This window comes from Microcoleus sp. BROC3 (genome assembly GCF_036702515.1).
Taxonomy (GTDB): domain Bacteria; phylum Cyanobacteriota; class Cyanobacteriia; order Cyanobacteriales; family Microcoleaceae; genus Microcoleus.
Genome location: NZ_JAUBTQ010000008.1, coordinates 115,344 through 170,908, shown reverse-complemented (window position 1 = coordinate 170,908; position 55,565 = coordinate 115,344). Strand labels below are relative to the sequence as shown.

53 protein-coding genes and 1 tRNA gene (1 of these 54 only partly in view) are annotated in these 55,565 nt (G+C 44.7%); 28 read left to right on the top strand and 26 right to left on the bottom strand.

What is annotated here, in order from left to right:
• Positions 1-37: 37 nt before the first annotated feature.
• The 5 genes from QUB30_RS07620 to ycaC all read right to left on the bottom strand — a co-directional run bounded on the left by QUB30_RS07620 (position 38) and on the right by ycaC (position 4,002).
• A complete protein-coding gene (locus tag QUB30_RS07620) occupies positions 38-1,000 on the bottom strand; it encodes an IS4 family transposase (RefSeq protein WP_333331385.1) in 963 nt (320 codons plus the stop codon).
• Positions 1,001-1,486: 486 nt separating this feature from the next.
• Positions 1,487-1,681 carry a hypothetical protein gene (locus QUB30_RS07615; RefSeq protein ID WP_333331382.1) on the bottom strand — a complete coding sequence of 65 codons (195 nt, stop codon included), beginning with the start codon at positions 1,679-1,681 and terminating at the stop codon, positions 1,487-1,489.
• Between the two features lie 132 nt (positions 1,682-1,813).
• Positions 1,814-2,395, bottom strand: a complete 582-nt coding sequence (locus tag QUB30_RS07610; protein ID WP_333331379.1) for an antibiotic biosynthesis monooxygenase — start codon at positions 2,393-2,395, stop codon at positions 1,814-1,816.
• Between the two features lie 149 nt (positions 2,396-2,544).
• Complete coding sequence (locus QUB30_RS07605) at positions 2,545-3,165, bottom strand: FMN-dependent NADH-azoreductase (protein ID WP_333331376.1); 621 nt, start codon at positions 3,163-3,165, stop codon at positions 2,545-2,547.
• Positions 3,166-3,360: 195 nt separating this feature from the next.
• Positions 3,361-4,002 (bottom strand): isochorismate family cysteine hydrolase YcaC, encoded by a 642-nt coding sequence (ycaC, locus tag QUB30_RS07600; RefSeq protein ID WP_333331373.1) that lies wholly within the window; start codon positions 4,000-4,002, stop codon positions 3,361-3,363.
• A gap of 365 nt (positions 4,003-4,367) precedes the next feature.
• Here ycaC and QUB30_RS07595 point away from each other — a divergent pair, with 365 nt between their 5' ends.
• Entirely contained in the window at positions 4,368-5,537 is a 1,170-nt protein-coding gene (locus QUB30_RS07595; protein WP_333331370.1) for a DNA (cytosine-5-)-methyltransferase, read from the top strand.
• On the opposite strand, the gene QUB30_RS07590 is transcribed toward QUB30_RS07595, so the two are convergent.
• From QUB30_RS07590 to QUB30_RS07575, 4 genes are all read right to left on the bottom strand, one after another.
• Complete coding sequence (locus QUB30_RS07590) at positions 5,524-6,051, bottom strand: hypothetical protein (protein WP_333331367.1); 528 nt, start codon at positions 6,049-6,051, stop codon at positions 5,524-5,526. The genes QUB30_RS07595 and QUB30_RS07590 overlap by 14 nt on opposite strands.
• 110 nt (positions 6,052-6,161) lie before the next feature.
• Entirely contained in the window at positions 6,162-6,299 is a 138-nt protein-coding gene (locus tag QUB30_RS07585) for a hypothetical protein (protein WP_333331364.1), read from the bottom strand.
• Between the two features lie 21 nt (positions 6,300-6,320).
• On the bottom strand, positions 6,321-6,920 hold the full coding sequence (locus tag QUB30_RS07580) for a class I SAM-dependent methyltransferase (protein ID WP_333331362.1): 600 nt from the start codon (positions 6,918-6,920) through the stop codon (positions 6,321-6,323).
• A 183-nt stretch (positions 6,921-7,103) separates the two neighbouring features.
• On the bottom strand, positions 7,104-7,577 hold the full coding sequence (locus tag QUB30_RS07575) for a hypothetical protein (RefSeq protein ID WP_333331359.1): 474 nt from the start codon (positions 7,575-7,577) through the stop codon (positions 7,104-7,106).
• Between the two features lie 457 nt (positions 7,578-8,034).
• Between QUB30_RS07575 and QUB30_RS07570 the strand changes: the two genes are divergently transcribed.
• The 4 genes from QUB30_RS07570 to QUB30_RS07555 all read left to right on the top strand — a co-directional run bounded on the left by QUB30_RS07570 (position 8,035) and on the right by QUB30_RS07555 (position 9,791).
• On the top strand, positions 8,035-8,274 hold the full coding sequence (locus QUB30_RS07570; RefSeq protein WP_333331356.1) for a hypothetical protein: 240 nt from the start codon (positions 8,035-8,037) through the stop codon (positions 8,272-8,274).
• On the top strand, positions 8,271-8,522 hold the full coding sequence (locus tag QUB30_RS07565) for a hypothetical protein (protein ID WP_333331353.1): 252 nt from the start codon (positions 8,271-8,273) through the stop codon (positions 8,520-8,522). The genes QUB30_RS07570 and QUB30_RS07565 overlap by 4 nt, the downstream gene beginning before the upstream one ends.
• Before the next feature lie 33 nt (positions 8,523-8,555).
• Positions 8,556-9,233, top strand: coding sequence for an SRPBCC family protein (locus QUB30_RS07560; protein WP_333331350.1), 678 nt, complete (start codon positions 8,556-8,558; stop codon positions 9,231-9,233).
• Between the two features lie 183 nt (positions 9,234-9,416).
• Positions 9,417-9,791, top strand: coding sequence for a signal peptidase I (locus tag QUB30_RS07555; protein WP_333331347.1), 375 nt, complete (start codon positions 9,417-9,419; stop codon positions 9,789-9,791).
• On the opposite strand, the gene galK is transcribed toward QUB30_RS07555, so the two are convergent.
• The gene (gene galK / locus QUB30_RS07550) at positions 9,781-10,860 is read right to left on the bottom strand and encodes a galactokinase (protein ID WP_333331344.1); all 1,080 of its coding nucleotides are present in this window, start codon (positions 10,858-10,860) and stop codon (positions 9,781-9,783) included. The genes QUB30_RS07555 and galK overlap by 11 nt on opposite strands.
• 264 nt (positions 10,861-11,124) lie before the next feature.
• Between galK and rsmA the strand changes: the two genes are divergently transcribed.
• Positions 11,125-11,985, top strand: a complete 861-nt coding sequence (rsmA, locus tag QUB30_RS07545) for a 16S rRNA (adenine(1518)-N(6)/adenine(1519)-N(6))-dimethyltransferase RsmA (protein ID WP_333331341.1) — start codon at positions 11,125-11,127, stop codon at positions 11,983-11,985.
• The gene (locus tag QUB30_RS07540) at positions 11,961-12,443 is read left to right on the top strand and encodes a hypothetical protein (protein WP_333331405.1); all 483 of its coding nucleotides are present in this window, start codon (positions 11,961-11,963) and stop codon (positions 12,441-12,443) included. The genes rsmA and QUB30_RS07540 overlap by 25 nt, the downstream gene beginning before the upstream one ends.
• Positions 12,444-12,533: 90 nt before the next feature.
• Here QUB30_RS07540 and QUB30_RS07535 read toward each other — a convergent pair whose 3' ends face one another.
• On the bottom strand, positions 12,534-13,922 hold the full coding sequence (locus QUB30_RS07535) for an ATP-binding protein (RefSeq protein WP_333331338.1): 1,389 nt from the start codon (positions 13,920-13,922) through the stop codon (positions 12,534-12,536).
• A 90-nt stretch (positions 13,923-14,012) separates the two neighbouring features.
• On the opposite strand from QUB30_RS07535, the gene ispE reads away from it, so the two are divergent.
• A complete protein-coding gene (ispE, locus tag QUB30_RS07530; protein ID WP_333331335.1) occupies positions 14,013-14,990 on the top strand; it encodes a 4-(cytidine 5'-diphospho)-2-C-methyl-D-erythritol kinase in 978 nt (325 codons plus the stop codon).
• Positions 14,991-15,180: 190 nt separating this feature from the next.
• Positions 15,181-15,540 (top strand): DUF3082 domain-containing protein, encoded by a 360-nt coding sequence (locus tag QUB30_RS07525; protein WP_333331331.1) that lies wholly within the window; start codon positions 15,181-15,183, stop codon positions 15,538-15,540.
• A gap of 45 nt (positions 15,541-15,585) precedes the next feature.
• Here QUB30_RS07525 and QUB30_RS07520 read toward each other — a convergent pair whose 3' ends face one another.
• Together QUB30_RS07520 and QUB30_RS07515 are read right to left on the bottom strand one after the other, a co-directional pair.
• Entirely contained in the window at positions 15,586-16,107 is a 522-nt protein-coding gene (locus QUB30_RS07520; protein WP_333331328.1) for a DUF488 domain-containing protein, read from the bottom strand.
• A 13-nt stretch (positions 16,108-16,120) separates the two neighbouring features.
• Positions 16,121-16,921 carry a hypothetical protein gene (locus QUB30_RS07515; RefSeq protein ID WP_333331325.1) on the bottom strand — a complete coding sequence of 267 codons (801 nt, stop codon included), beginning with the start codon at positions 16,919-16,921 and terminating at the stop codon, positions 16,121-16,123.
• 128 nt (positions 16,922-17,049) lie between these two features.
• Here QUB30_RS07515 and QUB30_RS07510 point away from each other — a divergent pair, with 128 nt between their 5' ends.
• On the top strand, positions 17,050-17,199 hold the full coding sequence (locus tag QUB30_RS07510; RefSeq protein WP_333331321.1) for a hypothetical protein: 150 nt from the start codon (positions 17,050-17,052) through the stop codon (positions 17,197-17,199).
• Between the two features lie 105 nt (positions 17,200-17,304).
• The gene (locus tag QUB30_RS07505) at positions 17,305-18,042 is read left to right on the top strand and encodes a hypothetical protein (protein WP_333331318.1); all 738 of its coding nucleotides are present in this window, start codon (positions 17,305-17,307) and stop codon (positions 18,040-18,042) included.
• A gap of 71 nt (positions 18,043-18,113) precedes the next feature.
• Here QUB30_RS07505 and QUB30_RS07500 read toward each other — a convergent pair whose 3' ends face one another.
• Positions 18,114-18,737 carry a type I restriction endonuclease gene (locus tag QUB30_RS07500; RefSeq protein WP_333331315.1) on the bottom strand — a complete coding sequence of 208 codons (624 nt, stop codon included), beginning with the start codon at positions 18,735-18,737 and terminating at the stop codon, positions 18,114-18,116.
• A gap of 103 nt (positions 18,738-18,840) precedes the next feature.
• Entirely contained in the window at positions 18,841-19,404 is a 564-nt protein-coding gene (locus QUB30_RS07495) for a type II toxin-antitoxin system Phd/YefM family antitoxin (protein ID WP_333331312.1), read from the bottom strand.
• An 86-nt stretch (positions 19,405-19,490) separates the two neighbouring features.
• Between QUB30_RS07495 and metH the strand changes: the two genes are divergently transcribed.
• Entirely contained in the window at positions 19,491-23,042 is a 3,552-nt protein-coding gene (metH, locus tag QUB30_RS07490) for a methionine synthase (RefSeq protein WP_333331309.1), read from the top strand.
• 199 nt (positions 23,043-23,241) lie between these two features.
• Here metH and pstB read toward each other — a convergent pair whose 3' ends face one another.
• From pstB to QUB30_RS07455, 7 genes are all read right to left on the bottom strand, one after another.
• A complete protein-coding gene (pstB, locus tag QUB30_RS07485) occupies positions 23,242-24,048 on the bottom strand; it encodes a phosphate ABC transporter ATP-binding protein PstB (RefSeq protein WP_333331306.1) in 807 nt (268 codons plus the stop codon).
• A gap of 37 nt (positions 24,049-24,085) precedes the next feature.
• Positions 24,086-24,982 (bottom strand): phosphate ABC transporter permease PstA, encoded by an 897-nt coding sequence (gene pstA / locus QUB30_RS07480; protein WP_333060007.1) that lies wholly within the window; start codon positions 24,980-24,982, stop codon positions 24,086-24,088.
• Positions 24,983-24,987: 5 nt separating this feature from the next.
• Positions 24,988-25,932, bottom strand: coding sequence for a phosphate ABC transporter permease subunit PstC (gene pstC, locus QUB30_RS07475; protein ID WP_333060006.1), 945 nt, complete (start codon positions 25,930-25,932; stop codon positions 24,988-24,990).
• 18 nt (positions 25,933-25,950) lie between these two features.
• A complete protein-coding gene (locus QUB30_RS07470) occupies positions 25,951-26,940 on the bottom strand; it encodes a PstS family phosphate ABC transporter substrate-binding protein (RefSeq protein WP_333331302.1) in 990 nt (329 codons plus the stop codon).
• 50 nt (positions 26,941-26,990) lie between these two features.
• Complete coding sequence (locus QUB30_RS07465; protein ID WP_333331299.1) at positions 26,991-28,148, bottom strand: sulfate ABC transporter substrate-binding protein; 1,158 nt, start codon at positions 28,146-28,148, stop codon at positions 26,991-26,993.
• Between the two features lie 323 nt (positions 28,149-28,471).
• The gene (locus QUB30_RS07460; RefSeq protein ID WP_333331295.1) at positions 28,472-29,095 is read right to left on the bottom strand and encodes a hypothetical protein; all 624 of its coding nucleotides are present in this window, start codon (positions 29,093-29,095) and stop codon (positions 28,472-28,474) included.
• A 269-nt stretch (positions 29,096-29,364) separates the two neighbouring features.
• Positions 29,365-29,691 carry a YbjQ family protein gene (locus QUB30_RS07455; protein WP_006634531.1) on the bottom strand — a complete coding sequence of 109 codons (327 nt, stop codon included), beginning with the start codon at positions 29,689-29,691 and terminating at the stop codon, positions 29,365-29,367.
• Between the two features lie 174 nt (positions 29,692-29,865).
• On the opposite strand from QUB30_RS07455, the gene QUB30_RS07450 reads away from it, so the two are divergent.
• From QUB30_RS07450 to QUB30_RS07425, 6 genes are all read left to right on the top strand, one after another.
• The gene (locus tag QUB30_RS07450; protein WP_333331292.1) at positions 29,866-30,942 is read left to right on the top strand and encodes a tetratricopeptide repeat protein; all 1,077 of its coding nucleotides are present in this window, start codon (positions 29,866-29,868) and stop codon (positions 30,940-30,942) included.
• A 442-nt stretch (positions 30,943-31,384) separates the two neighbouring features.
• A complete protein-coding gene (crtO, locus tag QUB30_RS07445; protein ID WP_333039240.1) occupies positions 31,385-33,082 on the top strand; it encodes a beta-carotene ketolase CrtO in 1,698 nt (565 codons plus the stop codon).
• 495 nt (positions 33,083-33,577) lie between these two features.
• On the top strand, positions 33,578-34,678 hold the full coding sequence (locus QUB30_RS07440) for a saccharopine dehydrogenase NADP-binding domain-containing protein (RefSeq protein WP_333039236.1): 1,101 nt from the start codon (positions 33,578-33,580) through the stop codon (positions 34,676-34,678).
• 387 nt (positions 34,679-35,065) lie between these two features.
• Positions 35,066-35,416 carry a hypothetical protein gene (locus QUB30_RS07435; protein ID WP_333331289.1) on the top strand — a complete coding sequence of 117 codons (351 nt, stop codon included), beginning with the start codon at positions 35,066-35,068 and terminating at the stop codon, positions 35,414-35,416.
• Between the two features lie 287 nt (positions 35,417-35,703).
• Entirely contained in the window at positions 35,704-36,225 is a 522-nt protein-coding gene (locus tag QUB30_RS07430) for a hypothetical protein (protein WP_333331286.1), read from the top strand.
• Between the two features lie 560 nt (positions 36,226-36,785).
• The gene (locus QUB30_RS07425) at positions 36,786-38,111 is read left to right on the top strand and encodes a hypothetical protein (RefSeq protein WP_445300473.1); all 1,326 of its coding nucleotides are present in this window, start codon (positions 36,786-36,788) and stop codon (positions 38,109-38,111) included.
• Positions 38,112-38,468: 357 nt separating this feature from the next.
• Here QUB30_RS07425 and QUB30_RS07420 read toward each other — a convergent pair whose 3' ends face one another.
• Positions 38,469-38,789 (bottom strand): hypothetical protein, encoded by a 321-nt coding sequence (locus QUB30_RS07420; RefSeq protein ID WP_006634523.1) that lies wholly within the window; start codon positions 38,787-38,789, stop codon positions 38,469-38,471.
• Between the two features lie 112 nt (positions 38,790-38,901).
• On the opposite strand from QUB30_RS07420, the gene QUB30_RS07415 reads away from it, so the two are divergent.
• The 6 genes from QUB30_RS07415 to QUB30_RS07390 all read left to right on the top strand — a co-directional run bounded on the left by QUB30_RS07415 (position 38,902) and on the right by QUB30_RS07390 (position 45,354).
• Positions 38,902-39,795: an ion channel gene (locus QUB30_RS07415; protein WP_333331280.1), complete on the top strand. Its 894-nt coding sequence runs from the start codon at positions 38,902-38,904 to the stop codon at positions 39,793-39,795.
• A gap of 76 nt (positions 39,796-39,871) precedes the next feature.
• Positions 39,872-40,198, top strand: a complete 327-nt coding sequence (locus QUB30_RS07410) for a DUF433 domain-containing protein (RefSeq protein ID WP_333331402.1) — start codon at positions 39,872-39,874, stop codon at positions 40,196-40,198.
• 3 nt (positions 40,199-40,201) lie between these two features.
• Complete coding sequence (locus tag QUB30_RS07405; RefSeq protein WP_333331277.1) at positions 40,202-40,543, top strand: DUF5615 family PIN-like protein; 342 nt, start codon at positions 40,202-40,204, stop codon at positions 40,541-40,543.
• Between the two features lie 6 nt (positions 40,544-40,549).
• Entirely contained in the window at positions 40,550-40,795 is a 246-nt protein-coding gene (locus QUB30_RS07400; RefSeq protein ID WP_445300472.1) for a DUF433 domain-containing protein, read from the top strand.
• A 45-nt stretch (positions 40,796-40,840) separates the two neighbouring features.
• Positions 40,841-42,016, top strand: coding sequence for an exonuclease SbcCD subunit D (locus QUB30_RS07395; RefSeq protein WP_333331274.1), 1,176 nt, complete (start codon positions 40,841-40,843; stop codon positions 42,014-42,016).
• A 296-nt stretch (positions 42,017-42,312) separates the two neighbouring features.
• Complete coding sequence (locus QUB30_RS07390) at positions 42,313-45,354, top strand: SMC family ATPase (protein ID WP_333331270.1); 3,042 nt, start codon at positions 42,313-42,315, stop codon at positions 45,352-45,354.
• Positions 45,355-45,386: 32 nt separating this feature from the next.
• On the opposite strand, the gene QUB30_RS07385 is transcribed toward QUB30_RS07390, so the two are convergent.
• Positions 45,387-45,962, bottom strand: a complete 576-nt coding sequence (locus QUB30_RS07385; RefSeq protein WP_333331267.1) for a Uma2 family endonuclease — start codon at positions 45,960-45,962, stop codon at positions 45,387-45,389.
• Between the two features lie 94 nt (positions 45,963-46,056).
• Here QUB30_RS07385 and QUB30_RS07380 point away from each other — a divergent pair, with 94 nt between their 5' ends.
• The 3 genes from QUB30_RS07380 (at position 46,057) to QUB30_RS07370 (ending at position 51,854) form a co-directional block, all read left to right on the top strand.
• Positions 46,057-47,226: a pyridoxal phosphate-dependent aminotransferase gene (locus QUB30_RS07380; RefSeq protein ID WP_333331264.1), complete on the top strand. Its 1,170-nt coding sequence runs from the start codon at positions 46,057-46,059 to the stop codon at positions 47,224-47,226.
• A gap of 16 nt (positions 47,227-47,242) precedes the next feature.
• Positions 47,243-49,132 (top strand): aminopeptidase P family protein, encoded by a 1,890-nt coding sequence (locus QUB30_RS07375; protein ID WP_333331260.1) that lies wholly within the window; start codon positions 47,243-47,245, stop codon positions 49,130-49,132.
• Positions 49,133-49,508: 376 nt separating this feature from the next.
• Complete coding sequence (locus tag QUB30_RS07370) at positions 49,509-51,854, top strand: hypothetical protein (protein WP_333331257.1); 2,346 nt, start codon at positions 49,509-49,511, stop codon at positions 51,852-51,854.
• A gap of 324 nt (positions 51,855-52,178) precedes the next feature.
• Here QUB30_RS07370 and QUB30_RS07365 read toward each other — a convergent pair.
• Together QUB30_RS07365 and QUB30_RS07360 are read right to left on the bottom strand one after the other, a co-directional pair.
• A tRNA-Thr gene (locus tag QUB30_RS07365) sits at positions 52,179-52,251 on the bottom strand.
• 125 nt (positions 52,252-52,376) lie between these two features.
• Positions 52,377-54,536 (bottom strand): WD40 domain-containing protein, encoded by a 2,160-nt coding sequence (locus QUB30_RS07360; protein WP_333331254.1) that lies wholly within the window; start codon positions 54,534-54,536, stop codon positions 52,377-52,379.
• A gap of 354 nt (positions 54,537-54,890) precedes the next feature.
• On the opposite strand from QUB30_RS07360, the gene QUB30_RS07355 reads away from it, so the two are divergent.
• A protein-coding gene (locus QUB30_RS07355; protein WP_333331251.1) for a sulfate ABC transporter substrate-binding protein crosses the window boundary here: on the top strand, positions 54,891-55,565 show its 5' portion. The gene runs 474 nt beyond the window's last position; only the first 675 of its 1,149 coding nucleotides appear in the window; the start codon lies at positions 54,891-54,893; its stop codon lies beyond the right edge, outside the window.

Here is a 55,565-nt window from a genome sequence, read left to right as displayed (position 1 = left end):
AATTTTTAAACTACGACTCATAAACGCACCATAAAAGCTATCTCTCTATTATATGCAACTTCACATAAAATTGGTATAAACAGTATTTATACTCATTGCATATTTGAGATGCTCCCAGTGCTATTAATAAAAGTAGGGTCATTAATCTTTGACCCTTTAAGCCTGTACCCTCTAAATAATAGCCTCCACTTTTATAATCGCGGAACATTTCTTCAATTCCCATTCGCTTCTGATAGGCAGCGATCGCTTTCTTGAGCGAGCCTATGTTTGTCAGAATAAACCAACCCTCCTTAACCGACACCCCTCGATATTTTCTATTCCACTTACAAGCAATATCAAATCCCTCGATAGGTTGAGTTTTTCGGACTTTGACTCCTGAGAAATAAATAGAAATTCCGGGAACAAATCCGACCTTTTTCAACGGTTCCCAAATCTCTGGTTCGGTTGAGATACAGAGAGAGCATTTTAACCTCAAACAAAAATGTAGATGCTTCTCTCTCAGCCAATTAGCTAGCTCGATCGAGCAAAATTCTCGGTCTCCCATTACTACTACTTGATAATCTTTCAATATTGGTAAAATTTCTGCGATCGCATCCTTTTGCTCAGCTACATTGCTGCTTCCTAGTTTTGGTAACAGCGACCAGGATAAAGGGATAGCTCTTTTCTCCCATACCAGAGCGATCGTGAGTATGTTGATACAGCCCCATTGGGTGCGATCGATAACAATTGATAAAGTCTGACCCGCTTGGCAATAAGTAGTTAACCAATAAGTAATAATGGGATACCAAATCCGATCGATCGTTAATTGAGGTAAACTCAAGAACCTTTGTAATTTGCGACGCCGACTTTCGGTAGTAATCGGGTAGGGAAACACAGATGCTAATCGTTCTAACTTTACTTGTCTTTGAGATTGCAGCAGTTCGAGCAAGATGCCTAATATTAAAAACTGAGCGCGAGTTAAGTGTTGTTGGAGATGTGTCTGATAAAATAGGAGTAGCATATTTTTTGATAGGTCGTTGGGAACCTTCTTCTGACCTATCTTTTTTTACCACAAGTCGGTTAACACCTCACTCTATCTGGGTTGCGGCGGGGTTGTCCCCCCCCCAGCTGGCTTTGAAGTCAGAGATTCCAACCACCAAGAGACTTTAAGTAACTTTTTTAGTCTTTTTTTAAACTCTATATCTGCCGATTTGATTGAGTTTTTTGATGCTATAGCAGTTCTCAATAAAGTGCCTGAATTTTTGGTCGGGCGAGTTATCGTTCACGGCGCTCCGACAAAATTATTTTTAACTCCCCAACGCTTAAATCAATTCTTTCTTGGTAATCTACTTTCCTGAAACAGTCCTCAACTTCTCCATGTCATTGTAGCCTATTTTTAGAGAAATGGTATTAAATTACACCAGCCAACTGAACGCCAAAAGATCTGAGCTTCAGCGATCGCACTTTGGGCCTGCAATAGCGCGTGAGGCGGGATATAAACTTGAACCTACCCATCTCGACCGCGAGTTTGAAAATGGGTTTGTTTCAGCAAATCGGCTGCTAATTGTAGGTCTCGTCTGATTAAATAATCGTATTTATCCCCAGCGGAACACTTGATATTTTGGTTGGCTAGTGTACTGAAGTCGGGATCGTATTTCTTCCCTTCAATTGCAGCTTGCAAGTTTTGAAAGTTTGACAGCACCCCTCGTAGTCCCTGGTCATCAATGTAGTGCTACAACTTACTGTTGGTAGTCCAACTTCGCTCAAAATTATCCAGCCAAACCGATTGTCCCCGTCGCCGCAGCGATCGCCACAAATTCATATCATTTTAGGGTTAGGGAATGGGATACAACCATTTGCGAAATAATTGTGTTAAGCGGGGCATGACCAAATAGGTGAGCAGGATAACAGTGAGACCTGTGATCGTCAGAGATGTGAGCAAGGCAGGAAGCCCTGATAGTAGCGGTACCAGCAAACGATTGAGAATAGAAATGGTAAAAAACACTCCCAACCATGTAACTAACGCCATTTTGTAGCGAGGGGGTGGAGCCTTCATCGATTTATTGGGCAGCGTAAACCAGGTTTCCAATCCGGTCAGGGTTTGAATATCTTCTGGCATTTCAATCAATGGCTGCAATCGCTCAATCCACTCTCGCCGAACATCAGATTCTAGCCATGTCTTGAGATTGTCGTAGCAATCGAACTTGAGAATTAGCACGTACTCAGGATGGGCGTGATGCTGGGGTCGAATAGTGCTGACACCTAGATATCCCTTGAATTTTCGTGCATCTGCGGCGATGCCATGAAACCAGGCTTCATAACCTTCCTCGCGCCCCGGTTTCACGACATGAGAGATCACAGCGGTGACTAGATAGTTTTCTTCACTGGTATTGCTCGCCAACGGTTCTTCCAACATAGAATTTAGATAATCAACTGAGAGAAAAGTTTTATTCAGAACAACGACCCTAGAGACACCAAATTGCTGGGCAATTTTCGGCAGCACGTCTTGAAACAGAAGGGAGATTAACTAATGCGATCGCGCAGTTTTGGGATGAGAGGAAATGACTAGCGAGATCGAGCAGCTTGTAAGGCAGTTTGGGCATCGGCGATCGCCTGCGTTCGAGCCTCGTCTCCACCCATGAGATTCTCGGCATGGACGACTTCAATATCAGTGATGCCCATAAACCCAAAAATGAGTCGCAGATAGGGTTCTTGGAGATCGTAGGCATGGTAAGGCGTATCTTTGGGATAGGAACCCCCCCGTGCCGTGACAATCAACATCTTTTTCCCTTGCACCAATCCTTTGTAACTGCCATCGGCTTCAACGCTGAAAGTACGACCCACACGCACAATTTGATCGAGGTAGGCTTTGAAGTTGGCAGGAATGCTGAAGTTGTACATCGGGATGCTGAAGACATAGCGATCGGCTGCCAAAAATTCATCGACTAGCTCATCTGAAATCCGCATAGCTTCAGCACTTTCAGGGGAGTGTCGATCGGGTGGTGTAAATGCTCCGGCAATCCAGGCTTCTGTTACGAAGGGAACCGGATGGTGTCCAATATCTCGGTAGGTTACGGTATCGCTTGGATGAGCAGCTTCCCAATTTGAGATGAACTCTTTTGCAAGGCTGCGGGAGACTGAGCGATCGCCACGGGGACTGGAATCAAGATGGAGAATATGAGTCATTTAATTCGCCTCAAATTGTGAAATAGTTCGGTTTAGACAAAGATTTGCAATTATTGACAAGAGCTATTAAAAACACCCTCTACGTGACTTACAACGAAGTAGTTGTCACCGCTACGTTTCACGTAAGGTTTATAACCTAGCGATGACAATATTAACTCAGTTACACAGGAGCTAAATAAAGTAGGCGCTTTCTCACTACTTACTGGGAGATCCAGCATTTGCCGTTGCTGCATAGCTGGTCATCAGGTTTTTGTAGTCAGGAATAAACTCTGCTAAGAGACTACCCAGTCCTTCAATATCGTTGCGCCAGTCACGGTGCAATTCACACACAACGCTAAACCAATTGACCAACTGAACTCCAGCACGAGACATTCGATCCCAAGCTGCATAGCGACAGGCTTCATCGAAGGTTCCAGAGGCATCAGTGACCACAAAAACCTCATAACCTGCCTCCAATGCCGAAAGCGCACAAAAAGTAACACATACATCAGTGACAATTCCGGCCACGATCAATTGCTTCTTGCCTGTTGCTTCTACTGCTTTAACAAAGTCCTCGTTGTCCCAAGCGTTGATTTGTCCGGGACGCGGAATAAAGGGAGCATCTGGAAACTTCTCCTTCAGTTCAGGGATGATGACTCCATTGGGGCCTTGCTCAAAGCTAGTTGTCAAAATTGTAGGCAGGTTGAAAAATTTGGCTGCACTTGCCAGCGCCAGCACATTATTTTTGAAGTCGGCGGCACCAATATCACGCACAAGCGAGAACAGTCCAGTTTGGTGATCTACCAGCAGAACCGCAGCATTATTCTTGTCTAGACGGTTGTATTTGAATGTAGACATGAGGTATATATCCTATTTGGGTTATGGGTGAATGAGGAATTGCAGATTCACCGACTATCTTGCGCCAAGTCTAGCTCATCACGCATGAGATAATCACTGGTCACATCGAAAGTATCTGCTATGTTCAGAATCATTTTAGGATTGGGAACTTTCCTCTCTTTATCTAGTTGTGGTACCACTGTATTATGAAGCCAGACAAATTGTCTATATCTGTTGGTGTTAAACCACACCGATTTCTCAGGTAATATAGTTTCTCTGCCAACGGCTTCATAAAACTTAGTTGACCTAACAGAGCAAATGACGCTAAACTTTCATAGTAATAGCTATGAATTGATGCAATACAATACATCTATAACTCAATAATTATGCCGCTTTCCCTGATAAAACACAAGGTTTTACCCAATGTAGGTGATACTGAAACCTCTCATAAACATCTCACGTGTGCAGAGTATTTTGCAGGAATTGGTTTAGTAAGATTGGGGCTAGAGCAAGTAGGCTGGAAAGTTGTTTTCGCGAATGATTGGGCACAGGATAAATTTGAGATGTACTCTGCTAACTTTAAAGATGCAAGTCAGCATTACAAGGTTCAAGATATTTTTTCTGTTTCCCATGCCGACATTCCCAATACACTACTTGCAACGGCTTCCTTTCCCTGCATCGATTTATCCTTAGCAGGCAACTTGAAGGGTATTAGTGGTAAAGACTCTAGCGCTTTTTGGGGCTTTACTCAAATTCTTGAAAATCAGGCTAATAAGCCTCCCCTTGTGATGCTAGAAAATGTGGCTGGTTGGCTTACTTCAAATGGTGGGCAAGACTTCAGACTCACTATTCAGGAGTTGAACCGTTTGGGTTATGCCTGTGATGTTTATGCCATCAATGCAGCCCATTTTTTGCCTCAAAGTAGACTGCGAATTTTTGTAATAGGAGTGCATAATACACCCAATGTAAATCAAAACCTATCAATTTTTGCAAGACGTTCTTTTTCACTTAAAACTCAAGCACTTAAAAAAGCAATTGCGGCTAATCACGATCTAAGTTGGAATTTTGTAGAAGTTCCACCATTACCTGAAAAAGTAAAAACTGATGTGAGTTGTGTTGTAGAAAATCTATCAGATGATGATAATCGTTGGTGGGTTGATAATGAAGTGAAACGTCATTTAAATATGATGTCACCTGTCAATCTAGACTATCTAAAAGAAGTGCAGGACTTACCATATTACTCCTACTGCACGATGTATAGGCGGGTACGCGCGGGAAAGCAACGAGCAGAACTTAGAAAAGATGGTATGGCAGGTTGCCTAAGAACAGCCAGAGGTGGTAGTAGTCGGCAAATGTTGGTCAAAGTTGGACAAGGAACTATCAGAATGCGCCTGATGACACCTCGTGAATATGCAAGACTACAAGGCGTTCCAGAGAATTACCCCATTCCATCACAAATCAATCAAGCTTTAACTGGATTTGGTGATGCTGTTTGTGTGCCTGTCATTGCCTGGGTTGCCGAAAATATCTTGAATTCTCTAGTTAAGTCGCTTTAAGGAAATACGTTAGCTCTCCATCGCTAATTTTTAGAATCTGAATACCTTGACTCCTGACAAACCCATAAGTTACCGCGCGTCGGAACCTTTGCCTTTCTGCGGTTTCATAATTTTGAAGAAGTTCGGGTAGCCATCTCTCAAACGTGGCAATCATCTTGGTACGGTCGACTAACCAAACCTCGACATTCATGTAAGTTAAACTTCTAGCAACAAAAATGTGATCTACATCTCTCTCGCAGGTTAGTTTATTCAGCCCACCATTCCTATGGTATTGATACTCAAAGCTGCCTCCAATGACAGCAGATTTAACTTCGTAGTTCACCAAATCTGCTCCATTACCGCTTCTGGCTCTATCGTTCACTAAAATGGCAGAAAATACCTCCCAATCTTTTGAGCCTACGCTTCCTTGTAGGGAGAAACCATATCGCCCATAAATTTCGGCTTTATCGCGGCTGTATTCCAGAATATATGTTCTATAAAAATAATAAGCTTCTTGGACTTGAAGCGTTGACACACAAATCACCCTCACAAGTGCTGCACATTGATGATGAGTATACGAAAAAATGCGTCATTCCATACAATAATGAGCTGCATAATACTTGATCGCCCTAATCTCGACACACGTTACACCAACGCCCCTAACGCTTTCAATGTCGATTTTTGAGCGATCGTCAATCCCGTTGCCCCTCGAATATTCATGCCTTCAAACAGCCGATCGCCCATCAACGTCCTAATACAGCCACCAGTTGCGACATCCCACACTTTAATGGTGCGAATGATAGATTAGGTCTTTTGGGCAATGATATAAACATGATTTTCAGGATACTGGTCATATTCGAGATGGCGGCAGGTGCAATGATGCTCAACCAGAATTTGCAGGAAAGTATCTACACCCAAAGTGCTGTAATCAAAGTCTTGACCTTGAAATGCTCCCGAAACCTCGCTGCTTGTATGTCCGCCGCCACAAGTGAACAGGAGCACTCCATTGGGTTCAAGCGCATCGCATAGCTTTTGTATCACAGGCGCTTGCTTGTTTATTGGCAGATGAAACGTGCTATCCCACGCTGCAATCAGGCTGTAAAGTTTCGGCGGCTGCCAATCACAAATGTCTTCCCGGTAAAACGTGATTTCTGGATGTAGCCGCTGGGCTAAATCGATCATTTCGCTAGAAATATCAAGTCCTTCAGGCTGAAATCCATGCTTGGATAAACTGTTAATAAAACGCCCGCTACTTCCACACCCGACATCAAGTGCTGCGTGCTGCTTAGAAGTAAATTCGATCGCCCGTTCTAATTGGGCAATCCCGTAGGTTGAATCTTGATGCTCAGTTTGCCACCATTGGGCAATTCGGTCGTAGCGCGCCGATGTATCATTTGGCTCCATAGAGTGACCTCATAAGTGGCGATCGAAATTTTCAGGACAATTAAAATCTTTCTCCACGCTACGCACAGACTACACCAAGGCCCCTAACGCTTTCGTTAGAAAGGCAGGCATGAGCAGACGAGGAGGAAATAAACTTTACTCCTATATCATTAAATCTTGAACACTACCAAATTTTTCAATGTTTCAACTTATGGCTGTTAGTGGGAAAGTGGCGATTTCTGTTGAAGATTCTGGCAGAGGAGGGCGCAGACAAAGATAAACTAGCGGCCCTAACAGCGGAACTAGAGAGACTGCCCAAAAAATGCGATCGTCCGCAAGTCCACGGCGTGCCATGTCGTCTCCCAAAAGTGAGGGAAATATTACAGCCATCAAGCAACAATCCCAAGTTATTAAATGCACAAAAGGAATTGACTGCCACTGCTTGACAAAATCTCCCCAATCTCCATTTAAGCAAGCCCAAGCTAACAGCCAGATAGTAGTTAGTAAAAGTACAATGCCTGTCCAGCGGGAGTCTGATATTTTGATCGACATATCTTTGCGGCCGGAAAATTGTGGCTGGGGCTGGCGGAGGAGTAAGTAGGGAATTAAGCCGAGGATACCGGCGCCGTTGGAAGCGATGAAAGCAGGCAAGCGCGGATATATTGTGGGTTCTCTCATCAATGAATAGGAGGCAAGCGTAGATCATCGGCCAGACTCCCATGAGAGCGAATATGGTGACAAGGTAGGGGTTAATTCCTTCTAGCTGCAACTTGAGCATTTTTTCAAGAACTGTTAGCGTTCCGGGCTGATCGAGAGGAGCTAGCAGCAATATCTAGGCAATAAATGTTGCCCATAGCAACCCCAGAAACATTTTTGTTTTCATCAGATATAACCAGTAGTGGAAGCCGACTAAACTAAATTATGGTAAACTAGCGGCCGAGTTAGCGCCGTCTATCTTAGGTCATAAGCAGTTCGATTGGAACAGCGGCTGGAAACCCCGTTTTAGTCCGGGGATGAAAGGATATACAGCAGGCGATCATTACTTTAGGCAGACGCAAGAGCAGCGCCAGGAAAGATACATTTTAAACAATCTGTTGTTTTTATTACAAAACCCTTTATAAAAGGAGTTTCAGCGGTGAACTTAATATCTGTAGAGGGAGTCAAAGCGCTGGTACAACAATCTGCTGGATTGTGCGTCTCTATTTATATGGCAGTCGCTCAAGGAACAGAAACTCAACAAAATCCGATTCGGTTCAAAAATTTAATCAGAGAGGCTGAAGACAAAATAGTAGAGTACGGATTTGATAAGAAAGAAGCGGCGGAATTGCTAGAGCCAGTCCGAGCAGAAGCAGCGATAAAATTTCTGCGGATTTGAAAGAAGCTGTTTCGGCTGCTTATGTTGGACGGGTCGATCGACTGTTTGTTGCTCTTGGCGTTCAGCAGTGGGGTACTTTTAATCCCGAGACGAACGCGGTGCAAATCCACCCCGAGGCAGAATTGGGCGACGAAGATTTGTTGAATGCCGCAGCAATTCAAACTATTCTCAACGGCGGAACTGTTTACGCAGTGCCGCCAGAAAAAGTGCCGGAGGAGGCACCTGTAGCTGCTATTTTTCGCTATTAATTTACCAGGTTTAAACCAATGGAATCTACTTCAATGACAAATTCCGACAAACAAAACCAAAGTAGCAGCGGCGATACCGAACGCTGGGCATCTTTAATTGGTGGCGGCGCGCTGGTGCTTTTTGGTTTGTCGCAGCGTTCTTTGAGAGGTGCTTTGCTGGCGGTTGCGGGCGGTGGTTTAGCGGCTCGCGGGCTGGGGGTTGTGGAGGGTTTGCAGTCTGCTGCCGATCCGAATCAAAGCATTAAAGTTGAAAAGACCGTGACGATCGACAAACCGGCTGATGAATTGTACCGTTTATGGCGCAATTTTGAAAATTTACCTCGGTTTATGAAGCATCTCAAACACGTTACGGTAATAGATGAAACACGTTCTCACTGGATTGCCAGCGCGCCGATGGGCAATAGTGTGGAATGGGATGCAGAGATTGTCCGCGAAGAAGAAAATCGCTTAATTGCTTGGGCGTCTGTGGAAGGATCTGATGTTGACAATTCTGGCTTTGTGCGCTTTCAACCGGCATCTGCAGGACGCGGTACAGAGGTAAAAGTTGTGATCGAATACAACCCTCCGGGCGGTGCAATTGGTGCTGGTGCTGCTAAACTATTTGGCGAAGCTCCCGAACAGCAAATTGCCAATGATTTACGTCGCTTTAAGCAGTTGATGGAAGCTGGGGAAATAGCGACTACGGAAGGTCAATCTTCGGGCCGCAAGTAATAAGTTAGATGGTGTCCCCCGATTTAACTCACCGAACAGCACTATTCTCAAGAACAGGCAAGATGCCTGTTCCACAAAGAGTGAATTTCTTGTGGGGTGGGCATCCTGCCCGCCCATAAAAAGCTTATTGAAAATGGTGCAAGATGTCAGATATAACATCTTTGTTGTTTACCTGATTAGCTGATGTCATCTCAAGTGGTGTTTGGAAATGCGGGCGCTGAAGGTGCAAGTCGGGGCGGTTGGTTTGCGGGTCACTTTATGACGGCTGAAGATGACCCGCGATCGACTTCTGTTTTAGAAGTAAAATGGGGCACTCACCCCGCCGGAGATTGTAGGACTCAGTGGGCGGTAAATGCGGCAGCCACGACGCTTTCTATCCTGGTAAAAGGGCGGTTTCGCCTGCAATTTCCAGAGCAAGAAATCTTGCTTTCTCGCGAAGGAGATTATGCTCTCTGGCTGCCGGGAGTGCCTCATTATTGGTCGGCCGAGGAGGATTCAGTTATCGTGACTGTGCGGTGGCCTTCCCTGTCGGGAGATAGCTCTGGAATTAAGAATTAACTTTAACTTCTGGAACCAAAACGCGGCCGTTATAACCCGCGCGCTGGTAGCGATCGATCGCCTCTGATGCGATAACACCGGCTTTCCCACTCTCCGCCAGCGCTACGCAAGCACCGCCAAAACCTCCGCCCGTAAGCCTTGCGCCGAAGACTCCGGGGATTGACTGCAAGATGGCCGCCAGCGTGTCTACTGCCGGCACCGAAACTTCGTAGTCGTCGCGCTGGCTGGCATGGGAAGCATTCATTAACTCGCCAAAACGTTTTGCTGGCACAGATTTTACCGCTTCGAGGACGCGGTTGTTTTCGGTAACGACGTGCCGCGCTCGCCTTCTGAGGGGTTCCGGCAATACTTCGACAGCTTGGGGGTCGGCGATATCCCTCAGAGCTTTAACTCCCAATATCCGCGCGGATTCCTCGCACTCGGCGCGTCGCTGGTTGTAGCCGCTTCCTGCTGCCAGTTCGTGGCTTTCGCCACTGTCAATTATTAAAATTTCTGTGTTTGTGGGAAAAGGTATCGGGCGGCATTCGAGGCTGCGGGTGTCGATCAATAGCATGGTGTTGGTGTCTGCTAAACTCGACGCCATTTGATCCATGATCCCGCAGTTCAAGCCGGCATATCGGATTTCGACTTGCTGTCCGATTTGAGCTAGCCGCACGTCGTCTATGGGCAGGTTCAGCAGCGCGCGCAGTCCTCTGAGGGTTGCTATTTCTAAAGCGGCGCTGCTGGACAAACCGGCTCCGATCGGCACAGTCGAGGTAATGTAGAGATTTATTGGCGGTATTTTGTATCCTTCTTTTTCTAAAAGTCTCAGGCAGCCACAGATATAACTGACGAATTTTTGCGGTATGGTATCGTCGTCTGAATAATTTATGAGTTCGTCATATTCTGCTGAATAAAAATGGTGTCGCTCGTCGCTGCTGAAGCCGATTTGTACTGTGGTGCGCTGGGGAATCGCTGTTGGAAGTACAAATCCATCGTTGTAGTCTGTGTGTTCGCCCAGCAGGTTTACTCTGCCGGGGGCGCTGGCTGTGGTTTTGGGTAATGTACCAAATACTCGTTGGAATTTCATTGTTGGGGAAATTGGTAATTGGTTCTTGGTTATTTGTTATTGGTTATTTGGAAAAACAGCTATCCGTGTATCCGTGCCTTCCGTGTTGTGCTGTTGGTAATGGGGAAGAAATAAATTTATTTTTTATCGTTTGTCCTTATTATAGTGCCCAATTTTTTTGGTGAATTCAACCCCTGTTAACAAAAATAAACATGACCCTAGGTTAGGAAAAGATATAGAGCTGTGATAAAATGACAGGCTAAGATTTCTCCAAAAATTCAAAAAATGCGATCGACCAGACCCCGGAAACAGTTTGCTCAACATTGGCTCAAAAGCGAGAAAGCCTTAGATAAGATTGTGAAAGCGGCTTCTTTGAACCGCGATCGCGTCCTAGAAATTGGGCCGGGGACGGGGATTTTGACTCGGCGTTTGCTGCCTGCGGCTGAGTCTGTTGTTGCTGTGGAGATCGATCGAGATTTGTGTCTCAAGCTAGCCAAACAACTCGGCAAAACCGACAATTTTTTACTGCTGCAAGGCGACATCCTGGAAATGGACTTAGATGCTGAACTAACGGCTTTTCCAAAATTCCAAAATCCCAATAAAGTTGTTGCCAATATTCCTTATAATATTACCGGCCCGATCCTGCAAAAACTGCTGGGAACGATATCTGTTCCTGCTGCTAAACCCTTCGATGCGATCGTGCTGTTAGTGCAGAAAGAAGTTGCCCAAAGGCTTTACGCTAAACCGGGTTCGACAGCTTTTGGCGCTTTGTCGGTGCGGGTGCAGTATTTAGCAGAATGCGAGTTAATTTGCGATGTACCCTCTAAAGACTTTTTTCCGCCGCCAAAAGTCGATTCTGCCGTGGTGCGGCTGCTTCCCAGACAGATAGAAACTGCGGCGGTTAATCCGCGCTATTTGGAAAATTTAGTTAAGTTGGGTTTTGGTAGCAAGCGCAAGATGCTGCGAAACAATTTGAAAGGGGCTGTGGATTTAGATAAACTCGTTCAATTGCTAGAAGAGTTACAGATAAATCCTCAATCTCGCGCTGAAGATTTAAGCGTGGAGCAATGGGTAAATTTGAGTAATAATATTATGTCCAGTCATTTGAATGGGAGTCAGGAATGTTTAAGAGACTTACTATCCTAATTTTCGTGTCATTGTTATCGATTACGCCCCCTGTTGGTCAGAAAAATGTTGAGGCAGTAATGAATGTTGAGACAGTACGGAATGTTGAGACAGTACTGCAATCTTTACCCACTAAATATTCAGGGACATACCAATGGGTAAATTCTCAAGAATCATGGAGTGTTGTGGTCTCTATTTCCGATTCAAAAGCATTGAATGAGAGCGATATTGAACTGAACGGAATCGAAAGATTTGTGAATGAGAAAACCCAAGAGGTTTATGAGTCTAAAATTCGAGTGCTCATCAATATTCGCAGCTTAAATTTCGTGATGGAAGAGATATATTCTGAGAAGGAGGATGGATTTATTCCAATGGTTTATCGTGGAACGATGTCACCAGATTTAAGAGACATCAAGGCTGAGTGGGTTAGCGGAGACGGCGCAATAGTTGTAATGACTTTGAGAGCAATGGTGCGCTGATGGCAGCCGTTGCCTAACTTCTGTGGATCGGCGAAATTCAAATTGTGTTTTTATTGTTTGCATTTCCTCAAACATAACTATCTAACGTGTTTATTGCAGGCTCATGGGAATTTTAATAATAAATTCCGCACCTTTCCCCGGTGCAGAAATACACTGCAATTCGCCTTTATGTCTTGCTGTGATAATTTGATAGCTGATCGATAAACCCAATCCTATGCCTTTGCCTACTGGTTTAGTGGTAAAAAATGGATTAAATAACTGGTTCCTCACGGATTCTGTTATTTCTGACCCGTTGTTGCTAATTCGGATTTCTACCACTTGACTCTCTAGAATTTGAGTAGAAATTTTGATCAGGCGGGGATTAGCTTCATTGGTTGCAATCGACGTGCTGTGGCTGTCCTCTTCTAAAGCATCAATGGCATTAGCCAGGATATTCATAAATACTTGATTTAGCTGTCCGGGATAGCACTCTATTTGGGGTAAATTGCCATATTCTTTGATAACTTGAATGCTCGCAAAACCCGGATTAGCATTCAATCTGCTTTGCAAAATCATCAGTGTGCTGTCAATTCCTTCGTGAATGTCGGCTAATTTCATTTCTGCTTCATCATGGCGAGAAAAAATTCGCAGCGACTTGACAATACCGAGAATGCGCTCGGCACCTTTTTTTATAGAAATTAATATTTGGCGCAGGTCAGATTTGATAAAATCTAAATCTACAGACTTGAGTTTTTCTTTAACTGCGGGTAGGGGATTGGGATACTGCTCTTGATAGATATTGACCACTTCTAGCAAACTATCGGCATACTCGCGAGCGGGAGTAACATTGCCGTAAATAAAGTTAATCGGATTGTTGATTTCATGAGCAACCCCAGCGACCAATTGCCCTAAAGATGACATTTTTTCGCTCTGGATGAGGTTGGATTGAGCCTGCTTCAATTCAGACAATGCTTGTTCGAGCTGTTGAGTTTGACATTTTAACTCTGCGGTGCGTTCCTCAACTCGAATTTCTAATTCTTCTTTAGCTTTTTGTAGTGCAGCTTCGGCTAATTGGCGCTCGACAATTTCCGCTTCTAGGAGTCGGTTGGCGGATTCTAACTGGGCGGGACTGGGAAGTGCTAGGGCTTGAGGCATTAAGTCTACCAAAAGTATGGCTGTAGCAAATGAAATCATGGCAGTAATTGCTTTCATTGTTCCTGAAATCCAATAGGTAGGATGCCAAAGCGTCCAAACTTCAAATATGTGAGTGATCCCGCAGGCGACGATAAAGCCTCCAAACATCGCAAAGATCCAATCAAAGGGTAAATCTTCGCGTTTGGAAATAAAATAAACCAATGTAATCGGGATGGAAAAATACGCCAGTGCAATGATCGAATCTGAGGTAAGGTGAAGCCAGACTAACGGGGTCTGCCAGAGATAGCAGTGACCGTGAGGAATAAATGGCCCGGAACTAAAAAAAGTTTTCCACATTTCCTGCATAATTTTTCCTTTGAGTTGTGAGAAAATGGACTCGGACTGGTGTCAATTAATTTCAACCAGGGGTTTCTTTCACCTGCGGCTTAATCACCTATGCGTTCATATTCTCTGCTAGCTTCAGCAAAAATCAATCTGTATTTGGAAATCATAGGCGATCGCCCCGACGGATATCACGAACTGGCGATGGTACTTCAAAGTATAGATTTAGCCGATCGAATTGACTTGCGCCCGATCGGTACGGACACGATTCGCGTGCGCTGCGATCACCCGCAAGTCCCTCCTGATAAGAATAACCTGGCCTACCGGGCGGCGGATTTGTTGGCGAAGCAATTCCCCGATGCTTTGGCGAAATACGGCGGAGTCGAGATTGCCATTCACAAGCAGATTCCGGTGGCGGCGGGGCTCGCCGGCGGTTCGGCAAATGCTGCTGCGGTTTTAGTCGGGATGGATTTGCTGTGGCAATTGGGACTTACTCAGTCGGAGTTGCAAGAGTTGGGGGGAACTTTGGGTTCGGATGTGCCTTTTTGCATTACTGGAGGTACGGCTTTGGCAACTGGTCGCGGAGATAAACTGTCGCCGCTGCCTGATTTGGGGGGCTTTTCTGTGGTGTTGGCGAAGTACCGCAATCTCAGTATTTCTACGGCATGGGCGTATCAAACTTATCGCCAGCAGTTCAGTAGTTCCTATTGTGCAGCGGAAGATTTGGAGTGCCGCCGGGAACGGCTGCATTCGGGCCCGATGGTGGGGGCGATCGCCCAAAAAGATCGATCGAAAATTGGTCAATTGCTGCACAACGATTTAGAAAAAGTTGCTTTGCCCGTGTACCCGCAGGTGTTGCAGTTGCGGCAGGCTTTTGAGTCGGCGGGGGCTTTGGGAACGATGATGTCGGGTTCCGGGCCGACGGTGTTTGCGCTGGCGGAGTCTTCAGAGCAGGCTCAGCAAGTTTTAGAACGGGTTAAAAGTGCGATCGCTTCTCCCGATTTGGATTTTTGGGTAGCACAGTTTAGCAATACTGGGATTCGGATTTTTTCGGAGGAAAATGATGTAAAAGCGCCGATTCCGAGGGTGTAAATCGAAGATGATGCGATCGCGATCGCCCGTTAAACCTGTTTGACAGGTGATGGTCAAGATGAATCTAACTTTGCGCAGAGTCTATTGAGAGCGAAGAACTGATAAAATGTCATCCAACAGAGCTTTTAGTTTTGGTTAATTAACCAGAAATCTAAAATCTAAAATCTAAAATCTAAAATCTAAAATCGCAATGGCTGATTTAACTAATCCTAATTCTAGTTCTCAACCTCCAACTTCTGCTGAGGATGCTTTGCCGCCCAAGTCGCCGACGGTATTGCGGTGCCTGACTGGTTCGCTGATGGCGGGCAGCTTTGCAGTACCTTTGTACGCGCTAACTATGTCGATCGCTCAAAGTTTTGCAAGTAAGCCAGTTCATTCGGACAATATTACTGCGATTAAAATTTCGGTAGCCGTGCGAACTTTGGTAGTAGGAATGGCTGCTTTGGGGACTGGTGTTTTTGCTATGGCGGCTGTGGGTTTGATGCTGCTGGCCGTGCAAATTTTGATTCAAAATTTGGTAAAAAAACCCGATAGCTCTTCTGGTGTTTAAGCGTTATGTCTCTTACCAAGTAAATATCAGTGCAATTATTTATTGTCACGGCAAGTGCTTAACTGGTAGTCGAACTAATTTGGCTAATTTCTCAGCAACATTTACCCGGTGACATTTCTCAGGATTCATTTCAGCACATAACAATAGAACTGTGCCTTGCTTAGTGATTTCTGCAACTTCACGCAAAGCAGCTTTGGCTTTTTTTTGATTGGGCGGAATCCATTTTGGGGTGCCAGATGTATTTCCTAAATCGATTTTGGAAATGTATTCAATGTTTTGTGAAAAGCAAAATTCTTCAATTTTATCCCCATACCATCTGCGAGTCCAAGCGCGAGGATTTTTCCTAACATCAATGACATATTTAATATCATAATTTTGCAGATATGCTAAAAATAAGTCGTAGTTTTTGCGATTTCCATAACCAAAAGTAAAGATGTATTCATTTTCAGGTAGTTCCGATTCATGACATCTCTTACAAAAATCTTCAACTTCCTCTTCACTCGTCGTGCTAAGAGAAATTAGGGGGGATTGAGAAGATTGATTTTTGGTGCAAATAAGTTTATCCATCGTAATTTTAGAATTAGAACAAGGTAAGCTGAGAATGAGAAACTATGGGCGGATAAAATAAGCCAATTATCATAAAATTACTTTTTTTATAGTTTTTTAAGTTTCCTACTATAAAGTATAAATCCTTATTGCCTAAAAATTCAACCTCTAGTTTTTGCCTTACTTTTTCGAGGGCATCATGCTCTTTGGCAAGTGGGGTTAAACTCTGAGATTTATCTCTACATTTCCTATAAAGTTCTTTAATTTCCCAATCACTAATACTATACCGATGTTCGTCGCCATCTTCATCAATAAAATTATACCCAAACTTATATGGGATTTTTTCAAGTTCTATTGTTGGCTCAAACAAATCTAACTGATCGATAACTCCTTGCTGCTTTGGACTCCACTCACGTGTGGTTTCTTCACAGAAATACTTTTTAATAGTTCGTGGTTTAATAATCCCTAGAGACTTATCTTGATTTTGTATATCCCGAATCGATCTGAACTGTAGTGGTAAAACAATTTTTTTTCGTTCACTCCAGTTATTACTCGTGTCAATTTTTTTCACAACTTCTATTGATTCATCATCTATCCGAAAACTCTCCACTCTATAATCTTTATCATTTCTTTCAATTTTAGCACTTATAATAGACCATCTTGGATAGCGCCGATCGAAATCTAATTGTCGGAAGCGAATAGGATAAATGCGAACCCACTTCAGTGGTTTTTCTTCCTCATCCAATATAACTCCCGCTGTGCATACGGTTTCTCGGTATTTTGTACTAATTGATGGATATGTCTTAGTTGCAATTAATATTTTTTTTGTTTCCATAATATGTAGTTATGATCTCTTTTCGGACAATAGCTAGTCATCCCTTTATGTATACCATAAACTATAATTTATGGCAATAGCCAAGACATTCTCCAGAATGAGTAGTAATATGTCCCAAATGGTTAAAATTGGGGTATCGACCGCAAAAAGCTTGTTTGGTAACAGTGAGTTTGGGTATGCCTTGGCGGCGCGATAATTGGGAGGGAGGTTACCGTTGTTGGAAGTTGATTGCGGGTGTGGTAGAGTTGCCGGAAGATTTTGTTGATGATGAAATTTAGTTGTGACCAAAATGGGCTATCGATTATTTATTTCTTTTTATTTCCCGCAAAAAATCTGTTCGTGGTATAATTCTGCGGGACTCTAGCAGAAAGGGGTGCTTTTTTATGAAAGCAGAATTTTATTTTGACTGTCACAAATATATTTGCAGTTTAGTTCAAGTTGATTTTGTCAAAGAATTAAAAATTAAAAATCATCAAGGTTTTGTCTTGGCTGTTAAGCAAGGTGAAAAGATTGGACTTTTGGGAAAAAGTCGCCATAATGCTAAACAAGTTGATGTATCTAAGCCACATTTTTATAATGTGATTAAAGCGGCAATGAGCGCTTTGGAATTAGAAACTAGAAATGAGGTGATATTAGATAGAAATCGAACTATTGCTGATGCCGAAGAAATGATTCAGCAGCAAAACCGAGAAATTCGCGTTCTTAACGAACAGATTAGAATGCTTGCGACTAAGGTTGAGGAATTGTCAAGGGAAAAGCAGCAGTTATCTATGCAGCTAGTAGAGAAGGAAATCAGAGAAAATAAAATTAGTCAAGAAATTGATAACTTTCCTGCTACTGAGGGAAATTTAGCAGCGGCGGAAATTGAGCAGGGAATTGGAGAAACTGAAATTATTCAAGAAAGCGCACAATTGCAGGTTCAAAATTCTGGGTTGGACGTGCAGTTAATAGAAAATCTAGGGGAGTCTGAGGGAAGTGATGAAGAGGAAGAAATGACCGGAAGCGATGTTAAAAGTGTAGATATAGAAATAAGAGAAGAAGTAGAATTTCCAGGAGGGGAAAGTGAAATTAAGCGACTGCCTAAAAGAGCTTCCAACAAAAGGATGAGAAAGAAATCTTAATGCTTTAGTTACAGAATCGCTTTTCCTCCATAAGAGCGCTCGCCCTTACCTACTTTTGGCAACACAAAAACCTATTCCCTGAATAATTGAGCAAAGCGCTTTAACACCTTCAGGACGGTGTACAACCCATCCTTGCTTCGCAGCGTGAAAGAATACGACTCAGCATACTTAGGTATTCCTTGATTTGTCACTTTCAGGAAAATAAAATCAATCCCATTTGTGACAAATCCCAAAGCAGGTTTTTCAGGATGAGGATTTCCCAGCATATATGCTAAAGCTTGCGGAATTCCGGCTTCTAGCGAGTATTGTGCCTTCTTTGCCTCAATTACCAATACCCAAAAATCTGGGGTAAAAACCAGTAAATCAAGGCGTCCTCTGACAATTGTTCCCTCATCTTCAGATTCAATTATCACCTCTTTTTCCGCACTCAAGTAAAAAGGAGCGCGATAAAAACCGGCTAGTCTTAACAGCGGAGCAAGCACAACCAATTTAACAACTGGCTCAAGTATTGGATACTTGGACAAGTGCATATAATCGGCTGTTACTTCATCTAGTGCTTGCTTTTCCGAGTCTGTTAGTTCCGCTAAATTATCTTGCCATTCCCGGAAAAATTGCTCGTCGTCTATCCGCTGTAAACCAAACTTTGCTTCTAAGTCATAGAGGATTATATTTTGAGCTTGAATTGTTTCCACCATAATTTTATCTCCTTGCCTTTTCTTTGATTATATCAATTGCTACGCTCATCTTTTGATTTTTCTCTTTTCTTTTTGCGAGCCAACAATGTAAAATACTATTATCCTAGCATTTACCCACCAAATTTTTGTCAGCCATTAAGTATTCCGGTATCCAGAATCTCTTTGCCGACATGAGGATAGCTACAGGCATAAAAATATCAACATCCTCTCCCATTTCTTCTGTGGGTAACAAGCCAAATAATTCATCAAATTCCTTTACATCTGCTAAGATATTATCAAAGTCCTCTAAAAGTTCGTCCGGGTAGATACAGCGGATTCCCTTCTCATCTTCATAATAAGATTCTTCTTCAGGCAAGAATTGTGAAGGTTGGAGTTCTGCCATCAGATAATCTAGCTTGTGAAACTCTGCTTCCAAAATTATCGCGGCGATATCTTCCCCGGCTTGCTGTAATAGAATCCGATCGCCCTTAAACATCACTCGTTTAATTGTGGCGATCGCATTTTGGCAAAATTCCTCAACAGTTAACCGGAAAAACCCCTCGCAGCCGATCGCCCGTTTTCCCCCTGCAGCCTCGCCCACAACAGAATTTTGACAATTATCCAGGGCCAGCGGTAAAATTACAGGTACGAGCAAACTATTGTCAGCAGCATTAAATCCTTCAGTCATTAGTTCCCAACATTCACACAATTGTTGACAATATTGCACAATAGATAAAATTGTAAATATATAGCACCTGCCTTTTTTTGCCGCTTATGAATAGCAGATTCCTCGATCGCCTCCACCACCCCTCACGCCCCGTCATCGTCTTCGACGGCGCAATGGGAACCAACCTGCAAGTCCAAAACCTCACCGCAGAAGACTTTGGCGGCAAAGAATACGAAGGTTGCAACGAATATCTCGTCCACACGAAACCGGAAGCCGTCGCCAACGTGCACCGGGGATTCCTCGAAGCAGGGGCCGATGTCATCGAAACAGACACCTTTGGCGGCGCTTCCATCGTACTCGCCGAATACGATTTAGCAGACAAAGCATATTATCTCAACAAAACTGCCGCCGAACTCGCCAAGGGTATCGCCGCCGAATTTGACACGCCAGAAAAACCTCGATTTGTCGCAGGATCGATCGGGCCAGGCACCAAATTGCCAACATTAGGACACATTGATTTTGACACTCTCACCGCCGCTTTTGCCGAACAAGCAGAAGGACTTTATGACGGCGGCGTTGACTTATTTATTGTCGAAACTTGTCAAGATGTGCTGCAAATTAAATCAGCATTAAATGCGATTGAAGAAGTATTTAAGAAAAAAGGTGCGCGAATTCCGTTAATGGTATCAGTCACAATGGAAGCCACCGGCACAATGTTAGTCGGTTCCGACATCAGCGCCGCCCTAGCCATTTTGCAGCCGTACCCGATCGACATTTTAGGCCTGAACTGCGCCACCGGGCCCGATCGCATGGCCGAACACGTCAAATACCTTTCCGAACATTCGCCCTTCGTCGTTTCCTGCGTCCCCAACGCTGGTTTACCCGAAAACATCGGCGGACACGCGCACTACAAACTCACGCCAATAGAATTAAAGATGGCCTTGATGCGCTTTGTCGAAGACTTAGGCGTGCAAGTCATCGGCGGCTGCTGCGGCACCCGCTACGATCACATCCGCGAACTATCAGAAATTGGCAAAACTCTTAAACCCAAAATCCGCGAATTTACTTGGGAACCTTCCGCCGCTTCAATTTATACCGCCCAACCCTACGAACAAGAAAATTCCTTCTTAATTGTCGGCGAAAGACTCAACGCCAGCGGTTCCAAAAAATGCCGCGATTTGCTAAACGCTGAAGACTGGGACGGTTTAGTAGCAATGGCTAGGGAACAAGTGCGAGAAGGCGCGCACATTCTCGATGTTAACGTGGATTATGTCGGCCGCGACGGCGTGCGAGACATGAAAGAATTAGTCTCCCGCGTTGTGACTAATGCAACTCTCCCTTTAATGCTGGATTCCACAGAATGGGAAAAGATGGAAGCCGGCTTAAAAGTTGCGGGCGGCAAATGTTTGCTGAATTCCACTAACTACGAAGACGGAGAACCGCGTTTTTATCAAGTTTTGGAGTTGGCGAAAAAATACGGCGCGGGCATAGTTATCGGTACAATTGACGAAGATGGAATGGCGAGAACCGCAGACAAAAAATTTGCTATCGCCCAACGCGCCTATAACGCGGCAGTCGCCTACGGAATTCCTCCCGAAGAAATCTTTTTTGACACCCTAGCTTTGCCAATTTCTACCGGGATTGAAGAAGACAGAAAAAACGGCAAAGCTACCATCGAATCGATCCGCCGCATTCGCCAAGAATTGCCCGGTTGTCACGTAATTTTAGGAGTTTCTAACATTTCCTTCGGCTTGAATCCGGCGGCGCGGCAAGTCTTGAATTCCATGTTTTTGCACGAAGCAATGCAAGCGGGGATGGACTCGGCAATTGTCAGCGCTAATAAGATTTTGCCCCTCGCCAAAATCGACCCCAAACACCAAGAAATCTGCCGTAAACTCATTTACGACGAACGGGAGTTTGACGGCGAAATTTGCGTTTACGACCCCTTGGGCGAGCTGACAACGGTGTTTGCGGGCAAAACTACCAAGCGCGATCGTACAGAAGACGCAAGCCTTCCGGTAGAAGAACGCCTGAAGCAGCACATCATCGACGGCGAACGCATTGGACTAGATATCCAACTCGCCAAAGCATTAGAAACCTATCCGCCCCTCCACATTATCAATACTTTCTTGCTAGACGGCATGAAAGTAGTCGGAGAATTGTTCGGTTCGGGACAAATGCAACTGCCATTTGTTTTGCAGTCAGCAGAAACCATGAAAGCGGCAGTTGCCTATTTAGAACCGCACATGGAAAAGTCCGAATCTGGGGACAATGCCAAAGGCACATTCATCATCGCTACTGTCAAAGGCGACGTTCACGATATCGGCAAAAACTTAGTTGATATTATTTTGTCAAACAACGGCTACCGAGTGATCAACTTGGGAATTAAACAGTCGGTTGACAATATCATCGAAGCTTACGAGAAGCACAAAGCCGACTGTATCGCCATGAGTGGCTTGCTGGTAAAATCCACCGCATTCATGAAAGAGAATCTGGAAGTGTTCAACCAGAAAGGAATTACCGTTCCGGTAATTTTGGGCGGCGCAGCTTTGACTCCCAAGTTTGTGCATGAAGACTGCCAAAATACTTACAAAGGTAAAGTTATTTACGGCAAAGATGCGTTTTCCGACTTGCACTTTATGGACAAACTCATGCCAGCAAAATCTGCTGGGAAATGGGAAGATTTGCAAGGATTTTTAGACGAAATAGAGGATGACAATGGGGCGGTTAAAGAAGCTAAAACTTCGCCCGAAACTTCTGTCGAAGATGCGAAGAAAGCAGACACTCCTGTGGTAATAGATACCAGGCGATCCGAAGCAGTGGCAGCAGATATCGATCGCCCGACTCCTCCTTTCTGGGGCACGAAACTGTTGCAGGGAGAAGACATCCCCTTTGAGGAAATTTTCTGGCACTTAGATTTGCAAGCTTTAGTTGCCGGTCAGTGGCAGTTCCGCAAGCCAAAAGACCAATCGCGGGAAGAATACGATGCTTTCTTAGCTGAGACAGTTTATCCGAAATTGGAGGAATGGAAACACAAAATTATCACCGAAAATTTACTGCAGCCACAAGCAATTTACGGGTATTTTCCCTGTCAAGCTGAAGGCAATTCTTTGTATGTGTATCAGCCAGAAATCATGGCTGGCGGGCAAGATGTATCGACACCCGCTGCAACATTCACATTTCCCCGCCAAAAATCGGCGCGCCGGCTGTGCATTGCCGACTTCTTTGCGCCAAAAGAATCGGGTAAAATCGATGTATTTCCGATGCAAGTAGCAACAGTGGGAGAAATTGCTACAGAGTACGCGCAAAAGCTGTTTGCTAACCATCAATATACCGACTATCTCTACTTTCACGGGTTAGGGGTTCAGACAGCGGAGGCAATAGCAGAATGGACTCACGCGCGAATTCGCCGGGAATTGGGCTTTGGTAGCGAGGAACCGGACAACATTCGCGATATGCTAGCCCAAAGATATCGCGGTTCGCGGTACAGTTTCGGCTATCCCGCTTGTCCGAATATGGCTGATCAGTACAAGCAACTGGAATTGTTAAAGTGCGATCGCATCAACCTCTACATGGATGAAAGCGAACAACTTTATCCGGAACAATCAACAACCGCAATCATCACCTATCACCCAGCCGCCAAATACTTCACCGCTTAATTTCGAGGGTGCGCCCCGCGCACATTCCTCCGTGAATTATACTCGTTACCAGGCTCTTCCTGGTAACGCAGATCCGGAGGCTCTGGCTCCACTTAGAGCAGTAAAGCTTGTAGTATCGTTCCCAAAACTGTCCGGAGTATTGGCCCAGAAGGTAATATCATTGCTGACAATGCGTAACACCTAAATCTGACACTTGCGTTTAACCAAAGCGTCCACTAATGTACTCTTCGGCTTCTTTGGTTTGGGGAGAACCGAAAATTTGTTCAGTGGGACCAAACTCCACCAATTTGCCGCGTCGTTTGCCTCCATCGTCCGTTTCTGTATTGAAAAATGCCGTCCAATCCGCGATTCTTGACGCTTGCTGCATATTGTGAGTCACCGTAATAATTGTGTATCGTTCCTTAAGTTCTAAGCACAGTTCTTCGACCTGTCGCGTAGAAATGGGGTCGAGAGCAGAGCAAGGTTCATCCATCAATAAAACATCGGGCTTCATAGCGATCGCCCGGGCAATACAAAGCCGTTGTTGTTGTCCCCCAGATAACGCCGTTCCTTTCTCTTTCAGCTTATCCTTAACCTCTTTCCAGATAGCTGCTTGTCTGAGGGAAGATTCCACTAATTCATCCAGATTTCCTTGATATCCGTTGGTTCTGGGGGCATAGGCAATATTTTCATAAATGCTCTTGGGAAACGGATTCGGCCTTTGAAACACCATTCCCACCTGTCGCCGCAATTTGACGGGATTCACTTGCGGATCGTAAATATTACGGTTGCGGTAAATGAGTTTCCCTTCCACCTTGGCACCAGGGATTAAATCATTCATGCGATTGAAGCAACGCAATAAGGTACTTTTGCCACAGCCTGAAGGGCCGATAAAGGCCACAATTTTTTGACGGGGAATTTTGATATAGACATCGACAAGGGCTAAAAAGCCATTGTAATAAACCTTTACGCCTTCTGCATCAAACGCACTATCGTCCGTTTTGAGTTTGGTATTACTGTCAGTCATCTGAAATAGTCTCCTTAATCTTGACAACTCAACTTAATTAATGGCTGGAATAGCGTTGGCGCAGATAGATAGCGACGCCATTAAGCGCCAAAATCAAGATAATCAGCACAATAATCGTCGCTGCGGCTGCACTGGCAAACCCCGGTTCAGGACGAGTGATATAGCTGAAAATTTGAATGGGTAACGCCATAAATCTTTGGAATAAACCCGGATTAAACGTGAGGAAACTGACAGCACCCACGACCACCAAAGAAGCAGCATCCCCCATAGCGCGGGAGACAGAAATAATCACCCCCGTAAGAATTCCCGGAATGGCATAGGGTAAGACATGGTGTTGAATGGTTTGCCATTTGGTAGTTCCCAGTCCATAGGAAGCATTTCTCAGGGAATCGGGAACGGCGCGGATGGCCTCCCTCGCCGTGACGATAATCACAGGTAAAGACAATAGGGCAAGGGTTAATGCCCCCGAAATCAAGGTAGGCCCAAACCCTAGTAAATAGTTAAAGACCCCTAAACCCAGTAAGCCATAGACAATAGAAGGAATCCCCGCTAAATTCCCGATATTTATCTCAATCACGGCAGTCCACCACTTTTTAGGGGCATATTCCTCTAGGTACAAAGCAGCCCCTACACCAATGGGAACCGCCACCAGAAGGACGATCAGTCCCAGAAAGAAACTCCCAATAATGGCTGGACGGATACCCCCGCGTTCAGCAAAACGGGAAGGCGTTTCCGTGAGAAACCCCGGTGTTAGCAATCTGCCAAGTCCATCATGAAGGATATTAAGAACCAGTAAGGCGAGGACAAATAAACCAATGAGTAACCCAATTAAGAATAGATACTCAAAGACTTTACCGATCGCTTCTCGGCGTTCTAAATTATCGGTAAATTCGGCAGTTTTGACGGAATTGTTTGTTGAAGTTGATTTAACCATAGCAATCAGTCGTATTTTTCCTTAAAGCGACTAGAAATCCAGAAGCTGGCCATATTGAGAGACAATGTAATCAGGAACAGAACTGCTCCCACCGCATACAAAGTCTTAAAACTGAGGCTACCCCTGGGACTATCTCCCCCCGAAATCTCCGCCATAAAAGCGGTCAGGGTGGCGACGGATTCCATGAAATTGACGGTGATGCGAGGCTGCGATCCAGCCGCAATCAGAACGGTCATGGTTTCTCCCACTGCGCGGGAAACGCCTAAAATAATCGAAGCCATAATCCCAGACAAGGCTGACGGAAGCACCACTTTAAAAATGGTTTCTAGTTTGGTAATGCCCAAGGCATAGGAACCTTCCCGCAGAGAACGGGGAACCGATTGAATGGCATCTAAGCTGATCGAACCGACGGTGGGGGTGATCATAATGCCCATCATTAACCCAGCGCTGAGGGCATTAAAAATCTCTAAGGGGAAAAGATGCCGCAGAACCGGAGTGACAAAAAGCAAAGCAAAGTAACCATAAACTACTGTGGGAATTCCCCCCAATAACTCCACAGCAGGGCGTAACACGGCTGCCACTTTCGGTTGGGCATATTCACTCAGGTAAATGGCTGAAGACAACCCCAAGGGAACCGCCACAGCCATAGCGATCGCAGAGGTTAAGAACGTTCCGTTCAGCAGCGGCCAGATGCCAAAATGGGCCTCGGCAAACAGGGGAGTCCATCGGGTATCCAGAAAGAACTGGGCTAAGGACACTTCTTGGAAAAAACCCAAAGTCTCTTGGAAAATGATCCAGACAATACCAAAGGTTGTGGCAACGGACACGAAGGCGCAGGCAAATAAAACCGCAGCAATAATCTTTTCTGGGACATCTTCAGAACCCTTCTTAAGCAAGGAGTCGTCCGCAGCGAAAAGGGAGTCATCAAAGGAACTAGGAGTTAGGGTCATGGGCTTGAGATTTCCTCCTTAAATAAAGTTAGTAATGGGTTCACCGGGTTTGGCTTTTTTGAATTTCGTTCCGGTTTCACGCCGCTCAAATTTTTGCTTAGTTTTCACATAAGCTTCATCGGGTAACGCCACATAGCCCACACCATCTACCCATTTCCAAGAATTTTCTAGATAGAATTTCACGAAGCTTTCAAGGGAAGGATTGGTTTCAAGGGCTTTTTTATTGACGTAGATAAAGAGGGGGCGAGAGAGGGGGCTATAGATATTTCTCAGAACGTTATCAAGGGGAACTGGTTTAACACATTTTCCATCCGCATTTTCAATCGCCACCCCGTTCAATTTGTCTTGGTTTTGGAGCAAGAAGGCAATTCCCAGATAAGCCACTCCCGATTTATTGCCAATCACCCCTTGCACGAGGGTATTTTGGTTGCGGCTGGGGGTAAAGTCGGTACGGCTATTTTTCCTTTTACCCGTTACGGCTTGGGTGAAATAATCAAAGGTTCCTGTATCGGAAGGAGGGGCAAACAGCAACAGTTTTTCGTCGGGAAAGTCGGGATTGATTTGCTTCCAACTGGTAATCTTGCCTTCAGATTTGGCATTCCACATTGTGTCTAATTCTTTAATCGTTAGACATTTGGCAAAGTTATTTTCCTTATTAACCACTACCGCCAGACCATCAAGAGCCATCGGCAGTTCAATAAATTCGATTCCTTTGTCGGCACATTTTTTGATTTCTTCCTCTCTAATGGTGCGAGAAGCCCCTGCAATATCAAGGTTTCCGGCGCAAAACTTGCTAAACCCTCCCCCTGTGCCGCTGGCAGCCACGCTGACTTGGGCATTGGGATAAAGTTTTTGGTATTCTTCGGCGACGGCGAGGGAAACGCTAAAGCCCACAGCACCACCATCGATACTGATTTGCTGTTCCTTATCTCCTGAATTGCCACAACTCGTCATCAGGTTGCCCATGACGATGAGAGGGATTAGGTAAAACCAACGAAAAAATTTCATAGCATTTGAGTGTAAGTTTGGAAAAATGAAAGTGAATTAGGCGTTTAGGTTCAGAACTTTCCCTTAATTTGGTCAAAGATGGCACCGTTTGCAAAAAACTGCTCTTTTATCAAGGACCACCCTCCTAAATCTTGAGCATTGAACAAAGTTTTAATTGGGGGAAATTGCACCTGGCCGCCTTGAGCGATAAAGGGATTGACCGAACGGTAGCCTAATTTGGCGAATTCTTGCTGAGCTTCGTCTGAATAGAGAAAATCGACAAAGGCTGCTGCCACTTCTCTCGTTCCATGCTTATCAACGTTTTTATCAACTATTGCCACGGGATTATCGATAGAGATATTGAGGGGAGGAACAAAGTAACTGGTTTTGGGTAGGTTCGTTCCAGTTCCAGCTAAAATCACTTCATTTTCATAGGTGACTAAGGCATCTCCCTGACCTTGTTGGAAGAATAAGTCGCTGGCTTCGCGGGCATCTTTGGTTAGGGTGGGAATCTTTTTATAGATTTTGCCCACAAAATCAAGGGCTTGTTGAGGTTCGCCTCCTTCTTGGGTTACTGACCCCCACAGACCTAAAAATTGCCAAACGCCAATACCCGATGTTTGAGGATTTGCTGCAATCACGTTTACATCTTCTTTGGCTAAATCTGCCCAAGTTTGAATATCTTTGGGGTTGCCTTCTCGGGTGACAATTGCCGCCACAGAATGACTCACTACTCCCCGTCTAGGAACTCTGTCCTCCCAGCCAAAATTAATCAAACCAGCTTCTTCGATGCGAACCACATCCAATGGGAGGGCAAGATGCACCACATCGGCTTCTTGTTTGCCGGCAATGATATCGTCGGTTTGCGCTAAAGACCCGCCATAACTGCGTTCAAAAATGACGTTTTGGTTGTGCTCTTTCTTCCACTTTTCAATAAATTTAGGGACGATTTGGTCATGGGCCGCTTTCGTCACTGAGAAGGAAACTAGGTTGAGCTTGACCTCGCTTTGATTGGCCCCACTCGCTGCAGAGCAAGCAGCAATTGACGCAGTTAGAATTACACCTAGTAAAAACAAGACGATGTACGCTTGGAATGAGCGTCCTAGATGCTGGGCTTGTTTGAGAAATTGCCCTGAAAATCGCACCAATTGGGAACTGGCTGCGATCGCAAATTTTAGAGACTGAACGATCGAAGTCACTGAATTTTGCCAAACTTGTTGTTGATTCACCGATACTTTTTCTTTAACTACGGTATTTCTATCAGGTTTTCGTAGTTACTCTTAGGAGTATAGAGTCATCAAATTAGAGTCTTCAGTTTTCTTAATATTTTTTTAATAAATTGTCTTAACCTAGCGCTACCATGACAAAGAGTCCAAACTCACACCCGCCCGCCGTGGTCGCTAAACAGTTAGAACTGACTAACTTTAAAAACCTCGAGGCAAAGCCTCAAGAAATGCGTTCCCCGGTAGAACTTGGGAACGAGAAACCAACAAAAAAGCACCTTAAAAAAAGTGCTTTAATGAATATGAACTTTCCTTGTCTGACCAAACTTTTACGAGTGATGGCGCGGAGTGCGTGCACCTGCAGATGCTCCTACCATCGAAGCAACTAAACCCAATAGCGAGCCGAACAAAAACGACCAACCAGCTTTCGCAGCATTACCAGCAATATTGCGAGCATCCTGAGCAGATACGTTAGGTGCTCGGTTCGGCAAATCCACCCCGCCCTGCTGCGCTTGATTAATCGCTTCTCCCGCATTCGCAGCGATGACACCAAAAGTACCGGCCACGCCATTTGCTAACAGCCAAGAGCCGATTGTTAAGGTAGTTGCCCACAAAATTGCTCCGTTCAAAAGCGCTGTGTTGCGATTCATCGGACCGCAAGCGCGAGCAGTTACCCAACCGCCAACTGCTAAGCTAATTAACAAACTGATAATTGACCAAATTCCGACGCCGGCACCCACGTCCCCTGAAATAGTGCGCGGAGCTCCTGAATTAGCAATGTTGCTCAACCCGATCGCAGCGCCCAATGCACTTAACACCAGTTGTGTGCCGATCGCAATTACCAAACCTGAAAAAATCGGGCCCCAACGTACTCGATCGTGGTATTCCATCATTGAATTCACAACCACGGGTTCGTTAACAACGTTATCTACAGGTCTATTTACGTATGACATAGGTTTTTCTTTCCTCTTAGAGTTGCTTTAATTTTTAACAATCTTTCACCTAAGCATTGATTGTGGCTGAGATTGATAGAAACTATATCTGCCTGGGGAAATAACCAGTATCTATGTCTGAAGAAAGAAACGAAAAAGTCATCAGCCCTCAGCCAGCCGCTATTAGCTTATGACTGATGACTGATGACTGATGAATGAGAACTATTTTATCCCGTTAGAAAAGTTCCCGGATGTATACAGGAAATGCGGACGTATACAGAAAATACAGCTTAACGCAATCTTACAGCCGTTCCAACGGCAGTAATCAGCAGCAAAGCCCCGTTCGAGTCTACATTAATCGTGCCGGTGTCAACTTCCACCCCGATTACGGCATTCGCGCCCAGGCGCTGGGCCCGTTTTTCCAGTTCCGCGAGGGCATCTCGCTGTCCTTTGAGAAACACTTCCTCGTAACTGCCGGTGCGCCCGCCGATGATGTCGCGAATGCCCGCGAAGAAATCTCGCAGGGCGTTGGTGCCGTAGACAACCTCAGCAGTTACTATTCCCAGGTAAGATTGAATTTCTGCTCCTTGGATGATATCAGTTGTTGTTACAATCATCAGTTGGCCTCAGTCGCGAAAATTTTGAGTGGGTCTTGTTCTGTAGATTTACTACATCTCGCCGCTCAAAGATTCCTGGTAAACCATAAGTTGTCAGCTTGCTAAGCTGACAGCAACTCGCCCTTTCATTCCACACACTCTTTGAAACAAATGGCCGTGCACAAAAAAAGTCTCTTGGTATTCAGTACACTTTTGGTAGCGGGATTCGCTGTCGCAGCGCCGCAGATAGCGTTCTCAGCAGAAACATCAGTAGAAGTTCAACCTAAAAATGATTCAAGTTTAGATGCTCTGCTGCGACAAGGGCGCGAGTTTGTTGATTTAGGGGACTACAGTAAGGCGATCGCCATTTATCAGGAAGCGGCGCGTTTAGATACAGAAAACCCGCGCATTTTTTCTGGTATTGGCTATTTAGAAGCGCGTCAAGGCAACTATCAAGCCTCAGTGGAATTTTACCAACAAGCGATCGGTCTGGAACCGAACAATGCTGACTTCCAATACGCCTTAGGATATGCTATGGCGAATTTGCAAAACTATCCCGCAGCAGCCACAGCTTACCGCCGCGCCGCAGTGCTCGATCGCAAAAATGTCAATGCCCGGATCGGTCTGGGAGTGGTACTCTTTCAGCAAAAAGATTACAGCGGGGCTTTTAAAGCATACCAAGAGGCGATCGCCCTCGATCCGAAAAGTTGGCAAGCTTATTCTTCAATGGGTTTAGTATTGATCCAGCAGGGAAATTTTGCCAGTGCAGTTACGGTGCTCCAACAAGCAGCCAAACTCGCTCCCAAACAAGCTGGTGTCCAGTTAAAATTAGGTACTGCTTTGCTGCGGAGCGGCAACACTTCCGAAGGTTTGGTAGCTTTTGAAGAAGCAGCAAAACTAGAGCCTCGGAATCCAGAAGTGCAGTTAGAAATTGGCGAACTTCTCCAGGCTCAAAATGACTTAGACGGAGCGCTGGTAGCTTATCAGCGGGCTGTTGCGGTGCGACCGAATTTAGTGGAAGCACACTCCGGTATCGGGGAAATTCAACTCGAAAAACAAGATTTTTTAGGAGCGATTACCACTTTTCGGCGAGTGATCGAGCTCGATCCAGACCGGGCTGAAGCTTATTACAATATGGGTACGGCACTCAAAGCGCGCGATCGCAAATCCGAAGCAATTGAAGCTTTTCAACAAGCCCTCGACACTTACCGCCAGCAAGGCAACAATGATGGCGCACAAAAAGCTGAGGTAGCGCTCCAGCAACTGAAGTAATATTTCTCAATGTACTAATTGGTAATTGGTAATTGCCAATTATCAATTAGTAATTGGCTAGTAGTTTTGAGTGTTGAGTAAGTAATTTTAGTAAGGCTTAACTCCTGGCAATCGCAGCATTGCGAGGAAGGAAGCAACCTCAAAACTTTTTCTATTCCCTATTCCCTATTCCCTATTCTTCCTTAGTTTGCTTAAGTTTTTAATTGAACGGAGATAAACGCGGCTAAATGCAGTATAATTTTGGCGCGAGTTGACAAGAGCCATAGCTCTGTAAATTCAAGAGGAAATAAGGGCGCTCGCCCAGCAGCATTTGGTAAAAGCTCCATCTTTTGTAAAATGCTAAAACTGGTTACTGAAAATGAATCTATTTCTATTGGTAGAGACGGCAAACTTGTTAACTTTTGTAAAATAAGCAAAATATCCTATCCCCAGAGCTTCATCTATGCAAACGTATGATGTAATTATCATAGGAGCAGGTCACAACGGACTGGTCTGCGCCTCTTATCTCCTCAAAGCTGGATATACTGTCCTCTTGTTAGAAAAACGTTCGGTTCCCGGCGGTGCGGCCACTACCGAAGCTGCGATTCCCGAATTACCCGATTTTAAATTCAATTTGTGCGCGATCGACCACGAGTTTATCCATTTAGGGCCAGTTGTAGAAGAATTAGAACTGGAAAAATACGGTTTAGAATATCTTTTCTGCGATCCAGTGGCCTTTTGTCCGCATCCCGATGGCAAATATTTCTTAGCGCACAAATCCGTAGAAAAAACTTGTGCTGAAATTGCCCGCTACAACGAGCGCGATGCTAAAAAATATGCCGAATATACAGACTTTTGGCAGCGGGCTTTAGGTGCAATGGTTCCGATGTTTAATGCGCCACCAAAATCCATCATAGATATTCTGGGCAACTACGATATTGCAAAGATCAAAGATTTATTGTCAGTCATCGGTTCCCCCGACAAAACGCTGGACTTTATTCGCACGATGCTCACCAGCGCTGAAGACCTTCTCAACGAGTGGTTTGACGAGGAATTTATCAAAGCACCCCTAGCAAGATTAGCCGCAGAACTCGGCGCGCCTCCTTCGCAAAAAACCCTGGCTGTAGGCGCAATTATGCTAGCAATGAGGCACAATCCCGGCATGGCAAGACCGCGCGGAGGGACGGGTGCATTAGTGCAAGCGCTGCTCAATTTAGTCAAAAGTTATTCAGGTGTGGTACTTACCGACCAGCACGTCGAGAAAATATTAGTTGATGACGGTCGCGCTGTGGGAGTTCGAGTTGCCGGCGGCACGGAATACCGCGCTACAAAAGGTGTCATTTCTAATATTGATGCTAAGCGCTTATTTCTGCACTTAATGGATTCCAGCGATGTTGACAGTGCCGACCCGGATTTGCGGGAAAGATTGGAGCGCAAAATTGTTAACAACAACGAGACTATTCTCAAAATAGACTTAGCTCTCAATGAAATGCCCAAGTTCGATCGCTGGAATCATCGGGACGAGTATTTAATGGGTTCGGTTTTAATTGCAGACTCGGTGAGACACGTTGAAATTTCTCACAGCGACCCTTCAATCGGCAGAATCCCCGACTCTGACCCATCGATGTATGTAGTGTTTCCGACGGTACGAGACCCGTCAATGGCTCCCCCCGGACATCATACAGCTTGGATTGAATTTTTTGCTCCTTACATGATCGAAAATGCTGAAGGAACCGGCCAGCACGGTACGGGGTGGACGGATGAGCTGAAAAACAAAGTTGCCGATCGCTGTATTGACAAATTGGCAGAATATGCACCGAATATCAAGAAGTCAATTATCGGCCGCCGCGTGGAAAGTCCGGCGGAATTGGGAGAACGTTTGGGGGCTTTGAAGGGGAATTATTACCACGTTGACATGACACTGGATCAGATGATCTTTTTCCGTCCTCTGCCGGAGTTGGCTAATTACAAAACGCCGATCGACGGTTTGTTCCTCACGGGGGCTGGGACCCATCCGGGCGGCTCGATTTCGGGTATGCCGGGACGCAATACCGCTCGCGTTTTCATGCACTCGCAGCAGCCTTTCGCCCAGACTTTCGCAGATGCGGCTAATACTCTGAAAGCGAAGGGTAAGTCGGTATTTCGGAGTAATGAGAAGTAAGATTTTTTGAACTGCAGATGAACGCAGATAAACGCAGATGAATGGGAGCGTTATCTGCGTTTGTTTGTATTCATTTATCAGTGTGCGACTGCGAGAATTTTTTCGGGTTGATTCCCTGTGAAGGGAAAACGATTTGCGATCGCCCTCAATACCCTTTCTAAATCCTGTGGATCTTTCGCGCTCGGTGGCGGTAGTTAGCGTTTGATCGAATCTGTTAAAATATTTTTGGATCAGATAGTATATTCCCTCGATAAAATTCTCAATATTAGAAGAACAAGTTAACGCTGAAGCCATTTTTGAACTTAGTGTCGCAGCCAAACCACTAATTTAGCAGAACAGGCAAGTCGCTGGTAGAAGTCTTTCCCCATCGGCATATCAGGGCGATCGCCGCCGATCCCCCACCATCTCGCATTCTCATAAATTCATACTTTATGCGGATGAAAACGCTGGCCCCAAGTTGAGAAACTGAGAAGTGGCGTTACCCTTTTTTTAGCGATGGCAAACCGAGTTTTGATTGTCGGTGGGCGGGGACGAATTGGCAGCAGCGTTGCCCAAGACCTTGTTACCCATACCGATGCAGAAATTACTATTACCGGACGCAACCCTGAAGGCTCTATTACGCCGGAATTGCCACCGGATAGGGTGCAATATCAAGCTTTAGATTTAGCAGACAGTGCAGCCCTGCACCAAGCGGTTTCATCCTCTAACCTCGTCGTTCACTGTGCCGGGCCTTTTCACTACCGAGACGCTAGTGTATTAAAAACTTGCATAGAAGCAGGTGTTAATTATACTGATGTCAGCGACAGCCGCAGTTTTACTCGCAGAGCTTTAGAATTGCGCGAAACTGCTAAAAATGCTGGGATTACGGCTATTATTAATACGGGGATTTTCCCCGGTGTGTCTAATAGCATGGTGCGCCGAGATGTGGAACAATTAGATGAAGCAGAACACATCCATTTGAGTTATGTAGTCGGAGGTTCTGGCGGCGCTGGCGTTACCGTCATGAGAACTACTTTTTTAGGCTTGCAAACTCCTTTTGAGGTTTGGGAAGAGCGCAAGTGGCACCAAGTAAAACCCTACAGCGATCGCGAAACAATTGAATTTCCCGCGCCCTACGGCAAAACAGGGGTTTACTGGTTTGATATGCCGGAAGCAATCACTTTGCCCGAAACATTCCCCGTCAAATCAGTTGTGACTAAATTCGGTACGTCTCCCGACCTTTACAATCACCTTACCTGGTTTGTTGCCAAGTATTGGCCTGCTAGCTGGCTCAAAAATAACTCCGTGATTGAATTTCTCTCCTACGTCAGTTATGGGATGACCAGTGTTACTAATAGTTTTAGTGGGGTTGGTGTGGCAGTGCGATCGCAAGTGACTGGTCTCAAAAACGGTCAACCCGCTAAAGTTTGCTCGACAGCGATACACCCCAATGCTGCCGTCGCTACTGGCATTGGTACTGGCAGCATCGCTCAATTAATGTTAGAAGGTAAACTGGAAAAACCTGGCATTTGGTCTGTCGAACAAGCTCTTTCTACTGAGCTATTTGAACGCGCTATGCAGAACAGAAAACTAGACATAGAGCAGGTGGTTTTGTAGTTACTTAGGTTATTTATAGGACTTTAAAATGTTGGAAAATGGAATTTTTGCCCGAACTGCTAAGACGCGAAACACGGGCCGAAAGAGAAGAGTCAGGGGCTTCGTAATTGATGGGAAAACCCATAGATAGGGTTCCTCGCAGGAATTGCCCTCGCCCCTCATAGGAGATGAGTTCCGCTTGTCTAACTAATCTATCTTTTGGTAGAAGTAATAGTAACAAGCAGGCGCTTAAGATATGGGACATGACGGGAAACATCCCTTTTGGCTCGCTCTAGATGCGGTAGCTGCGACAAAGATTGCGCTTGAACCAAGGTAGTCAATGTGCGATCGCAGTGAAGGGGCGACAAACACCATAATTTTTGCGGAAAAATACGAGGAGAATTTGATATGAAGCGGGTTTTAAAAGCTCTCGGAAAAACATTGAGCCAAAGCATTTTGCTGGTCTGTACGCTGGCTTTCATTGGTCTGCTAAGTCTAGCGGTAGTACCCAGTCAGGCTGCTTACGCAGGTCAAGACAGAACTCAGGCGCCGCCAGAAGCTAAAATTACTGACCCCGCAGAAAGTTTCGAGGATCTCAATCCCCAAGCAGCTTACGATGAAATAGTCAAAACCTCTCAAAATCCTGCAAAGGTCGAGAAAGCTTACGACGAAAGCTTAAAGGAGTACAAGGGAGAGCACCCGCAAGAAGGAATAGTTCAAAAAGCTGAAGATTTGATCGAAAAGGTCACGGGCAACTAATCAATCAAGAGATTTATATCTAACTTAAGTTGCTGGTAAATACACAGCTTCCGTGAGTAGACAATTGATCCGATCTCAGGACTCACTTGAACATAATTATCTAGGGTGCGCCTCGGCGCACCTTATCGCTTGAGAGTAGCTTGTAAAACTACTTTTTGAGTCGAGAAGTATTTTCTCATTTCCCTCCTTTTTAAGCTAGCAGCTTCATCCTTAAGGCAGATGAATAGATATGAATTTAAAAGGTAAATTTAATATGAGTTACAGTTAGATAAAAGGAAAAAAATATCATGAGCGATGACAAAAAAACGGTACATGAACCTGATGCTAACCTCGACCCGATTTCCGGGGAAAAGGGAGCTCATCCAGTCGCAACGGGTATTGGTGCGGCGGGTGCGGGTGCTGCAGGTGCTGCGATCGGCGGTGCCATCGGCGGGCCTGTAGGAGCAGTTGTGGGCGCTGTGGTGGGTTCGTTTAGCGGCGGTTTGGTGGGCAAAGGTGTGGCCGAGGCGATCGACCCCACGGTAGAAGATGCTTACTGGCAAAGCAACTACAGTTCTCGTCCTTACGTGGACACGAGCGCGACTTACGAAGACTATCAGCCTGCATACCGCACCGGTTATGAGGGATACAGCCGCTATGGCGCTACTGGTAAGAAATACCACGAGATCGAACCGGATTTGCAGCGCGACTACGAAACAAATCGCGGTAAGTCTAATGTGACTTGGGAAAAAGCTAAGCACGCCACGCGCGACGCTTGGGATCGGGTGGAACGCGCTGTTCCTGGTGACATTGACAAAGACGGCCGCTAAGGGCTTACGCCAAGTATTTCTCAGTCTTGGAGACACACAAACTCAAGCGTTCCGGTTATTTTTAGCCGGGTACCGGAATGGAGAGAAGTGTTTGATCAAAAAAAACCCGGCTGCTGCGTTCTGGACTGTTGTTGATAGATGGCACAGTTTTTAACGCAAGTTTAGCGAAGTTTTTGGGGATTTTCAGCCCCTCTCTACATCGGAGAGGGTATTTTTATGATCCCTTGAAATCGCATTTTTCAGCACGATTTTTATTTCACAGGACTGTTCGCTGTGATAACTCGCTAGAGACGTAGAGGCTTGGTTGTGCGGGACGATCGCACTCCTAAAAAATGCTTTTTACAAAATCGGGATGCTTCCGTTTGAGATTAACATTTTTTTTTGACTATTAGCCTTAAAATTAAACTTATTCACGACTGAGGCATCGATCGCATATTTCTGTCATTTTTCGCGATGCGCTTTCTTCAATCGCAGCCGGCTCGTAAAGTGTCGGTGGCTTCAAGTCCGATAATTGTTAATCTAAATCCTCTCATTCAAAATTGGTATTACTTGTGGATGAAATGTTGGAAAGAGCTTGGACACTCAAGCAAAATTTAATTGACTTTGTGCTGGATGCTGAGGGAGAGTTGGCGGTAGCTTTGGAAGCTTATGCTGCAGCTCGATCGACCGGCGAGCGCTACGATATTGCTCAGCAAAATCAAGTGATTGACAGTTTTACCATCGAAGGTAAAGTCGGAGAGAAAACGCCGATCGACCTATTTGTCGAAAGTCAGCCGGATTTAACCCAGAGCGATCGTAGCTTGCTCGAAAGTTGGCAGCACAGAAGCTTCACTGGCTTATTTGAAATCACTCAACTTTCCCCCGACAGGTTTGAACTGATGAACTGGCTGACGGCTAAGCACTACGTTGTCAAGCCCAACAGTCCTAATTTTCTTGCAGAGATGTCTCGCTTTAAGTTAGGAGAAATCTTGCTGGCTCGGATTTCTCCCCTTACCGATGACTGGTGGATACTTTCGAGCTCTCCCATTTTGAAAGGGAAATTGGGTAAGCCGAAGTTGGCGGTGGCGATCGGCAATTTCAAGCAAAATCACAACAAGAACCTGTACAGCGATGCCCCGGAATTGTTAGAGCAAGCTTGGCAGTCAGTAGAAAAGTACCATGAAGATTTTACCGAATTTTTTGGTAGTGATGAATTGACGCTATCGGGGTATCACCTGAATAAACAGTTGGCTGAATTTCAGGAATTTATCACTAAAAAACGCCTAGCGGATATCGGCGTTGATGGAAGTAAATCTCTGGCGGATATCGTTGAAGATGCCGGAGTCGATCGAGAAGAAGTCAAAGCAGCAGCAATCGCGGCAGCAGGTGCCGATGCTAACGCAGTTGAGGTAATGCTCGACAGCAATGCTAGTTCAAAAATGGTAATGCCGAAAGTCGAATTGCCCGATCGCTTCAAGAAAGCCGAACAGGTGACAGCACTTTCTCATCCTCGCTGGGGACAAACCTTTTTGTCTACCTACGCTCAATTTACTGCACTGCTATCTGCTGAAGACTTTTCAACCGTTCCCGGTTACGAAAAGCTGGTGCGTAACTATCTCGAAGATCCTGCAATTAATGCCTGGATTTGGCAACGTTTAGCTAAAGTTAATCCAGCGAAATTAGAACAAATTTTGCAAACTGTATTGCAACGTACAGACTTTCAGCTCGATCGCGATTTAGATGCCTTGCTGCAAGAGTTTAAAAAACCTTTAGAACCTGAACTCCCGGAAATTGCCAGCGTTCCCGTGCACCTGCACAACTTATTTCAGGAAGCTTTAGGCGAAGTTAATAAGTCAAAGTCTAAACCGCAGGAGAAAAAGAAAAGCTCTAAAGGTTTTAAATCCTAAGCAACTAAGTTCGTGGCATATTCCTACACGCTATGGTATCGCATACAGTGTAGGCTACTCACCAACTCCACCTCATGCTATGGGCTAACGCGCCGGCTTTGCCAAGGGATACTCGATGAGATTGCCACAGCCAAGGGAAAGCAGGAAGAGAATGGCAATTTCAAGTGCCAGTGCGATCGACCCTAGCCATTTTGGGCGCGTTAGTCTGCATCCCTCAGATAATAAACCATTAAACAAGCTCACAGCTAGCTGTGAGCTTATGGCCCGGTAATATTACTCAAATAGCTTTGCAGTCAGGACTTTAGTTTTTCTTCACCGCGATCGAAAGAACTGAAGTCCTCACTACAAACACTTTTTTTAATCTTCAACTCGTCGGACAGCCATGCGTTGCAGCGGCAGGCTGAGTATGCTAGAAGCAGTCAACAAGTAAGAAAGAACAGTAGTCAGCTTCAAACTGAGCAATAACCAGCTATCTTCTGGTAGGTGAAGTTTCAGCCCGAAAAAAGAGATGCAGTACACTATCCAGTAAGTAAAGCTCATCTTGATTAGGATTTCTTCGCTCAAAGTGCGATCGTCCGTTGGCGGTGAGTTGCGATTATCACCCAGCAGGACTAGACCCGCAATAGAAGCCACAAAAGAAACCATAACGAGATAGTCATGCCAGTTAAGCTCAACCATTTCTAAACTCCGCTTTTATCCGTATTTTTGGAATCAGACATCAGTCTAAAGGATAAGTTTTCCCGCTCAAAGCAATAGTTACAAATTGAAACAGCAGGAGTTACAAATCGCAATGAAAATACCCCGCAACCGCCAGCAACAGGCGCGTTTAGTCAGCCGCCAAGGACAATTGCCCTTAAATATTGTCAAGTTGGGAGTACCTCGCCTGCATTTTGCCGACCTCTACCACAGCCTGCTAACTCTTTCTTGGCCGCGATTTTTCATCCTGATTTGTCTCTCCTATACAGTCACAAATTCTTTATTTGCCTTAGCTTACTTGGCGGGAGGAGATTGCATTGCTAACGCGCGGCCGGGTTCTTTCCCAGATGCCTTTTATTTCAGCGTGCAAACAATGGCGACGATCGGCTACGGCTCTATGTATCCGCGCACGGATTACGCTAATACTATAGTCGCGATCCAAGCGCTTTTTGGTTTGTGGGGAGTGGCGATGGTGACGGGACTGGCTTTTTCGAGATTTTCTCGACCAACAGCTAGAGTTATCTTCAGCCGGGTAGCTGTGATCGCTCCTTTCAACGGCGTTCCGACTCTGATGTACCGCACTGCAAATCAGCGTTTTAACCAAATTTTAGAAGCGCAGCAGCGAGCTACTTTGATCCGCGACGAGGTAACACCGGAAGGAGAATTTATGCGGCGTTTTTACGATTTGCAATTGATGCGGAGTCACTCTCCGGTTTTTGCCTTAACTTGGACGGTGATGCACGCAATTGAGGAGAGCAGTCCTTTGTACCAACTTACTGCCCAAGACTTGATGGATCAACAAGCAGAAATTGTAATTACTTTAACAGGAATTGACGAAACAGTTTCGCAAACTATTCATGCGCGACATTCTTTTGTGGCGTCTGAAATTATGTGGAATATGCGGTTTGTAGATATTCTTTTGAAATCAGCGACGGGAGGGCGGGTGGTTGATTATACTCGGTTTCACGAGGTGAAGCCTGTGGAATGAATGTTTTAATTGAGCCAGTGCTAGAATACCTGTATGGCAAAACAAGTTAATATTTATGAACTTAATAACTGCGAACATGACACTGAAAGAATTGCAACCGCAGCTCTTGGCTTTAACTCCCGAAGAGAAGGCTCAAGCTATAGAATTACTAGCCCAAAGTTTAAGAAAATTTTGGTCGGGAATTCAAAAGACTCCCGGCGTGTGCGGCGGCGATGCTTGCATCAGAGAAACGCGAATTCCTGTTTGGGTGCTGGTGAATGCTCGCCGTTTAGGTATTTCTGAAGCTGAACTCCTAGAAGACTATCCGACTCTGCGTGCCGCTGATTTGGCGAATGCTTGGGCTTATGCTGAGGCATATCCTGATGAGATTGAAACAGCAATTCACGAAAATGAGGAAGATTGAAAAGTGGCGCGTTGCTATGCAGATGAACAATTTCCGAAGCGGGTTGTGGAATTGTTGAGGACTTTAGGTCACGATGTCCTTACCGTACAGGAAGCCGGAAATGCTAATCAAAAAATTCCTGATGAAGAAGTGTTAGCTTTTGCAGTGAGTATTGACCGCGCTATTTTAACGCTCAATCGCCGTCATTTTATCAGGCTGCATACATTACAACCCGACCATGCTGGTATCATTGTTTGTAAAGATGACTCAAATAGGGATCTGTTGGCTTTACGCATTAATGAAGCTATTGCTAATCGAGAAACAGTGAGAAGTTTACTGATTCGAGTTAACCGTCCTTTGGAGTGAGTAGAAGTGATAAAATACCTCTGGTATGGAATTCAAAAGACTCCCGGTGTCATGGGCGGTGAAGCCTGTATCCGAAAAACGCGGATTCCTGTTTGGCTGTTAATAAGTTATCGCCGTCAAGATGCCACCGATGCTCAAATTTTAGAAGGTCATCCGGATCTGAGTGCCGCAGATTTGGTGAATGCTTTTAGTTATGCTGAGGCATATCCTGATGAGATTGAAACAGCAATTCACGGAAATGAGGAAGATTGAAAAGTTACAGGTTTCTATGAAAATAAACAAAATACTCCTCGTACTATGCGAATAATTCATACTGCTGACTGGCATTTAGGGCGACGTTTTCGAGGGATCGATCGCACTTTTGAAATTGCGATCGCCCTCGAACAGATTTTGAAGCAAGCAAAAGCCTTGGATGTCGATGCTGTGCTCGTTGCCGGTGACATTTTCGACGTGCCCAACCCTCCCGCTTACGCCGAACGCATTGCTTATAACTTTTTCTGCGAACTCCAAGCGGCAGGAATTCCCGCAATTGCGATCGCCGGTAATCACGATTCGGCATCCCGCATCGACAGCATCGCGCAATTGCTTTCCCTCGCCGGTGTTCGCGCTTTAGGCAAACCCAGGCTTTCCGCAGACGGCGGCACAATTACTCTCAATACAAAAAGCGGTAAACTTTGTGTGGGAGCGATGCCTTTTGCTTCCGAACAAAAACTGTTAGATGCTAATTCTCTCTGGCAGTCGGGCGATGCCGATCGCCGAAAAGACTACCGCGAAATAGTAGCATATTTACTCGAAGATTTAACCAGGGATTTTAGAGACAATACTGTCAATTTTCTCATGGGACACATGAGCATTGACGGCGCTCGATTGGCAAAATCTGAAGCCGCTTATTACACGCGAGAAAAATACCTCCTGTCATCGCAAACTCTGCCGCCGGAAGCTCAGTATGTTGCCCTCGGACATATCCACATTCACCAGCGGATTTCTGAGACTTCTCTCGCTTATTATTCCGGTTCTTTGATTCAGTTAGATTTTGGAGAAGCGGAACAGGAAAAAGGATTTTGCTTGATAGAAGTTGAGCCGGGAGGTGAGGCAAAGGTGGAATTTAAGCCTGTGGCTTGCCACAAGCCGTTAAAAGTGCTTAAATGTCATAACGACAATCTTGATGAAACTTTAGAAGCTCATCAGTATCATCCGGGTTTCTTGAAAGTAATTGTCGAACTGGACAGTCCGCAAATCGGGCTTGCCGATCGAGTGCGCCAAATCTGTTCTCAAGCGCTGTTAATTGAACCGCGCTATCCAGATGCAGCGCTAGAAGCAACCGAAATAACTAATATCGATCCCAATAATTTCGATCCGGCAGCAGAGTTTTGCAACTATTATCAAAACCGCTTGGGAACGACACCGAAACCGGCAGTATTGGAGGAATTTCAAAACTTGTACAAGAAGTTTAAGGAAACAGTTAATAATTAAATGGGTAAAAAGATACAATCCAAAATCCCAAATAAACTGGTTCCCAGGCTCCGTCTGGGAACCAATATCCAGAGGCTCTGCCTCGCGCTTTAACTGGTTCCCAGCCTCCGTCTGTAAACCAATATCCAGAGGCTCTGCCTCGCGCTTAAATAGGAAAATTGGAGGCAGAGCCTCCGGGTCTGCGTTACCAGGCAAATAGAAAAATTGGAGGCAGAGCCTCCGGGTCTGCATTACCAGGCGGAGCCTGGTAAAGAGTAATACAATCTAAAACCCCAAATCCTAAAACTAAAATCAGTATGCGTCCACTCGAACTTATTCTCGAAGGATTTACCAGCTTCCACCGCGAACAGCGTTTAGATTTTTCTCAACTCGATTTGTTTGCAATTACTGGTGCTACAGGTGCGGGCAAATCTTCACTGCTAGATGCCATGACCTACGCTCTTTTTGGCACGACAACTCGCAGCGGCAAACAAGTAAGTGATTTAGCAAGTCAAGGCAGCGAAAATTTAAAAGTGCAGTTGCGTTTTGCTGTGGGTTCGGCACAGTATCGGGTGACGCGAAGGTGGCGTTTCCGTCCGAAATCTCCCGAAAATAAGGTAATTTTGGATAACTGGCAAAATGGTCAATGGGAAACTTTGGGAACGAGTATTGTTGCTGTTCAAAATACCATTGAACAGATTTTAGGAATGGATTTTGATACTTTTACGCGAGCAATTGTTCTGCCTCAAGGCAAGTTTGATGAGTTTATTAAAGGGGATACATCAAAACGCCGGGAAATTTTGCGGCAGCTAGCAGGATTTGAGATTTTTGAGCAGATGCGGAAGGAAACAAATGAGCTGGCTAAGTTGCTCAAACAAGAACGGGAAATGGTGGAAAGGCAGCTAGCGGATTTGAGTGCGCCGACGGCGGATGAGGTGGAGGAAAGACGATCGCAACTTTTGATTTTAGAGCAGCAGTTGCCTGAGATCGATCGCGCCGTTATGAAAGCTCAAAAGAATCTCGATGAAGAGGAACAACTATTTTCGCAAATCGCTCGCTGGCAAGAGCTGCAACAAGAACTGACCCAATTAAATGCTAATTATGCTGAGATGAAAATTTTAGCACAGCGTTTAGAAAGAGCGCAAGCTGCCAATCATTTACAAGGAGATTGGGCTTTAGTGCGATCGGCTCGCAGCCAGCATGAAACTGCCGAACGTGCCTCGATGGCAGCGCGAAAGCTGTTAATTAAAGCTCGTTCAGAGCTAGCAGTAGAGCAGCATAAATTTGACGAGGCAAAAGCCAAAGAAAAGGCATTATCACCACAAATTAAGGCGCGCGAAGATGCTCTAGCTGCTGCGAAAGTATATGAAGAACAGCGCACTCAATTAGAAAAAGAAGTTGCGCTAGCCCAAAAAATTCAACAGGAAAAACTCCGCTTTTTTATGGCAGCCGATAAAGAACTGCAAGCTGCTAATACTAAAATTCAAGGTGCGGGTTTTCGAGTTACTCAAGCAGCGGCAAAACTCGAACAGTATGCGCCGGGAGGAAAGCGTTTAGAGCAATTGCAGCAAATTGCACCATTATTGATGGAAGTTCAGCTAATTGCCAAGCAGGGGAAAACTCAGCAGCAACAGTTGGATAAATCTATTGCAGATAGGGAAAGCGCTCAACAGAATTATGTGAAGGTGGCCGCTAATTTAAAAGCAGCCGAAATCAGGCTAAAAGAGTGCGGTAGCGAGTTAGAAGCGGCGGAAACTGCTAATGCGGAAGCGGCGCGTTTAGAGAGTGTTGCTGTTGTCAGAATGTCCCTAAATTCTGGCGATACTTGCCCGGTGTGCGGGGGGGTGCATCCTGACAGTGAGCTGCTCCCTCCTTTGCCGAATTCTAATATTGTCGATGTCGCTGGTTTGCAGCGGAAATTTGCGGCGGCAAATCAGGTTTTTCAAGAGGCTCAAAGGTTGGCGGCTGAGGGAAAAAGTGCAGTTTCCGCTTGCCTGCAAAAAGAGTCGGAAATTACTCAAATCTTGGAATTAACCGCGAATAGAGTTGCCGAATTGCAGCACCAAATCACTCTAGTTATAGAAATTTCTCAGTGGGAAGTGTTGCGGTTGCAGCAGGAGTTGGCAATACTTAAAGAGAGCGATCGGCAATATCGCGAAACCGAGCAGCAGTTCCAACTCGCATCATTGGAATATGAGAATTTTCAACAAAGATTTAATTTTGCAGCGGCGACTCAAGCAGCTAAACAGCAAGAATATCAAGATGCGATCGCCGAATCAGACCGCCGGCAGCAGCAGTTGCAAAGTTGTGTTAATGCGCTTTATCAAATTACCGAATATCAACCTTATCCTAATTTAGCAAAAGCCTTAGAAGAAGACAAGCAAGACTTGGCAAATCTGCTGAAAGTTGCAGAAAAATCTTATCAAAATGCTCAAAATACGGTTATTCAAGCAGCAGAGAGAGAGCAACAAGCTGGAGAGGCTTTTGGGCAAGCCCAGGCTCATAAACAGCAGCTAAACCTAGATTGGTCAGCCAAATTAACGGCGGCTGATTTCACAGAAGAGACATTTTTAGCAGCGGTTGTGACAGTTAAGGAACAATCAGAATGGGAAAATGCTATTCGCTCTCACCGCGAATCAAAAATTCAGTTAGAGACGCGGGCAAAAGATTTGAGCGAGGCGATCGCAGGCAGAACTACCGATGAGAATACTTTAGCACAAGTGCGATCGGCAAAACATACCGCCCAAGAAAACCTCAAACAAGCCAACAACAACCGCGCCGAACTGTTAGCTTGGATTCAAGTAGCAGCCCAAAATCTCGAACAAGCCGAAAGACTGTCACAGCAAATCACAAATTTCACAGAACAAGAGCAAACTTATCACACCTTAGCGCAGAACCTCAAATCCAACGAATTTCAATCATACATTTTAGAACATTTAGAAGCAGAATTAGTCGGAAGCGCCACCTTAATTTTGCAAGAATTAACCGAAAATCGCTACAAACTAATAAACCAAGACGGCGAATACTGGGTAGCAGATAATTGGAACGGCGGCGAAGCTAGACGAGTCCGTACTCTTTCCGGTGGCGAAACCTTTGCCACTTCCTTATCAATGGCTTTAGCTTTGTCAGAAAAACTGTCTCAAGGAACTCACTTGGGCAGCTTATTTCTTGATGAAGGATTTGGGACTTTAGATACGGAAACTCTCGAAAGCGTTACTCAAATTTTAGAATCTTTGCGGCAGCGAGAAAGGCTGATTGGAGTGATTACCCACGTTCGAGGATTGGGCGAAAGATTGCCTGCACAAGTTAAAGTGTACAAGTCCCCCCAAGGCTCTAGAATAGAAGTTGAAAGAGTTTAAGTCTCTTCTTGTTGCGATATATTGTAGTTTTTCTATAATTGTGTTTCTTCTTCTGTAAAGATAGGAGGCCACAATTCAGAAACGGGCAATTCCCAACCGGGGAAAAGTTCTGGTACTGTTAAGATATCGCCATTTTGTAAAATTTGTGGTTCGCCAGCCGATCGATAAATCTTCACTGTTTCTGCATCAGGATCGATCGCAATTCCGACAATCGCTCCGAGCTCAACAAACTTCAAAACCTTGGTTTCGATAGGCTGAAGGCGATCGCTTTGAGACTTAATCTCTACCACCAAATCGGGAACCAACTGTCCAAAATAACGCGGACTTTGGCGCAGTCGTGCGGCGCGAACAAAAGAAACATCGGGTGCTTTGACATTAGTATCTGGCATGATGAAACCGCCTGCCGAGTCAAAAACTCGTCCGAGACGGCGGGGATTTACCCAAGCGAAAAGAAAGGCAATGAGACGGCTGCTGATTTCACTGGATACGATGTCAGAGGGGCCCATAATTGAAAGTCTCCCGTCTTCTAGTTCAATTTGGTAATCTAAACCCGCTTCGGAAAAAGCCGTTTGAACTTGCTCAATATCTTTGACAGTCATCGTTGACATAGGAACTTTCTCCCGTTATGAGCTGATATTTCATTTTAGCACGATTTTGCGGTAGCATAAATTATCAGATAACGCCGTAAACAACAAATTTTATATGAAAAATCACCCGACTCGAATGCAATCGGTACAGTCGCCAATAATTCCAGTAGTTGGCGAACTGATCCGCCAAAATCCCGGAACGATATCATTAGGACAAGGCGTAGTTTACTACAATCCGCCACAAGAATCATTTGAAAAAATACCCGAATTCTTCGCAAATCCCGACAATCACAAATACAAAGCCGTCGAAGGTCTTCCACAATTACAAGATGCAATTGCAGCCAAACTCAAAACCGATAACGGCATTGAAATTAACAGCAGAAACTGTATTGTCGTTACCGCCGGCAGCAACATGGGATTTACCAACGCCATTCTTGCTATCACTTCGGCGGGAGACGAAGTGATTATCCAATCACCTTATTACTTCAACCACGAAATGGCGGCAATTATGGCAAATTGCCGACCAGTGATAGTAGAAACCGACGCCAACTATCAACTTAATATCGATGCTATAAAACAAGCAATTACCGACAAAACGCGAGCCATCGTCACCGTTTCACCCAACAACCCAACTGGCGTTGTTTATTCAGCCGAAGCGCTCCGGGAAGTTAACGAAATTTGCCGTCAGCACAACATATATCACATCAGCGATGAAGCTTACGAATATTTTACTTATAACGGCGTCAAACACTGTTCGCCCGCCGCTTTTCCCAACAGCAGCGAACATACAATTTCTCTATTTAGCCTCTCCAAAGCCTATGGTTTTGCGAGTTGGCGGATCGGGTATATGGTAATCCCAGAACATTTGCTCGTTTCAGTGAGAAAGATTCAAGATACAATCTTAATTTGTCCGCCGGTAATTTCTCAGTATGCAGCCCTGGGAGCCTTGCAAGTTGGTAGAGGTTACTGCGATAATTATGTAAGGGCGATCGCATCGGTGCGACAACTCGTATTAGACGAACTCAATACCATCCAAAACTTGTGTACAATTTCCCCAGCCTGCGGAGCATTCTACTTTTTCTTGAAAGTTGATACTGAAATCGATACAATGGAATTAGTAGAAAAATTAATTCGCGAATATCACGTAGCAGTGCTTCCCGGTACAACCTTCGGCATGGATAGCGGCTGCTATTTGCGGGTTGCTTACGGTGCTTTGGAAAAAGCAACCGCCACCGCAGGTATTAGGAGATTAGTTAAAGGTTTGAAGACAATTTTAAACAAGTAAAATAGGAAGATTCAACATGGTTGCCACTAACTTAAAAGCAAATACAAATATCCAAGATACCTCCGCTGCAAAACTGGCAGACTTGCGCGATTTGATGGCAGATTATGAATTAAATTGCTATTACATCCCAGCGGTTGACGAACACTTAAATTTATCAGTTCCAGCAGCCAAGCAGCGGCGAGCTTGGATGTGCGGTTTTACGGGTTCCGCCGGCGATTTGTTGGTTGGTAAAGATTCCGCTTGGTTGTTTGTGGATTCCCGCTATTACGAACAAGCCGAATTGCAAGTCGATACGGGAATTATTCAAATATCGAAACTCGGCTTAGAAGGAAATTTAACCTTAATTGAAACTTTAGAAAAATTGGCTGTAGAATCGGCACAAAAATCAAAGAAAATTCGCCTGGGTTTTGACCCATTTACCGTAGCGACAGAGCAATATCAAAATTGGGTGAAAAAATTTGCAACTGCGGAGATTGAGCTCATACCAATCCGGGAGAATTTGACAGACAAAGTGCGATCGCAAACTCCTTGGCAAACAGCAGAGACTTTACCTGCGATTGATGCAGAGCCCATATTTAGCTTACCTGTATCCCTGACAGGAGAAACCACCGCCGAAAAATTAGCCAGAGTCAGGGAAGCGATGCAAAAAGCCAATATCGATGTGCTTCCGATTACCAACCTGAATCAAATAGCGTGGCTGTTCAATCTCCGAGGCTCGGATATTCCCCACATTCCCATTTTCATATCCTATGCCATTGTCACCACAGATTCAGCGTTTTTGTTTACAAATCCCGAACGAATTTCGCTAGAAATCAAGCAAGAATTGCGGGCGGATGTAACTTTGCTTCCCTACGCCGACTATCCCCATACATTAGAAACTTGCGTAAATTTGCCACATAAAGTTCGGGTACTTTTAGACCCGAAACACAGCACAGCAGGCACCTACCAGTTAATATTAAACCATCAACAAGCGCAGTTTTACAACATCGAAATAGTTTTTGATACACATCCGGTAGAAGGGATGAAAGCTCGAAAAAATCCGGTTGAAATCGAGCAGATGAAATCAGCCAATTTCAAAGCAAGTCGAGCGAAAACTTTGACTTTAAAGTGGTTGACAGAACAGCTAGAAAATGGTAAGCTCTTGACAGAGTTTGATGTCAAAGAAAGCATCGAAAGGTTTTACCAGGAAGAAACAGATTTTCAGACTTTAACTTTTAGAACGATCGCCGGTGCGGGAGCCAATAGCTCGATCGTACATTACGGAACCCCCAGCCCAGAAGTCACCTTAAAACCCGGAGAATTGCTGCTGCTTGACTCAGGCGCGCAATATTTAGCAGGTACAACCGACGATACGAGAACAATAAGTATCGGAGAACCGACGGCGCTACAAATAGAACACTACACCACAGTTTTAATCGCGCACATCAACTGTGCAATGCAGCAATTCCCCAAAGGAACAACGGGAGCGCAATTAGATGCGATCGCCCGTGCGGTATTATGGCAAGAACAGCTAGACTACGGACATGGCACCGGGCACGGAGTCGGCGCGTTTTTAGCCGGTCACGAAGGGCCAAACGGCATCAGCAAATCGGTACAATATCCCCTAGAAGCCGGAATGGTAACGAGCATCGAACCCGGATATTACGAACCGGGATGGGGCGGAATTCGCATCGAAAATCTCTATGTTGTCAGGGAAATGCCATCCAAAAACGCTACGGTTTGGTACGGATTTGAATCGCTGACGTATATTCCGTTTGAGCGCAAATTGATAAATGTCGATCGACTGTCAAAGACTCAACTAGCATGGTTGAATAATTATCACGCTTCGGTAGTCGAGAAACTGGAACCCGTACTTGATGCAGCAACAATTGAATGGTTGAAAAAAGCCTGCACTGCGTTAGGTTAAGCCTTGTAATTTGTCGCACATTTAACTTGTGCACCTATTTTTCGGGAAACTCTTGTGGGGTGGGCACGCGAGCCCGCCCCAAAGGTACAAAACTAGCACATATCAGATAGGGACACGGCACTGCCGTGTCCCTACTGTTACATAGTTACATAGTTACACTTGTCAGGATAAAATCACCTACTGATAAATAGCTAAAGCTATTGCTATAGAATTTTAGGGTTTCAGACCATTAGGTGATTTAAGTCACAGTATATGCCAGAGGATTCCTGTTAAATTAATAGGTAATGCTGGGATAACTTTATAAGAATAATTACTAAACCTTTATAAATTTCTATTTGCTTAATAACAATTACCAAAAACAAGGGGGTTAAGTTTTATGAGAACCGAATCAGAAGTATCTATTTCTTTTGCCATATCTATCTTTTTAGATAAAGAATTTACACCTGATGATGATACGCTAAACTATGAATCCTATAAAAAGCTAGGTCTTACTTGTGGTAAATGTAGAGAACTTATCTTTTTTAAGCGATGTACAGAGAGAGTTTCTCACTTTTCTCATTTCAAGGATACAGGCAAAGGTTGTGAGTGGAAAACAAAAAACAATACCAATACCAGTAACCAAGACACTGATTCAGAAAGTAGAGAACAAAGCTTAGAAAAGTTCCAGATTAAATTTAAAGGGATTATTGAACGAGCGATAATCCAATATCAAAAAATCTCATCTTCTCAGCTTCTTCGTCAACAAATAGAGGAGGGTAAAAGGTTAGTTGCTGAATATAACATTAATATCGAGGCGTGGCTAAGGTGGTTTAAGAGAAAAATCAGCAGAAAATATGTTAAAAATCTCGCAGTCTCTCTGTATCAAAACAATGAGTTATTATCTGATGAAAATAGTAGAGTTCTTTTAAATTTACTTGATTACTTGTGCGTTCCTGCTAGTGAAGAGGTTTTGAGATATCTCCTTTATTATGTAGTTGTTTTGTTGAATAAGGAGATAGCTCTTAATAAGGATTTCGAGGAAGTTTGCTCTAAAATCATTGAAATAATAAGTTTTGCTGATTGGGAAAAAGAATATAAACGACCAAAAGAATTGGTAGAGCGGCAAAGACCTAAGCCTATTAAGTTGGACGGTGCAAAAGTAGCACAGGGAACTGTAATATTTAGGTCGGTAGTTGGTACTACTCCTTTATTAGCTTGCTTAGAACCATCGGGTAAGGAATGGAAGTTAATAGGACTTCCGGTTAAAGTGCCAGAGTATGACCTTGCGAGGTATGTAGTAGGTAATCTCAGTCCGAATCAAGCTATTGCTTATCTGCATAGGGAAATTGACAGACTCAAAAATCAAAACCAGGTAAATAGTTTAAAGCTTATTGCTAGGCTAGAAAACCTCTTAATTCAGGTAGTACAAGGGAAAAAGTTAAATCCAGAGAGTTTGCGAGAATCTACTGTAGTAATCAGGAAATATTTAGACAAAGCAGGGTTTAAGCATAATTCCTTGTATACGGATAACTACTATAGGAGTCACACGTTAGCAGATGTTTCCTTTATTCAAGAATTGGAGGCTAAAAAATTAACATACACGTTTATTTGGGGGAGTGAAAGAGCTATATGGCAATCAGAGGTATCTATGGTTATGAAATGGCTTAAGAGGGTTCCCGCTCGCTTGGGAAAACAGTTTCCTATTAATTTTCCTAGCTTTGAAGAAGTCCGGGATTATCTACTAAGTATCTTTAAATTTAAAAACGTGGAGTTAATTATCAAGCAAGAGAGAGGAATTTACATTGAGATTTACTATGAAGGAATGTTACAAAGTAGACAGCGTTTAGATATTACAAGTCAGATATCAAAGGACAGAATAGCGGGCAAGGTTTCTACTAAAGTATCTACCTCGATCCAATATGTCGGAGATGGTGAGTTCTACAGTCTGTTAAGGTGTACGAGTGTCGATCGGCAATTAGTGCGGGAAGCTAAAAGCCAACTTGAAAAAATAGTACAAAAGTTTGTAGACTCTAACAGTCAATTATTCACAAAGGAGAAAGAGGAGAGAATAGTTAATCGAGTAGCGCTTAAGGATTTATTAGGATTCTCAAAAGATTCTAAGGGGTTGCCACAAATAGCCAAGCAATTTAACAAGTTTACTCTTCCTTTCACTTCTGAGTCCGAGGTCAATCTTGGTAAGCTGGTTAATCTACTAACTCTTGAGACTTACGATCGTCATGATACGGCTAACTTACTCGACAAAATGGTAAACAACTGGAAGCACTGGAATAAGGGGGGACAAATAAACATAGCAGGATTTAGCTTCATCAAAAAAGATCCCGGTGAATTGATGACAAATATCTATCACACTGTCAAACACAATCAAGATAGATCGCAAGTAGTCTGGGGAGCATTTATTGACGAACTTTACAAGCTTTCAAATATTCCTTTAGGTTTTAGAACACAAGAGGGAGTAGTATTAACCCCTTGGACTTTATATACCGATCATGTTAGCCGATGGGAACATAGAATCAAAATTCAACTTATCTCTATTCTTAAAGATGGGGATAACAGCAGAACCCTGGGAATTGAAGCACTATTACAGCAGGACATTAAGAGTTTAAAAAAAACTCTAGACAAAATGCAGCCTGGATGGTTGAGTAACAATGCAGATATCTCTAAACACTTAGAGGCTTTAGAGGACTGCTTACGGACTGTTAAACAGTTACGCGGTCAAGACTAAGCCTTTTAGCTAGGGTATATGTGGTAGTCTATCCTAGCTCTTTCTACTAAAAGCATTCAACCTTTGACTTAGGTCAGTAAAAAGAATGAATATTTAGTAGATGTAAACACATAAAACAGGTATATACCCTACTAATAGCCAACCAGCTCTAAATCCCTATCTAGCTTAGGTTTACTTCGCACTTTTTATACACTACTAAGATAGGACATTATATCATAAAGCCGAGCTTTAAGAGCTTAGTTGGGTATGGGGTTCTAGACCCACTTCATACCTAAAAATAAGACCAAGGCTCGAAGTTTCATCAAGCCTTGGTCTTATCAGTAAAGCTGGTGACAGGATTTGAACCTGCGACAGGCTGATTACAAATCAGCTACTCTACCAACTGAGTTACACCAGCAGTGAAACTTAATATAGCAAACTTATAGTCATTAGCGCAACCCCCCCAGCCATTTTTTTTTCAAATTCGCCCAAAACCGCTCCCCGTAAGGGCGAAACCGAAATTGTCTGCCCACTGCCAATTAACTAATCGCAGCGCCAAATCTTAATTGTCTGATCCGCACTGCCGCTGGCGAGCAAATTGCCCGAAGGTGCGATCGCCACCGAGTACACCGTACCCGAATGTCCCTTAAGACTGCTCAACAACTCCCCCGTCTGCAAATTCCAAATATTAATCGTATTATCATCGCAGCCACTAACCAAAGTCAAACCGTCCCCACTGATAGCAACCGAATCGCCCCGACTCACATAATTCTGCAAAATATGCAGCGCCTCATTCGTTCCTAAATTCGTTACACCCTTTCCCTTCCCATAATTAGTATTTAAAATCCGCAACAAACTGCCCGTGTGCAAGTTCCGCAGCTTAATCGTATAATCATTGCTGACGCTAGCAAGAATCTGACCGTCCGGCGCGATCGCCACAGAATTCACCCCAACATTCAACCCCGAAAGAGTCCGCAGCAACTTCCCGCTTTCCACATCCCAAACCTTGCTCGTTGCATCCGAACTCCCACTCGCCAATATTTTACCATCCGGGCTAAAAACCACCGCATTCACATTGTCAGAATGACCCCTCAAAGTCCGCAGCAACTCACCACTCCGCAAATTCCACAGCTTAATCGTATTATCAGCACCGCCGCAGCTAGCAATTACCTGGCGTTTCGGGTTAATCGCCACCGAATTCACCTCCATAGAATGTCCCGGAAAAGTACACAGCAAATCACCGTTGTGCAAATTCCAAAACTTAATTGTTTCGTCCGAACTGCCGCTGACCAACATTTTTCCGTCATAGCTAATAGCAACCGAATTTACGCGATCGGTATGTCCCGTCAGAGTGCCAATTAATTCGGCTGTTTCTAAATTCCAAATCTTAATAGTTTTATCCCAACTGCCGCTAGCCAAAATTTTGCCGTCAGGACTAATCGCCAGAGAATTCACAAACGATGAATGTCCCGGCAGCGTGTATACGCACCGCCATTTCAGATTTATTAATTTGTGAGCTAATTCCTTCGCCCGCTTAGATGCTTCCTCAACTGCCTGTCTGCGTTTGAGTTCAGCCTCCTCCAAACGCTTGCGTTCCGCCCTAGCTTTCGCCTCTCGAAGCGCCAGTCGCCGCATCTCTCCCTTATAGACTATTCGCTGCTGATCCTGAATTTCTTTAAGAGTTTCAATATAGGGTAGGGCCCAATCTTTAGAAAACCATTCCTGAGCAAATTCCGACTCTAATTTCAATAGCTGAGGTTCGTGAGTAAAATCGATATTTAAATAATACAAATCAGCTAAAAAAGCCGCCAATAACTTGTGAATAGTCACAATGATTTGCCGAATAATCCGCAGGCTCAGCTTTTCATCTTTACCCTCCGCCTCCAACTGGTGGTAAACCTCTTCCCAATTCCAAGGCTGCATCGCCACTAGAGAAACGCTCTGATTTATGATTCCCCAAAAACCGACATGAAAATTAACTTCATAATCGCTGATATCGCTGTACAGTATAGCTGTCGGTACGGGAGACAAAACAGTCTGCAACCGCTCCACATCAATATCAGAAATTGCTTTTTTGAAATAGTCTCCGTAAAACTGAACAGGAGACAAATCTCCGTGCTGGGGGTAGTGCTGGTTTAAAAAAGCTCTCAACTTAGCCGGCAGCTCGATATTCAGATTGTGGCGAAACGAATCCGGGCAATCTTGGCTAATTTTTGCGGGAGCAACTAACAGCAGCAATCGGTGCTGCTGCTGCTGCAAAATTTGTTCAGTTTCCTGCCTGCTCAAATTAGAAAACCAGTTGTCCCTGTCCCAAATAGTTTGAATTTCGCTCAGCTTAACTCGAATTGCTTCTGATTGAAACTCCCGCATTAACTCGCGGCAAAGCCGGCTAATTGCCCGCTTATCTCTCACTTCTTCTGCCTTAATTCTATTAGCGCGTTCTTGCTTTACCCATTCTTCTTCTGTACCCGCGATCGCGATTAATTCTTGTTCTCTCGCCTGCTGCCGCTGCAAATATTTCACTTGGGCTTTAATCCAGCGCGGGTCTTTTTTGATTTGCTGGTTCAAAGCTGAAGAACCAGAGGGTTCAATTTCTGCATAACGTTCGTTGACAGCGCTTGCGCCCAATCTTTCTCCCAATTCAGAGGCTACAGGCTTCAACAGTTCAATCAGGGTGTCTGAGACGGGGCGGGGTAAGGACATACCAGTTAAAACTTTTTCTTACTTAAGGGCGATCGCGCGAGTCAGGCGTACCTCCTGGGGCGGGGATCTTAGATTTGGGCGATCGGTCAGCGTCTCCGTAAGGCGTATCGTGCAGCCGCGCCAGCTTAACACCTTTACTCAATAATAATATTTATTTATGCACTTTACATTTTACCCCGAATCTGAATCTAAAGCACCGACGGAAAAGACTTCAGGATATGCGATCGACCCTGAGTTCACCCAATTCGTTTTTTTTGTTGCCATTTGACTCGCTCTTGTCTATAATCGTACTTCACAACCATAATTACGGTATTCCGACCTAATAACCGTACTTTTACTAGAGGAACAAATATAATGAGTCCGTGGCAACGCCTAACTCAACACCTTCAGTGGCCGCAACAGCCACCAGCCAGCACAAATCAATCATTTACTGCGCTGAAAAGATTTGTGTCGCTATTTTTAGTGGGAATAAGTTTAAGTCTGGCCGTTGCATCCTGCGGTCAGGGAATCAGCAACAACCCCGCAGCGACTCCAGGCGGTGCTAGCCCAGCAGCCAACAAAGGCAACAATGTAGAATTAACCCTCGTTTCCTTCGCCGTCACCAAAGCCGCCCACGAAGCGATAATTCCCAAATTCGTAGAACAGTGGCAAAAAGAAAAAGGCCAAACCGTCACCTTCAACCAAAGCTACGGCGGTTCCGGTTCCCAAACGAGAGCCGTAATTGACGGTTTAGAAGCAGACATCGTACACCTAGCCCTCGCCCTCGACACTGCAAAAATCGAAAAAGCCGGACTAATTCAACCTGGGTGGGAAAAAGAAGTTCCCAACGAAGGCATAGTCAGCAAATCGGTAGGAGCAATAGTTACCCGTGAAGGCAATCCCAAAGGCATCACAACCTGGGAAGATTTAAGCAAAGACGGAGTAAAAGTGATTACTGCCGATCCCAAAACATCAGGCGTTGCCCGTTGGAATTTCCTCGCACTTTGGGGCTCGGTTGTTAAAACCGGAGGAGACGAAACCAAAGCATTA

Coding starts and splice junctions, on each gene's coding strand:
- QUB30_RS07620 (WP_333331385.1), bottom strand. CDS start 1,000: ATGCTACTCCTATTTTATCAGACACATCTCCAACAACACTTAACTCGC.
- QUB30_RS07610 (WP_333331379.1), bottom strand. CDS start 2,395: ATGTTGGAAGAACCGTTGGCGAGCAATACCAGTGAAGAAAACTATCTA.
- QUB30_RS07605 (WP_333331376.1), bottom strand. CDS start 3,165: ATGACTCATATTCTCCATCTTGATTCCAGTCCCCGTGGCGATCGCTCA.
- ycaC (WP_333331373.1), bottom strand. CDS start 4,002: ATGTCTACATTCAAATACAACCGTCTAGACAAGAATAATGCTGCGGTT.
- QUB30_RS07595 (WP_333331370.1), top strand. CDS start 4,368: ATGCCGCTTTCCCTGATAAAACACAAGGTTTTACCCAATGTAGGTGAT.
- QUB30_RS07580 (WP_333331362.1), bottom strand. CDS start 6,920: ATGGAGCCAAATGATACATCGGCGCGCTACGACCGAATTGCCCAATGG.
- QUB30_RS07575 (WP_333331359.1), bottom strand. CDS start 7,577: ATGAGAGAACCCACAATATATCCGCGCTTGCCTGCTTTCATCGCTTCC.
- QUB30_RS07560 (WP_333331350.1), top strand. CDS start 8,556: ATGACAAATTCCGACAAACAAAACCAAAGTAGCAGCGGCGATACCGAA.
- QUB30_RS07555 (WP_333331347.1), top strand. CDS start 9,417: ATGTCATCTCAAGTGGTGTTTGGAAATGCGGGCGCTGAAGGTGCAAGT.
- galK (WP_333331344.1), bottom strand. CDS start 10,860: ATGAAATTCCAACGAGTATTTGGTACATTACCCAAAACCACAGCCAGC.
- rsmA (WP_333331341.1), top strand. CDS start 11,125: ATGCGATCGACCAGACCCCGGAAACAGTTTGCTCAACATTGGCTCAAA.
- QUB30_RS07540 (WP_333331405.1), top strand. CDS start 11,961: ATGTTTAAGAGACTTACTATCCTAATTTTCGTGTCATTGTTATCGATT.
- QUB30_RS07535 (WP_333331338.1), bottom strand. CDS start 13,922: ATGCAGGAAATGTGGAAAACTTTTTTTAGTTCCGGGCCATTTATTCCT.
- ispE (WP_333331335.1), top strand. CDS start 14,013: ATGCGTTCATATTCTCTGCTAGCTTCAGCAAAAATCAATCTGTATTTG.
- QUB30_RS07525 (WP_333331331.1), top strand. CDS start 15,181: ATGGCTGATTTAACTAATCCTAATTCTAGTTCTCAACCTCCAACTTCT.
- QUB30_RS07520 (WP_333331328.1), bottom strand. CDS start 16,107: ATGGATAAACTTATTTGCACCAAAAATCAATCTTCTCAATCCCCCCTA.
- QUB30_RS07515 (WP_333331325.1), bottom strand. CDS start 16,921: ATGGAAACAAAAAAAATATTAATTGCAACTAAGACATATCCATCAATT.
- QUB30_RS07505 (WP_333331318.1), top strand. CDS start 17,305: ATGAAAGCAGAATTTTATTTTGACTGTCACAAATATATTTGCAGTTTA.
- QUB30_RS07500 (WP_333331315.1), bottom strand. CDS start 18,737: ATGGTGGAAACAATTCAAGCTCAAAATATAATCCTCTATGACTTAGAA.
- QUB30_RS07495 (WP_333331312.1), bottom strand. CDS start 19,404: ATGACTGAAGGATTTAATGCTGCTGACAATAGTTTGCTCGTACCTGTA.
- metH (WP_333331309.1), top strand. CDS start 19,491: ATGAATAGCAGATTCCTCGATCGCCTCCACCACCCCTCACGCCCCGTC.
- pstB (WP_333331306.1), bottom strand. CDS start 24,048: ATGACTGACAGTAATACCAAACTCAAAACGGACGATAGTGCGTTTGAT.
- pstA (WP_333060007.1), bottom strand. CDS start 24,982: ATGGTTAAATCAACTTCAACAAACAATTCCGTCAAAACTGCCGAATTT.
- pstC (WP_333060006.1), bottom strand. CDS start 25,932: ATGACCCTAACTCCTAGTTCCTTTGATGACTCCCTTTTCGCTGCGGAC.
- QUB30_RS07470 (WP_333331302.1), bottom strand. CDS start 26,940: ATGAAATTTTTTCGTTGGTTTTACCTAATCCCTCTCATCGTCATGGGC.
- QUB30_RS07460 (WP_333331295.1), bottom strand. CDS start 29,095: ATGTCATACGTAAATAGACCTGTAGATAACGTTGTTAACGAACCCGTG.
- QUB30_RS07455 (WP_006634531.1), bottom strand. CDS start 29,691: ATGATTGTAACAACAACTGATATCATCCAAGGAGCAGAAATTCAATCT.
- crtO (WP_333039240.1), top strand. CDS start 31,385: ATGCAAACGTATGATGTAATTATCATAGGAGCAGGTCACAACGGACTG.
- QUB30_RS07440 (WP_333039236.1), top strand. CDS start 33,578: ATGGCAAACCGAGTTTTGATTGTCGGTGGGCGGGGACGAATTGGCAGC.
- QUB30_RS07435 (WP_333331289.1), top strand. CDS start 35,066: ATGAAGCGGGTTTTAAAAGCTCTCGGAAAAACATTGAGCCAAAGCATT.
- QUB30_RS07430 (WP_333331286.1), top strand. CDS start 35,704: ATGAGCGATGACAAAAAAACGGTACATGAACCTGATGCTAACCTCGAC.
- QUB30_RS07425 (WP_445300473.1), top strand. CDS start 36,786: ATGTTGGAAAGAGCTTGGACACTCAAGCAAAATTTAATTGACTTTGTG.
- QUB30_RS07420 (WP_006634523.1), bottom strand. CDS start 38,789: ATGGTTGAGCTTAACTGGCATGACTATCTCGTTATGGTTTCTTTTGTG.
- QUB30_RS07415 (WP_333331280.1), top strand. CDS start 38,902: ATGAAAATACCCCGCAACCGCCAGCAACAGGCGCGTTTAGTCAGCCGC.
- QUB30_RS07410 (WP_333331402.1), top strand. CDS start 39,872: ATGACACTGAAAGAATTGCAACCGCAGCTCTTGGCTTTAACTCCCGAA.
- QUB30_RS07395 (WP_333331274.1), top strand. CDS start 40,841: ATGCGAATAATTCATACTGCTGACTGGCATTTAGGGCGACGTTTTCGA.
- QUB30_RS07390 (WP_333331270.1), top strand. CDS start 42,313: ATGCGTCCACTCGAACTTATTCTCGAAGGATTTACCAGCTTCCACCGC.
- QUB30_RS07385 (WP_333331267.1), bottom strand. CDS start 45,962: ATGTCAACGATGACTGTCAAAGATATTGAGCAAGTTCAAACGGCTTTT.
- QUB30_RS07380 (WP_333331264.1), top strand. CDS start 46,057: ATGAAAAATCACCCGACTCGAATGCAATCGGTACAGTCGCCAATAATT.
- QUB30_RS07375 (WP_333331260.1), top strand. CDS start 47,243: ATGGTTGCCACTAACTTAAAAGCAAATACAAATATCCAAGATACCTCC.
- QUB30_RS07370 (WP_333331257.1), top strand. CDS start 49,509: ATGAGAACCGAATCAGAAGTATCTATTTCTTTTGCCATATCTATCTTT.
- QUB30_RS07360 (WP_333331254.1), bottom strand. CDS start 54,536: ATGTCCTTACCCCGCCCCGTCTCAGACACCCTGATTGAACTGTTGAAG.